The sequence below is a fragment of the Clostridium phoceensis genome (genome assembly GCF_001244495.1).
Lineage (GTDB): Bacteria > Bacillota > Clostridia > Oscillospirales > Oscillospiraceae > Lawsonibacter > Lawsonibacter asaccharolyticus.
In genome coordinates this window covers 1961862-2019532 of the sequence record NZ_LN866274.1, presented here as the reverse complement: position 1 = coordinate 2019532, position 57671 = coordinate 1961862, and the positions used below count along the sequence as shown (strand labels likewise).

The window sequence follows — 57671 nt, the reverse complement described above, 5'->3', positions numbered from 1 at the left end:
CAGGCTCTGGAGGAACGCCTCGATCCGTGTAATCACGCCCACGGGAGAGAAATGCTCGTCCACTTCGATCTGCAGATAGGGCTTGTCCCCCATCTCCTTCCGAAACAGATAGGAGAGCATGGTGTCCGGGCCGCAGCCGTGATTGGTCAGGTAGACGGCATACAGGTTTGGATGGTGGGCCACGAGCTTGGCCCCGGACAGGATGTGCTGGCCAAAGGGCCAGTACAGATTGGGGTAGTCCTCCGACAGATCCAGGTCGTGGGCGGGCAGGTGGGACAGGGTGATGACCTTATGCCCACGCTCCAGCAGCAGTCGGGGGATTCCCATGTTGAGCACCGGGTCGGAAAGGCCGTAGTTCCGGGTAATGAGCACCAGCACCTTATCGTCCGGCCTGAGGGATGCCAGCAGTTCCCGCCCCTGCTTCTCCACTGCCGCGGTATGCCGCCGCACCGCCTTGGCCCCGGACAGCAGGGCGGGCAGGCAGCGCGGCTTTGGTATTCCCAGCTGCTTCCCAACGCCCAGCATGGCGGAGGCCATGGCCTCCTGCCCGAAGTCCAGGTCAAACACCGGGTTGAGCAGGGCGATCCCCCGCCGCTCCAGATCCAGGGCATTGGCCGCCAGCCGGGGCGCAGTCTGCATATAGACGCAGCCATAATTGTGCTCCACATGGGAGGACTCGTGCCTCATGGTGTGAACAGAGGGCATGAAGATATAGTCCACGCCCTGTTCCGCCAGCCATGCCATGTGGCCGTGGAGTAGCTTCACCGGGTAACAGGTTTCCGCCTGGGCAGTCTGCTGGGCCAGCCGGATGATCTCCTCATTCGTGGGCGGGGAGAGCAGGACATTGAATCCCAAGTTCCGGAAAAACGCATTTGCCATGGGGAAGAATTTGTGGATCACCAGTGCATAGGGGACGCCCACCGTCTTTTTCCCTGGGACCCGGATGGGGTCATACCCCTCCAGCAGCAGCGCCCCCGCCCGCTGGTAGAAGGCGATGTTCTCCGCCACCCCTGGGCCGGCGGCGTGTTCCGCCCCGGTCGCTGTGTCAAATCCGTGGAAGCAGGACGGGCCGCGGACCGACTCCAGCGCCAGCAGGGCCGCTCCATAGGCGCCGCTGATGGGGAAGCAGGGCGAAACCGTGAGCCGCTCCCCCAGCTCCTGCTGAAACGCAGCCACAATCCCGGGATTGTAGGCGACGCCGCCCTGAAGCACCACGCGGCTCCCGACAGGCTTGGCCCCAACGACCTTGTGGAGGTAGTTGCGGACAATGGACCGGCACAGGCCAGCCGCCACCTCCGCCTGGGAGGCGCCCCGGGAAAGTGCGGACTGGATGGCTGTCTCGATAAACACCGTACACCGCTCTCCCAACTCCACCGCACCGGGCGCACTGAGCGCCAGAGGGCCGAACTCCGCCAATGGGATGCCCATACGCGCTGCTTGCTCTTCTACAAAGGAGCCGGTCCCGGCGGCACAGATCTTGTTCATCTGGAAGTCAGCCACCTGTCCGCCCCGGAGGGAGATGTACTTAGAATCCTGCCCTCCAATCTCAAAGACTGTATCCACATCCGGCGACCAGTGGACAGCCGCCCGGGCCTGGGCGGTGATCTCATCCCGCACGGCGTCCGCCCCGATAAGACGGCCGATGCGCTCCCGGCCGGAGCCAGTGACGCCCACTGCCAGGAAGGACACTGGCCCAAAGCGTTCATGGATGGCGTCCAGGCCCCGGCGCACCGCCCCCTCCGGGTCCCCAGCTGTGCGGAGATACTGGTAGTCGATCAGCGTGCCGTCCCGGCCGGTGAGCACCAGATCCGTGCTGGTGGAGCCCACATCAATCCCCAGGACGCACCCATCCGGCGGGATGGTAGCGGTGGCCGCGGGGACAGACGGAAGTGTACCGGGAAGCACACGCAGCGCCGGCTGACGGCACAGATGGTCCCCACCTTCCAGCGCTCCGCCGCATAAACTGGCCAGCAGTTCCCCCATAGAGCAGGTGGCGGTCTCCATGGCTGCCTCCGCGGCTCCAACGGCGCCGGCGTAAGGGAATTTCTCCGGTAGGATCAGCTCTGCTTCCGTCAATCCGAAGACCTCCCGCACAGCCTGGATCACACCCTGATTATGCCCGATGCCGCCGCACAGGGCCACAGGCTTTTCCACGGGAAGCCCCCGGACGATCACCGCCTTGTAGTTGCGCACCATGGCGTAGCAAAGGCCCAGGAGGATGTCCGGTGTGGGCACCCCCTCCTGCTGCCGGTGGATGATGTCCGTTTTGGCGAAGACCGCGCAGCGGCCGGAGAGCCTGGGGATGGAGCGGGCCTGCCCCACCAGGCGGGAGTAATCCTCCAGTTTTAGTCCCAGCCGGGACATCTGATCCTCAAAAAAGGAGCCGGTACCTCCGGCGCAGTGTTCATTTACCGCAAACCGGGGCGGGGTGTTCTGATCCAAGCCGGTGAGGAAGCGGGCGCTCTGGCTGCCGATCTCAATGGCGGAGCGGGCTTCCGGGGCCAACAGCCGAACGCCGAGGTGGATGGCTGGGATCTCCCCCAGCACGGCCAGGGCATTGCACCCCGCTTTCAGCCGGTCGCCCGCGTTTCCGGTGATGACCACCGGGCAGCCGCAGGCCCCCGGGTCCGCGGCTAAAAGCTCCCCCAGCAGACGGCGGGCGCTCTGAACCACCGCTCCATAGTGGGAAGCCGTTTTTTCCCAAAGGAACTTTCCCTCTGGAGAAAGCAGGACGAGTTTCAATGTGGCGTTTCCACAATCCAATCCGATTCCGTTCATCGTCATCCTCCCATTCCGCGCTCGTTGACATTTGCCAGACAAAGCGCTATAATGCGGTTAGCATTTACTAACCATAGCAGTTTACAGCGCAGTTGTCGATTGCCACGGCAACATGGAGGTATCTCATGGACCCGATTACTACGGTGATGCGTCAGTGCCGCCTGTTTGACGGCATCCCGGAAGAGAAATATCAAAATGTACTGGCCTGCCTTCGGGGAGAACCCAAATCGTTTCGTAAGGATGCCATCCTCCTCCAGATCGGCGAGTGCCAGAAGCGGCCCGGCGTTGTGATGGATGGGACGCTGCGGATCTCCCTGTATAGTGAGGACGGCAATCTGGTCACCATCGAACGGCTGGGGCGGGGGCAGGTATTTGGGGAGACTCTGGTGTGCTCCATGGCGGAGGACAGTCCCATCCAGATCGACGCGCTGACTGATGTGCAGGTGCTCTATCTGGATTTTGACCCGCTGCTTCTTCAGCAGGAATGCGCCTGTCCGCACAAAGCCCAGGTCACCGCCAACCTGCTCCGTGAAATGGGGCGGGGCGCCCTTTTTCTCAATCAGAAAATGCGGATCTTGGCCCAGAACCGGCTCCGAAACCGGATCAAGCTCTATCTCCAGATGCTCCCCGCCAAGCCCGGCGGCGAACTCCATCTGGACATGGGGCGGGGTGAACTGGCCGACTATCTGTGTGTAGACCGCAGCGCCCTCTCCCGGGAACTGGGGCGTATGCAGAAAGAGGGAATTCTCGCCTTTCAGGGCCAACAGGTGCGTATTCTGGATCAGAGCTTTCTCAGCGTATAAATTTTGCCTGCCCGTTGCCATGGCAACGGACAGGCTTTTTTGCGGGTGCTATCATATCGCTGCAACAGGTTAGTTACTGCTAACCAAAAATTCTTGAAAGGAGAGTCGCACATGAAACGCGCTCTTGCATCCCTGGCAGCATCCGCGATGCTGCTGTTTGCCCTGGCTGGCTGCTCCACCGGAAATGGTCCGGCCGAAAATCCCTCCGCATCCCCCACATCCCCGCCGGCCAGTTCCACGCAGGCCGCCGAGCCGGTGACCATCTCAGTGGGTGTGCCTACCGCGCCCCCGGCCCTTCCCGTCCTGCACATGATGGAGGCCGGACTGCTGGGAGAGAATGTGACTATCGACCTGAATGTGTGGAACTCCCCCGAGGAGCTGCTGGCCATGGTCCAGGGCGGGGAGCACGACCTGTACGCTTTCCCGCTCACTGTGGTTTCCACACTCTACAACAAGGGCCTGGATGTGCGCCTGATGAATGTGAATACCTGGGGCGTCACCTATTTCATGACCACGGACCCTGCGTTTGAAACCTGGGCCGATCTGGCCGGCAAGACCGTCTATGTCCCCCTCCAGTCCTCTCCTCCGGACGCTCTGACCCAGTATTTCCTGAATGAAGCCGGGCTGACGGTGGGCGAGGATGTGGAGATCATCTACGCCAGCACCGCAGAGGTGGCCGCCCTGCTGGCCTCCGGTGAGGCGGAATATGCCACCCTGATCGAGCCGCAGGTCACATCCGCGATGAACCAGAACAGTGAAGTACGCCGGGCGCTCAGCTTTGAAGAGGAGTGGCAGCGGGTCACCGGCACCGACACCATGATTCCCAACGCCGGCTTCGGCACCACCCAGAGTTTCATCGACGAAAATCCGGAGTTGACAGAGCAATTCCAGGCCGCCTACGCTGAGAGCGTCCAGTGGGTGCTGGACCACCCCGCCGAGGCCGCCGCTCTGGCCGAGGAGCACCTGGGCATGAAGGCCGCCATGGTGGAGGCCGCGATCCCCAATATGGGCCTGACCTTCAAAAGCGCTCAGGACGCCCGGGGAGAACTGGATACATTCTATAATCTGCTCAACGACTTTGACCCCTCGATGATCGGCGGAAAACTCCCCGACGACGGGTTATACTATGCGGGGTAAGGCGGCCCTCTGGCTCCGCCGCGCCCTGGGCGTGGGCCTGCTGCTGGGTATCTGGCAGCTGGCCTCGCTCTGTTTCTCCCCTCTGGTGCTCCCTTCTGTCCCACAGGTGATGGGTACGCTGGCAGGACTGTTCCGGGAGCCGGATTTCTGGCCCACCATCGGCACTACTCTGCTGCGTCTGGCGCTTGGCCTGGGAATCGGGGTTGCGGTGGGCACGGTGCTGGGACTGTTGTTCGGGCTGTGCCCCAAACTGGAAGATGTGGGGATGCCGTTCATCCATGTGCTCCAGTCGGTACCTCCGGTATGCTGGGTCGTGCTGGCCCTGGTATGGTTTGGGTTCAATGGCTGGCCCTGTGTATTCATTGTGGCGACATCCACCATTCCAACGGTGGTGATCAACCTGAGCCATGGCGTGCGGAGCGTAGACCCGGAGCTTTTGGAGATGGCGAGGCTCTATCGCTTTTCCCGCAGGAAGATCCTGCTCCATGTGATGCTGCCCTCCATCCGCCCTTATTTCTTCTCCGCACTGGAAATCGTCATGGGCGGCGGGTGGAAACTGGCGGTGATGGGAGAGGTCCTCACCACGAACAGTGGGATCGGCGGCGCCATCACCACCGCGAGGCTGAATATCCAGCCCGACGCGATCATCGCGTGGGCATTCCTGCTGGTGACAGGATGCTTTATTACGCAGAAGCTGGTGTGCCTGCTTCTGTCCAGGAGAGGGGGAGCCCCATGCTGAGACTGAGCGGGCTCTGCAAGCGCTTTGAGGATCTGCCCGTACTCTTAAACCTGTCCCTCACCCTGTCCCGGGGCGAGATTGTCGCCTTGATCGGCCCCTCCGGCTGCGGGAAAACCACGCTGCTGAACATCATTTCCGGCCTGACGGCGCCGGATGCCGGTACGGTGGAGGGTGCGGATGGCAGGCTGAGCTATATGTTTCAGAGCGCCCGGCTGCTGCCCTGGCGCACGGTGGAGGAAAACATCCGGCTGGTGCGGGAGGAAGCGCCCGCCGAGGAAGTGCGCTCCCTCATCACCGCTGTGGGGCTGGAGGGGTTTGAACGCTATTATCCCGGCCAACTCTCCGGCGGCATGGCCCGCCGGTGCGCCCTGGCCCGGGCATTCCACTTCGGCGGTGAGATTTTCCTGATGGACGAGCCATTTCAGGGGCTGGACTACGGAATCCGCATGGAGATGCTGTCCATGCTGTTATCCATCTGGCAGCGGGAGCGGCCCGGGGTGCTTTTTGTCACACATGAGATCGACGAAGCGCTCACTGTGGCGACCCGCATCGCCGTGCTCGCTCCGCGCCCCACTGCAATCTGCCAGTGGTTTGACCTCCCCGGCCCGGAGGGGCGGGACGCCTCCGCCCCTGAGCTGGCCCGGCTGCGCCAAGAGATCATCCGGCGAATCACTGGTTATAACCAGTCTGGTTGCCACGGCAATGGCGGCCCACAAGAAAAGGTGATATACTAACTTTTAAGACACGGAAGGAGGCTCGGAAATGGACATTCTCCGCAATCTGCCGGTTCAGCAGCCGGCGGCTCTGAGCGAACTCATCTCCATCCAGCCGGGGCGCGTGGTGAGCATGGCCCTTTCCCGCAGCGAGCACTGCCAAATGACGCTGCTGGCTTTTGGGGACGGAGAGAGTATCAGTGAGGAGCGCTACTTCGGAGACACGGTCTATTATGTGCTGGAGGGTGATATGCCTCTGCGCCTGGAGGGGCACGAGGTCCGTCTGGGCGCAGGGGATTGTCTGGCTGTGCCAGCGCAGACCACCCACGCTATTGGCGGGAACGGCCCCTTCAAACTGCTGCAAATTACCATCCAATCAAACTGAGGAGGATCTGTATGGAACCGTTGATCAAAAACCTGCCACATGCCCAGCCCTTTCCCCTGAAGGATCAGGTCGGGTACGAGCCCGGCAAAGTTGTCAGCCTGACCCTGGCCCAGCGGCCTGGTGTGGGGATGACGCTGTTCGCCTTTGATGCGGGCGAGGCCATCAGTACCCACGCCGCCCCCGGGGACGCCATGGCCACCATCCTGGAGGGCACCGCTCAGATCACCATTGACGGTGTCCCGCACACGCTGAACGCCGGGGAGGCCGTCATCATGCCGGCCGGCATCCCCCACGCGGTCCAGGCCGTGACCCCATTCAAAATGTACCTGGTGGTTGCGAAGGAGTGACCCTTTCCCATCCAATGCTCTGTGGACAGACCCAGGTGGGGACATGACAAATCACAGCATAAAACACAGCCCCGTCTGACCGTATGAACAAGGTCAGATGGGGCTGTGTTCATGCTTTTGCTGGCGGCAACAGATTGGTCATGCTGCGCAGGCTGATGCCCAGAGTGGACAGGTTGTGGAGCGTGGCAGAGGTGGCTGGCGCTAGGATGCCCAGGGCTCCCAAGGCGATGAGTCCGCCATTGAAGCCGATGACAAAGCGGTAGTTAGACTGGATGCGGTTCATCAGGGCCACGGACAGCCGCCGCAGCTGCACCAGTTCGAACAGGTCGTTTGCCGCGATGGTGATGTCCGCGATCTCCCGGGCGATGGCGGCGCCATCGCTGATTGCGATGCCCACATTGGCAGCGGACAGAGCCGGGGAGTCGTTGATTCCATCGCCGATCATGACCACCGTGCGGCCCTGTGCGCGCTCGGCCTGCACAAAACGGGCCTTGTCCTCCGGCAGCACCTCAGCCCGGTACTCGTCCACTCTCACCTGGGCGGCGATGGCTGCCGCAGTGCGCTCACTGTCGCCAGTGAGCATGACGATCTTGCCCACCCCCAGGTCGTGGAGGGCAGCTACCGCGTCCACCGCCTCGACGCGCAAGGGGTCAGAGATACAGATAACTGCGGCCAGTACGCCGCCGACCGCCAGATACAGGTGGCTGTACTGCTTAGGCAGGGCGTCGAAGGCGTCCTGCTCTCCCGGCGGGACAGTGCAGCCCTCATCCTCAAAGACGAAGTGGGCACTGCCAATGATGACCCGCCTGCCGTCTACCGTGCTGGCGATGCCGTGGGCCACCAGGTACTCCACCTGGGAGTGCATCTCCTCGTGGGCAAGCCCCCGCTCCCGGGCGGCCTGGACCACGGCGTTGGCCATGGAGTGTGGGAAGTGTTCCTCCAGGCACGCGGCCAGACGGAGCATTTCCGGCTCCTTGTTCCCACCAAAGGGGATCACCTGGGCCACCACGGGGCTGGCGTGGGTCAAGGTGCCAGTCTTGTCAAAGACGATGGTGTCCGCCTGGGCCACGGCCTCCAGGTACTTTCCGCCCTTCACGGTCACATGGAAGCGGCTGGCCTCGCTCATGGCGGAGAGAACCGCCAGAGGCATGGACAGTTTCAAAGCGCAGGAGAAGTCCACCATCAGCACAGACAGAGCACGGGTGACATTGCGGGTGAGCAGATAGACCAGTGCGCTCCCTGCCAGCGTGTAAGGCACCAACTGGTCGGCCAGATGTGCCGCGTGATTCTCCGCCGCGGACTTGAGCTGCTCCGACTCCTCGATCATGGCTACGATCTTGTCATAGCGGCCCTCGCCGGACTGCTGGGTGACCGTGAGGACGCATTCGCCCTCCTCCACCACCGTGCCGGCATAGACGCTACTCCCGGGCCGTTTGGGGACAGGAATGGATTCTCCGGTGAGGGACGCCTGATTGACCATGACCTCGCCCTCCACGATGGTGCCGTCTAGTGGGATCATGCCGCCCATGCGGACAACTACCTGATCCCCGGCCTGCACCTGATGGAGCGGGAGCAGTTCCTCTCCGTTTTCGGTTTTCATCCAGACCCGGTCGATGTTCAGAGACATACTCCGAGCTAGGTTTTCCACAGACTTTTTGTGGGTCCACTCCTCCAGCAACTCGCCAAGCCGTAGCAGGAACATCACAGAACTGGCTGTGTCGAAGTCCCGCCGCGCCATGGACAAACAGATAGAAATCCCGTCCAGCAATTCTACATGGAGCTGTCTTCGCAACAGACACCGGAGTGCTCGGAACAGGTATGGAACAGCTTTCACAACAGCGTAGGCTGTCCGCAGCGGTGCCGGAAAAAACAGGGAGCGGACTGCCTTAAACGCGACCATACCCACCAGCTTTTCCTCATAGGCACGATTGAGCGCCCGGCTGCTGTGGAGCGGGACCAATTCCGCCAGCGCATGATTCTGATAAGAGAAACCGGCGAGGGCCCTCAGTAAATCCTGCCGATCTCCCTGATACTCAATCACCGCGCAGCGGGTCCGCTCATGGACAGACGCCCGCTCCACCTGCGGCAGAGTCAGCAGCCATGCCTCCAGCATGTCGGCCTGTTCCAGCGTCATGCGCTGCTGCATGGCCTGAACGCGGATTCGTCCGCGGCATTCGTGTTTAATTTGAAATTTCATGATTGCCTCCACAGAACGAGAGGGACCGCCTCCCGGCGGCCCCTCCCTCGTTTCTTACGCATTACGCTTCAGAACACTCTACGCTGGCAGCCTCCTCCGCCTTCGCACGCTGCTCATTGATTTCCTTGGCGGAGGCCAAGATATCAGCGGCATTTTCCTGGACAGAGGTGACCGTCTCCATCACGGACTCCTTTACCCGCAGAGCCGCGGCAGTGGCGTGTGTATAGGCTTTCTTCGCGTCCTTGCTGGACAGCAGCTTGAAGCCAGCAGAGCCGAACAGCACGCCGCTGGCGAACAGACCTACTCCCTTATAGATATTCATATTGCTCACCTCGCATTCAGCGGTGCCGGTATCCGGTAATGATGGCCATGACCATGCAGACGACAGCGCCCCAAGCCCAGAAACGGTGGTGTTTCATTGGATAGTCCCTCCCTCGCCAGACATGGCACCTTATTTGAGCACACATAATAACATACGAATCTTAGACTTTTCTATCCGTTTCGGACGAAAACCGTTGCAAATGGATTTTTATTTGCATTCCGTCGAAATTGGGAGGGAGACATATGGTAGCGCTGCTTGAACGCGATGCCGAACTGGCTGACGCTGGAATATCCTACTGCTGTAGAGATCTGGAGCACGCTCTGGGTCGTAGTAGTGAGGAGTTCCGCGGCCTGGGCCATGCGCTGTTCCAGGAGATACTGGTGAATCGGGACTCCATACACCTGACGGAAACAGGACTTCAACGCTGTGCCGGAGATTCGAAACTGTTGGGACAGCATCTGAATCGTCAGTCGCTCATCCAGGTGCCCCACCAAGTATTTCTGAATCTCGCGTATGGTTTCAATCTGACTATGTGTATGGTAATCACACTGCGGAGGTAAGGCCAGCCCCTCTCGCTGTGCATGGAGCAGGAACAAAGCCTCCAGCGCCTTGATGACATAGTAATCTCCGATATGTCCCGGCTGCATATAGTCCAGGGCAGAAAACAGAGCTTCGCTCCAGAGTGCTGCCTTCAGCATACAAGGATCATTCCAGGCACGGGAGATGGACTCTCCCAAGTCGGAGTGCATAGCACGCAGGGCCGACCACGCGGCTTTCGCTTCCATCCGAACAAGGGTACCATAGAATGACTCCGAAGCAAACTGGCCCCGATACGCTTCTGTACGGACTGGGAGAAACAATACCTGATCGGCGCTGAGGCTAAGACGCCGGTGGCCGGCCCATTCCAAAATAAGCCCGCCTTTGCGGCAAAATAGGATCTCCAGAGCCTCCGACTCCTGGATAAACGGGAACTCTTCCGAGGGGGGTGCTCCCTCCAGTCGGAAGATAGCCGCCTGCTCCGCGGGCAACTGGGTGACGGTCCAGCCGTCCCAGGATAAAAGTGCATCCAGCATGGCGCTTACTTTCGGAAGGAGAAGAGGCCCTTCTTCTCATAGGGGGCCGACTGGATGGAAAGGACCTGATAGCCTGTGGCGGAGATCGCACTGCGCAGGGCGTCCTCATCTAATCTGTTCTCACACAGGATCTGCGTCTGCCCTTTGCTGTGGGACGAAGTGACCTTTTTAATGGGAAATGCCTTGCGGACTGCGTCGTTGACATGAGCTTCGCACATGGAACAGGCCATTCCTTCCACTGCGATGGTGTATTGGAGCATTACAGTTTCCCTCTCATCTTGTTAGTTTTTGCTAACTATTCAGTACAAATAAAATACCAGAACCGCAGTTTGCCAGATACTTTTGCTTATCTGCACTCCTACCCCTGGCATTCAATAGTTAGCATTTACTAACTAATGATACCACAAATTTTAATGCCCTGCAAGTCCCTTGAAAAAAAGAGTATTGTGTCACGTAGAAAATATCCATACGGTACGATATTTTTGTCAAGGAGTCCGCCTGTCACAGTCGATGGATATTCTCTTTTCACATGATACCGCTCCCACGGCTCCGAAAAGAGGTTGAGGGCACAGATGCTTGGGGCTTCCGTGCAATCCACTTGGTGGCGATGACCAATTAAGAGAAATCTAACTCTCTTTATCAAATAACCCCTCATAGCCTTGGCGGGCCTATATGTGGGTTCACTCATTCTGCTTCTATGGTCTTCTGAATGGTCGGGTATATCATCTGCCACTCAAAAAGGAAATCCAACTAGATCAATGCATCTTGGAAAGCTCTTGACAGTGGGATCTATCATTTGCCACCAAAAGTGCAACTTTATCCGATCTTCACAGCCCGGTTTGCAGTTGCCGTGACCTCAAAAACATGATATGATGCTTGAAAAGGGGGAATTGACTTGGCACAGAAAGGACTCAGCCATGATGTTATGGAGGCGGCCGCACCATTCACGGATCTGCAGAACTGTCTGGCGAGGAAAACTATCCCCCAATTGCGCCGCCTCGCGGCAAATCTCCATTTAAATGGTACCTCTAAATTGCGAAAAAATGAATTGATCGGCGTAATCCGCAACGACTTACTGCGGCCCGAGCGGTTAGAAGCGGTCCTGTACGGCTTAGAAGAACCAGAGTGGATACTTTTTCAAAAATGCGCGGCAGCCGATGCCTACCCACTAAAAACGGCTGCACAGGGGATGGAAGGCATTCTACCCTTCCTGGGATATCTTCAGGCCTTTCAGCATGAGAATCGTCAATTTTACGTTGTACCGAAGGATGTGCGTGCAATCTACCAGGAATTGGCTACCGCCAGTTTCCTGGCACGCAAGAAACGCGACAACCTGATCCATTCCTACGCCATGGCGGCGGTTAATCTGTATGGCGTGATCCGCCAGGATGACCTGATCACCATTTTCAACAGCCAGAACAGTAAGAAACTCGCGGAGGCGGAACTTTTCCCCACCCTGCTCCGGCACATCTCCTCAATGTGCGGTTATGTGCTATGGGAGGAATACTTAGTCCATCACGGCTTCGAGGAAAATGAATTCCGTGATGTTGCGGACCTTTTGACCAGGATTGGAAGCAAGCCGCGATACATTCCCCCGAAGTCCGAGTTCCTCAAGTATGCAGATATCGACTACTATGAGGAAACCGCCGCCACACTGCTGATGGAGCAATACCTCCGGCGTGATATGGGATTGAGCCACGAGGATGTGAATGCGGTCATGTCGGAACTCCACTTCGCCATGCTTCTGGAGGTACGCCCTGTTGAGTATCTGAATATTCTCCGTGACTGCAAGATATTTATTTCCCGGAAAGACCTGCAAATCGTTCTGGATATTCTGTCGGAAATGGCGAACAGCACACGGCTCTGGTCAAACAATGGGAGAACTCCGAACGAAATCTTCGAGCTGTACGAGCGGCCACGCCTCAATAAACTGCCATCCAAAACAGTAAAGGTCGGGCGTAACGATCTCTGTCCCTGTGGGAGTGGAAAGAAATACAAAAAGTGCTGCGGCAGATAGTCTATTGCAGCATGAAACGAGGAATCCCAGCAGCAGATGTCATCATAGACTATATGATCCTGCAGGTATGCTGGCCCTCGTTGTCAAAGAAGGAGCGCATCGTCTTCGCAAAGAGTAGTCGGGCTCTAATTCCATACAGTTCTCTGTGGCTGCCTACAGAAGGAGGCAATTCAGACGCCCCAGCTGGCTAATCATTCGTACCAGACAAGCAAAAACGGGCCCGCGGAAGCATTGCTCCCGCGGGCTCGTTTCTCTATGCTCGCAGCACGTTCATCAACTGATGCATAGACGGCCGAAAGCAGGACATGCTTCAGCCCTTGTCTACCGGAACGGAGTTTAAAACAGCGTGCCATCCCTTTGGTGCAAGTCAGGAAAGCGCCCCCGAATACTCATAGTCTCGCTGCTGTTTTAGAACCTTCCTCGCCTTAGCAACCCACGCTGTAACATAGTTGGCCGGTACGCCAAACTGTTCTCCAATCTCACGGTTGCTGTATCCTTCAGCGAGCAGCCGGATGGCCCGCATCCCTTTTGCAGTCACTCCAGTGGCGTCTGCCTCGGCTCGATTCAAAAAGTGAAGGAGACTGAGGCTTGCCTCCCGCTGTTCTGTGGTCTCATCGTCCAGTACCGAACACGGCATCTCATCTGGATCGGTGGCCACTTCCCTGCCCCGGCGTGTTGCGTACTCCAACTGTGTATAGATCTCATTGCGGATCAGGCGGTAGGCATAGGTCGAAAAGGCCACATTATACCCTGGCTGGTCCGTCTGGGCGGCTTTACATAGGCCAATGCATCCAATCTGGAACAGGTCGTCATAGTCATAGATGCAGCCCGCGCCCAATGTATGCACACAGTCCTGGATCACCTTCCCCACCAAGCCCATATTCTCCTCCACCTTGATTTGCTGCTCATTCGTCAACGGCTTCAACATTTCATTCACCTCCAGATACCTTTCCTAACCGCTCCTTCTGTTCCATCCGTTCCTGATACAGTTTCCTGCTCTCCCGGATGACCACCTGACAGTAATACTCTCCCAGATGCCCAATGTGGGCGTGGGCCATAGGCGCCTGCACGATCATGCCCAGCCACTGATAAGCATCACGCTTACTCATGATCCCCGACTGGTACAGACGGTTGAATTCCTTATGGGCGTTATATCGTAGCCGCCTCAGTTCCGGTCCCGCCAAACTGCCCATCGGCTTCAATGTCTTTGCATGCGCCATCACAAAGGAATCACAATCCGGATATCTGGAACAGACATAGGCCATCGCTCCCTCCTGGTGTACCCTGCATAAACCCTCCGCGCTACGCAGAACCGCAGGGCTGCCGCAGTGGCAACGCAGGCGCCCACTGCCCGGCAGTACACTGTCCTTGCTGCGGTTTGATCTTCTCTTCATGCTAAAATCCTCCTCTCGAAGTAATGACATACGACAGACTCGCATCAGCCTGAGCGGAACCGAGAAAAACGAAAAAAACCGGAAGACCGCTGAAAAAAGACAATGCAGAGCCAAGCGCTGGAATAGTGGTGTCGCATCCAGCCATTGACTCTGCACTGTATTTCAGCGGCCTTCCGGCCACATTCTTTTCTGACAAGACCTGCGCGTTGTGGGGCCGCGGGACAGCGGCTCCGTAACGATTCCCCGCACCATTTCAGCAGGTCTGACGCCATGGCGCCCCGGCGTATCGAAAGCCTCTACGCAGTATCTTGCTATGTTGAAATTATAGCAGAATCCATCCAAAAAGTCAATAAAAATTACAAAAAACACAGTGATTTTCGCAAAAATTCCACTCATTTCAGTCTGGGAGTATCCATCTCAGTCTGGGACCATTTCGGGGCTCAGTATTCGTCATCGTCCCCATCCTCCCAGTTATCACAAACCGACTGCTGGCGCCGTTTGGCAATGTAGAGCGCAGCCAGGCCCGCCCCAGCGAGAGCCAAGCCTGTCAGGAACAGGATCAGCGTGCCGACTGGGATGCCGTTGCCTGAGTTTGCATCAGTTTTTTCCTGCTGCGCCGCATCCGCAACGGCGTCTTGCGATGGCTCGGCCGGCTCCTGTACAGCCTGGCCTTGCCCCGTGAGCGGATCTGGGATAGGTACCGTGGAATTGAGGCAGCTGAGGGTATAGGTCTTGCTGCCGCCCAAATCCATAGTCAGTACTCCGCTGCTGTCTACAACAATGGGGGCCGGGAAGACTCCGGCGTCAGTGCGTAGTTCAAACTCTACACCCGCCCAGCGCGTTCCAAGCTGCAGAACCAGTTGATCCGGCTGCTGTGTCAGTTGTGGTTCTGTGCCATCGGTATCGGCCAAAGCCGCTGGACACAACACTGACATCAACATCACAATCACCAACAGAGACAGGCAGGCCCGTCCCGTTTTCTTTCTCGTTCTATTCATCTTAGTTCATCTCCTCTTCGCAGAAAATGAATCAGGGTGAACGCACCTCATGCGTTCACCCTGATTCCAAGTGCTATCCAAATTCTACTGTGTTTCACCATCCAGCAAGAAATCCAGCGCATTCACGATCTTAATCCCGTTGATGTCGGTATCCAGCGGCTGATCCATCGTAATGACGACTTTCTCGTAGTTGTCCTGTACCGCCATCAGAGGCGCCAGTTCCCGTTTCCGTGTTTCAGAATCACTCATGGTTTCGGTCACTTGGATATATCTTTTGGGGCCGTTGCTGGTTGCGATAAAATCGATCTCCTTATCGTCCAGTTTCCCAATCGCCACATCGTATCCGCGCCGGAACAGTTCCAAATATATGATATTCTCCAGCAGATGGCCGGTGTCACCGCCCCGGTCGCCCAGCAGGTAATTGCGAAGGCCAGTATCCACGATATAATACTTGCCAAGTGTCCGCAGATAGTCCTTTCCCTTGATGTCAAACCGCTTGACCTCATAGAAGATATAGGACTCCAGCAGGGCGTCTATATAGGCCGAGATGGTCTGCACGGCTGGCTTGCTCTTACGGTTCCCCTCCTCCAGGAGGCCCTCCGTCACAAGCGTGTTGCCGATGGAGCGGATCGAGGTATTGTTCCCAATGTTGTCGGACAGAAAGAGGATGATCTTCCGCAAAAGCAGTGCGTCTGTAATGGCCCGCTGTTCCTTCCGGCGGCCGCGCTCCAGGATGTCCCGCACTACCACAGCAGAGTAAATGCCATCCAGCAGCATATGGACCTTTTTTTGATCAAGCCCGGTTTCCGAAATGGCTGGCATCCCGCCGAAGCGGATGTATGCCTGAAACAGTTCCCGCAAATCCATCATTTGTCCCTGTTTGTCAATGGCCCGCTTCCGTTGGCCGCCTGCGGGAGATTGATATGACTCCACTGTGTACCCTTGAAAATCAAGGAATTCCGCAAAGGAGAGGGGCAGCATCTTCACTTCCACATATCGGCCGGACAGGTAGGTGGACAACTCGGATGAGAGCAAAAAAGCATTGGAGCCGGTTACATAGATGTCGCAGTCTAGGTCGATCCGAAAGGAGTTGACCGCATTCTGCCATTGGGGGACCTTTTGAACCTCATCAAAAAAGAGGTAAAGCCTCTTCCCCGCCAGTTTCCGCTCCATTACCGCTTGGTAGAGCGCCTTGCTGTCCATATCGGCGTACTGCATAGACTCAAAATTCATAGAGACGATCTGCTCCGCTGCCACACCGTTTTCCCTAAGGTGCTCTTCCATCAGTTCCAGCAGGCTGGACTTCCCACAACGCCGGATACCGGTGACCACTTTTATGAGGTCTGTGTCCTGGAACGAAATCAATTGCTTTAAATACCGAGTACGGTTCCTGAGTTCCATGAACTCACCTCCCAGTCATCATCTTATCACATCCCTTCTAAATTGTAAAGTTGATAATATCAATGTGACAAATTTCGATTTTTATTTTTTTTGTCACATCAAAAGCATTATCGAGTTGTAGACATATGTGTGATCACACCCCAGATCCGGTTGTTCTCATGGTTGATACCTAGGATGCGCACAGTCGCCCTGGCGCCCCGTGGCGGCCGGCCGCGCTTGGGATAGGTACATAGGCAGTCGACGCCTCCGTCCAGGGATACGAACACGCCGTTGAGGTCCACCATGCTGACGGTGCCCACGTAGCGGTTGCCCACCACATATTTCTTCAAGGCCTTTTCGTAGGGGTTTTCCATCGCCTGCTTTACCGATGCGGACACCCGAGGGTGGCTGCGGTCGCTGCGGTCCACCTCCAGGACCTTGACCAGCACGCGCTGGCCAGGCTGATAGTGCTGCGCGGCATCCACCCACCGCTGATAGGAAAGTTCCCGCAACGGGATGTAGCACTCCGCGCCGAACAGGTCAATAAAGATGCCGGCCCGGATAACGGAGATAACCCGGGCCTCTGCACGGATTCCCTCATAAATCTGATAGTTGCCGTCCCGGTCGGTACGGAAATAATACTCCCGCCGCTTGAGTGCCATAGCCTCCAGGCGGCTGGCAGCCACTACATTGTTTTCCTGATCGACGCCCTTGACAATGTAGTCCACCTCCGCGCCCAGTCTCTTATTGAGCAGATAGTGGAGTACATCACCCCGAGGCTGCCCGCGATAATCCTCCGGCTCCTCAATAGCCTCCAACACCGGGATGATCACTTTGAAGTCCCCATGGTAGATGACCGCATAGGACATCTCCGGGTTGTCTGCCAGCCGCTCCACACCCTGGATTGTGCCGGTGAGGATCTTCTTACTTTTAAGGGATTCCACCAGATCCAGCAGATCGCTGCGCAGCCGGTCTGTATCTGTCTGCACGGTACGCTCGGCGTCAATGGAGACGACCCTCTGGCGGCGCCGGCCAGGCATCCGGAGTTTTGGGGACTGCCCTGTATTGGTTTCCTCCTCATTGGATGCCTCAGCGTCAGAAGCATCGGATTTGGGCTCCGCCTCAGATACCTTCTTGCGGGTGCTCCTGCGGCGCCTTGCGGGCGGCGCGCCGGCCTCCGCATCCTGAACTGATTCCGAGTCAGTCTGGGGCGTATCGTCATTTTCACCAGGCTGAAGCCGCTCATCGCAATCTCCTCCCGAATCAGACTCGGTCTGGGAATCGGAGGCACCTTCGCCAGGTTCGGTGCCTGGTTGCCCGCCAGGCTGAGGCCACTCATCTCGAAAATCATGCTCAGTCTGGGGAACGTCATCGGGTTCCAAACTGGATTCTGTTTCAGTCTGGGAACCAGAGTCGCCTTCACCAGGTTCAGCACCAGGCTGAAGCGATTCATCTTGGGGTGCATCCCCATCATTCTCAGTCTGGGGATGCGGTGCCTGGCCATCCGCAGCTTCGCCCAAATTTTCGTCAGTCTGGGAGGCATCCGGGTCCAATGTAGTCGCACTTGCCAGTTCCAGATCGATCATGCCCGCAGGCGGGCTCCCATCTGGGTACAATTCCGAATCGGTCAGGCCGGCAGTAATGCCATCCTGCTTTTCTTCAGAGTTCTGTTCCTGAATTTCTTTCTTGGTTTTTGCCATGGTATTGAGTCCTCCTTTGTTTTTCGTCGTGCTTCAATTACTCAAAAATCCGCCGGCGGCCTAGCGCTCTCATAGAGGGTCTTGGGCCGTTTGGCGGGTTTTGACGGTTGTTCTGGCGGCGCAGCAGCCGGAGGCGCGCTAGTTTGAGCTGGAGCAGCAGGCTTCTCGCCCTGTTTTGCTGCAGACGCTCCGCAACCTGCCGTTTTCCCTTTTGCCATCTTCTTTTTTTCCGGTGGTGGAGTTTCCTCCGCCTGTGGGTGGACCATCACCGGAGCGGGCTTCTCCTCAGGATGTGCAGGCTTGTAGTCCCGGATATGGGCCTTCACGCATTCTTTGGCATACGGGTGTTCCGTAAAGTCAAACTTCTTGGCCCGCAGAACCTTCTGTCCGCGGATGATGATGAGTAGTTCATCGTTGGGCAGGCGCAGCACCTCATCTGGAGTCAGTACGCGGCGGCGGCCGATTCCCTCTGTGTAGCGGTATTGAGGAATAACCTGCGCAAGGGCGATACTTTGTCGTGTGGTCATGGTGGAGTTGACTTCCACTGTCATGTCTCCGCTGCGGGCACTGAAGTATTGCGCCGACACATCATCAGTGGCTCCCAACATAACCTGCGTATCCGCGTTGCCTAATAGTTCCGCCCACAGATTATCGGGATACCGGTTCTGAAGCTGAGGCAGGCTCTGGCAGACCATCAAAATCTGCAGGGCCCTTGAGCGTACTGTGCTGAGTCGCCGGCCAAAGTCAGGGATCACGCCAATGTTGTTCATCTCATCCAATATGATATTGACCGGCACCTTGCATCGCTGCTCCGGCATACTGTCCGCATAGCGCACCAACTTAATGAACAAAAATACAAAGAAAAGAGACGACAAAAACTCAAGAGATGAGTTCTGGTCGTCCAAGATGATAAAGTATGCGCATTTTTGTTTGCCCGGCAGTGACAAATCAATATCCGAGCGACGGGTAATCTGACGCACGGCTTCGCTTTGCAACACCTGAAGCCTGGTTCCAAGGCCAAGCACAATGCCAGCCCGTACTGCATCACTGCCTTGACTGAACAGGCTGTATGGAGCCTTAGCTGGATGGTCCAGCGGCAGCCGATCAAAAATCATAGTCAGTTCTTTTTCTGTGTTCTGGGTGATCATTTGATAGACGGCCGGCAGGTTTTTCTCCTCCGGTTTGCGGGTAGAGTCCATATCCACATAAAGGATCAGGCTCTTGAGCAGATTTGCCTCGCCATTATCCCAGAAATGATCACTCTCACCATCTCCCTTCGTGTTGGCGATGATGACATCGGTAAGCACCTGTGCCATGAGGGTGTCCCCGCCCAGGTCGAACATACAGTTCCAGGAGTCGCCAAGTTCCGGCTGTAACAGATTGTAGACCCGAACCAGATAGCCGTGCTTGCGAAACAGTTCTGCCGTGTCCGCATACATTTCGGATTTTGGATCTGAAATCACCACGGATTCCCCGCGCCGGATACTCTGGAACAGCGCCGGGCGGATGATTCCGCGGGATTTCATTGTTCCGCTTGCGCCGAAGACGGCAATATGCTTATTGAGCCGGGTATCCTCCGGCAGACAAATGACGGCTCCTTTCTCCGTCTTGCCTAAGATAATCCCCTTCGCATGGCCGGGGCTGCTGATCTCCAGGATAGCACGCATCTCCTTGTCGCTCATCCACCCCGCTGTGCCATAGGTCCCCCGCTTACTGCGGGAGAAATTGCGAGGATCATAGTCGCCATTGCCAAATCGGTCTTGGAAATGGATGAAAAGATATACACCACTGCCGATGACTGCCACAAGGGCAACGCATTTCAGACCGCTTGCGGTCATGGCGCTCCGCCAGCAGCACACCGGCGAAAAACAGATCGCGTCCATTGTGGCTTTGCCAGTGATCCCGCCCTCTGCAAGCCACTTCTGATAATTGAGGTTGAATTGGTTGACCAACCCACCTATGTAAAAAATCGCCGCCATACTCAGTATGACGGCGAGTACAATTCCTATTGTGCGAATATACTTCGACTGCATGGCAGTCCCCCCTTCCAGTCAGATCTCATCTGCCTGAGGTCCGATCCCCAGCGCCGCCTCCAAGTCAGTCATGCTGATTTCACGCAGCTGTGCCCGAGGGCCGATATACCCGTGCAGGAATGGGCATTGCCAGGGGAAACACATGATCTCATATGGGACCTTGCTGTGCTCCAGCGCCTGCCGCACCCGCACAAGCCGTGCGATGTCGCCGTCCAAGTGGGAGAGAATCAGGGTATTCCCGTTTTGAGCGTCATACTCCATCACGCCCGGTCCCACTGTACGCATCTGCTCCGGAAAGACAACTGACAGGACCCGCTCTTTCCAGTCTGGGAGCGTTAGGAGCCTCAGCAGTCGGATTCCCTGCTCTGTCATTGGGATAAAATGTACGTGTGGATAGATACGGTCAAAACGCAGTTCTATGCGGCCGCTTTTATCCGACTCCAGCAAGGTCTGCAGGGCCAAATCCATATTCTCTCCCAACAGAAGTGCATGGTCTGCCCGGGCGGGGCCTGCATTCATACGGGATAATTCTTCTAAATGCCGTGCTGTCTTGAACTCGCCCATACCGCTCCACTTCATCACTGCATTGCGCGTGTTATAGACAGCATAACAGTAACCAGGGCTGAAGAGCGCGCCCGTGAGCCGTGTGAAAATCGTCTTGTTCATTTCCGCATGGTCCAGCCGCTTCACGGATTTTGCCGTGTAAAAACTCGCCCCATCCAGTACAACCTGCTGAATTGCCCGCCTTTGGAGAACAGGCAGTAGAAAAGGACGTGTCTCCACGTCCGCAACCAAGCACATCGCCACCGTCTCTGCGACTCGGTGGTTGCGCTCGATATGTTCCGCACTCCCAGAAAAACGATGATTGTGAGTGATGTCTAAATAGTGTGCGAGGGCTGCCGGATGGAGGGTCTGCAGGAGGGGGAGCGCACTCTTATACAGCCGGATTGTCCGCCGCTCGCCCCTCCCACTTGTGGTAATCATTTTACAGGAGCCAAGGTCTGCCCCAGTGGAGGTGCGGAAGTCCTGCACATGCCCCAGCCGGTGGACAAGGTCCTCCAGCGTCCGGCTGCTGCCTAACAGATGCAGAGAGCGCATGGGGTATTCCCCAGCAATGGCCAGTAAAAGCAGCAGGCGGTAAACATGACTGCCCGGTCGCAGTGTGATCATTGGGACTGCCCGGTCGTGTCTGATTTTAAGGCATGGCTTTTCCTCTCTTTGCCGCAAAACGCCTCCCTGTCACCTTGGGAAACCCTTGATTTTTCAGGTATTTTCCTGCGTTTCGGATTTACGTGGAAAAATGGGGTGAAACTGGGCCTCAAATCCCGTACTTTTTTAGTCCCAAATTTCGCTCGTTTCATACAGTCTTTCCTCCTCCAAATCATTCGCCTGTTCTGCCGCCAGCCATGTGGGGAACCGGCTGGTTGGGATTACATAGACCTCCGTCTGATCCTCTGCCCCGGCGGCGCTGCAATAGTAGTGGGCGCATCGCCGCGGCGCATCATCCGGAAGCAGGTACAGCGTGATGATGTCTGTCACCATGTTGACCTCAATGTTATCGTGGTCCCGATAGGCACGCTCCGGACGTTCCCGACAGTACACATGGCGGTAGGCCAGCACGCAATTTTGATAGAGAGCCGGCGGCTTTCCAGCAAAATAGCGCCGCAGCGCCGGGTAGAGATACTGCTGGATGTAGATGGGGGAGCCGGACTCCTTCTTCGGCAGCAGTGCAGGGATCTGCAAACGAAACCACCCGCGCTTTGCATATCCCATCTCCACGGGGATCGTGTCCATCAGCATCTGCTCCTTCAGTTCCGCTGCCTTGGGATGTCCGGTATAGGCTGGCAAGACACGCGCAAGAAGCGCGAGTTTCTCTACCTCCGCGGAAAATGCGAATGCCGCCCCGAACGCACCGGCCATGTCCTCCCGCTCCAGCAAACGGCGAGTACGGGCTAATTCCACCGCCGCTCGTCCCGCCCGATGCTCCGCTGCTCCAAGCGCCCGCTCAAACTCAGACCGCGGCATAGGTGTCCCCCTCGCTTTCCGTAAAGAACCGTACATCCGGCGTCTCCTGTCCGTTGTAATCCACAGTCGCAAACAGGTGAGGCGCAGATGGCAAGACCAGCTCCTGCGCCATGTTGATATGTGGCAGGACAAGGATATACCGCAGATCCTCCTGAGGCTGAAGCAGTCTGGTCAGATGCTGTTCGCCATCGTAGAGGACAACAATCTCATATCCAATATCTTCTTTGAGGAAGAAAATCTGGGACGGATAAGTAGCGGGATAGTGAGCCATAGGGTCCACCCTGTCAATGAACTGCAGCAACACCCATACGGCAAGGATCATGCGCTGATCCGGCTGGCACATGGGGTCCACCCCCAGATAGTACCCGCCGGAGATTTCGTGGAGCATGACCTCGTTCTTGAGCGCACGAATAATCTTTTCTGCCGTCTTAGGCGGTTTGTCCTTCAGCATTCGGACAATTTGCGCTTTAGGCAGCGGCCCATACTCTGTCAGCCAATGGATGATATACTGTTCTTCCTGTAACAGCATAGTTTTGTTTCCCTCCTTCCTCTATGTGTATAAATGGGAGAAATACGTATTTTGCAGGTTATACGTGTACTGTCCCGATATAGGGCCAATACCTGTGGAAGATTGTCCAGCAGCAGTCTGACAATGGCACCATCCAATTTCACGCCAGCGCACGATTTTAGGTAATCGCTGACTCGACGGATATCCCACGGACGCTTATAAGGGCGAGGCGAGATCAGGGCATCGAAAACGTCTGCCACTGCTACTATTTTTGCATGAGGGTGAATTTCAGCATCTTGCAGCCCCAAATAGCCGCTGCCGTCCAGCCGTTCATGGTGCTGCAAGGCCACAACAGAAGATGTTCCCAGCATCGTTCCGGTTTGTAGCAGCAGAAAATGTCCAATTGACGTATGTTTCCGCATTGATGACCGTTCTACTTCTGATAAACTGCCCGATTTACAACGGATGCGCACCGGGATCATTGTTTTCCCAATATCGTGAAGCAATGCCGCCTGATACACTTCGTGTACTTCAGCCGAGTCATAATCCGCATGTTCAGCTAGTATTCTGCTGATCTCCGCAGTCCGCTTGCTGTGTGCGATCTCCTCCGCTGTCAACGAGGTGAAAATATCCATTTCTGCAACTCCTCTCTTCTAAATTCTTTTTTGAATTTGATGCATTCCAAACCATACCCATCGCATCCAGTTTTGCGATCTGTTCCTGGGTGATAAACCCGCTAGACGCAGTGCCCGCACGAATTGCTCTCATTCGCTGAATGAATTTCCCAAGTTTGCATCCATTCTCCGGCACAATATAGTTCCCAGGCACCCTAATATGCCCCTCCCTCCGATAGTATCGGAGCAGCTCCTCATAGTAAGTATCAAATGGCAATGGAGATGCCTGGACTTGCCAAACCATCCCTAAGTCATTGAGCATCTCAATTTGCCGGTCTGTCAGAACAATATCATGGCCCGTTCCCCTCTTTGCCTGCCTTACACAATTGATAAAGTTGCCCAAATGGCAACCAGTATCAGGATCAATAAACCTTGTGGGAACTTTGATGTGCCCTTCTCGGCGGTAAAACTTTATCAGTTGCTGGTAATAATAATCGAAGTCCCGATATGGGTGCTCTCTTTTCACCCACTTCATGCCAAGAGCATTCAGTCTATTGATCTGGTCCTGCGATAAATGTCCCCTATCGGTCTTTTTTCTAATATTGCGTAAACGTGTCAGATAAAGGCCCAGTTTACATCCTGTCGATGGATTTATGTATGATTGTGGAATATCAATGTGCCCTTCTCTCTCAAAGTAAACGAGCAATTCTTTATAGTAGTCATCGAATGTACGTCTGGTTGGTTGTCGTTCAATCAGAAAAGTCGACCAGCCAGGTAGCATCTCCAGCCTTTCCTTTCGGGCTGCTGATAGACTGTTGTGCTGGATATATAGGATTTGTTCCGATAGCCACCTCCCTATTTTGATGCCTCGGTAACATGTGCGGCTATGCGGATATTGGCCGTATTCGTGGTAAAATTCCTGGAGGATGGAGTAGCAAAAATCCCATCGTCCCGCCCGCGTAAATAGATGATCGAACTTCTCAAGGATGGCTTCGAATTGTGTGGGGACCCCAGACATGTAAAAGGGTATAGGCGTGTTCTTCCCTTTCCCACTGCTGGGATGGTGGGAAAACTCAATATTGAATACACGCTGACCAGACTCTTCAACACGTGCAGACTCATAGTTGTTGACCAAATCAAAAATTACCGGGGATGTACTACCATCCGAACTGCAGGCGAGACAGCGTCCAATCTGCTGTAAATAGACAATCGGGCTTATCGTAGGGCGTAACATGACAACCCCATCCACATCCTTGATGTGGATACCCTCATTCAGCATATCCACGCAGTAGAGCAACCGTATTGCATTCCTTTCATTATCCCCAGCAAAGGCGTTGAGTTCAATATCAGCGGCCTTTTCATCTGAACGGCAAACATACTCCCTGATTTTCTTACCTGGTCCCAGCCAACGGTGCATGTCTTCCCGACATTGCGCAATATGTTCAAGATTCCGGCAGAATACGATCAACTTTGCAAATCTATTGGGCATATGGCACTTAAATATTTCGTCAATTCCTTGCGCTTCTGCCATATTTCTTTTAAGGCTTTCTAACAATGAATAACCAGCAGTACGAGCCCTCCCATAAGAGGCAACCTGCGTTAATGCGGTTTCCAGAGAAGAGACCCTTTCGTTCATCAGGATATCTCCCAATACATAGTGCGGCACCGGCAGGACCTTATCATTGATTGCATCTTGAAGGGTATAATAACTTGCAATACTTCCGTGAAAAAGTTCCTCGGACATATCGCGTGTGCCGGCCTTATCCAGATACCGGACTGGGGTAGCTGTAAATCCAATTAAGAAGCATTCAACATACAAAGCGAGAAGATGGTCAACCGCACTTCCCCAGTCATCCGCCCCACAGCGGTGAAATTCATCAAGGATAATGTAGTCCGGCTCCAGTTTCCCAAGTTCGTCCTCGTGAAGCAGGCAAAGTTTCTGATATGTCATCATGGTTGTATGGAGAAGCACCTCTGTATGCCCAGCATGATGTTTCAGTTGATTGAAGATATGCGTAGATGGTGCGAGATACAAAAACGAGTTATTCGGCCGGCGTTCTATAAAAGCCAGCGCAACAAAACTCTTCCCAGTTCCAGTAGGCTGGATAACCGCAGCACGGCGTGTATACTTGAGGGCCTCCTCCAAATGGTTGAGTGCAGCTTGGTTATGTGGGTAAAGTTCAATCTTCGGCATCTTTTCCCTCCATTCCACCAGTCAAACCCGCAGAAGAACCATTGCTTCCGCTTTCCGCAATATCGGCTACCGCCTTTAATTCGTTGAGCATAGCCTCCAGTTCAGCCCGGTCGGTAGTGATCATCTGCTGCTCCTCCCGGGATGCCTTGATAATGACCGGCACTTTGTTGCTGTTGCTGGAGATCAGCGCCTCACCGCGCTCAAACTGTGTGATACTGCGGATCTCAGTTCGAGTTAATTTCAAGACATCTTTCACATATTCTGCCTCGTCCGGCTCCAAGTTGAGGATGATTTTCGTCTTGGAATTATTCAGAATTGCTCTGCCATAACGGCCGTCCTCTAAGCCAAAAAAATCGGAGAGGTCCTGCGTTGCCGCAAGGGCGCCTCCTCCGTAGCCTCGAATAATTTTGAATATTTCCAGACAAAACTCCGCAGCCTGTTTGTTGGCCGCGCCACCAATCAGTTTCCAGATCTCGTCGATAAACACCATTTTGCGTCTGGTACGGTCTGCCTTCACCTGGTCCCACACATAGTCCAACGCAATCATCATACCTACCGGCAACAGTTTGCCCTTGAGTTCCGAGATGTCCAGCACAACATACTTATTGTCTAGGTTTACATTGGTCTGGCGGTTAAAACTCTGGGCGCTGCCTGTAACAAAGCGGCTGACTATGGTGGCCAGCCGGGTAGTCAGTGGATTTTCCTTGAGTATCTCATAGAGATCTCCCAGGATTGGCATAGTCTTGATCTCTCCCCTGCTCTGGTCAACATAGATAGAATTGTTATCGTGGGTAATCCCGAACTTGGCGTAGGTCTTGACCAGGGCCTCGTCCAGCATCTGCTCCTCTTCATTATTCATATCGGGGATCAGAAGGGAGAAGAAAATCATCAACTGCTGGATCTTTTTTGCCAGCATGGAGTCGATGTCGTTGTAATCCAATTCGTCGATCAGTTCCATTTCCGGTGTGAGTGTAGGACGAATCTCCATGACGTTGATGCAGGCGCTGGAACCCGGGGCCAGTTTGATATAGGTACCGCCAATTTTGTGGCAGGCACGCTTGAACTCATGGCCTTTGAGCGGAGCAATAATATAGCACTGGACGCCGCGCATCCGAAGCCTGAGCGCCATCACCTGCATGGTAAAGGTCTTACCGGCGCCAGATGTCCCGCAGATAGTAAAATTGGCATTCTTATTGACTTTTGTATTAAATGGATCGACAATACACAGCGAATTGTTATGCCGGTTAAGACCCAAGAGAATGCCATTGTCATCAGACAGTTCAAAACTGGTGAACATATAGGTCGAGGCCGCGCCTGAAGTAAGCACATTTCGTTTGGACTTGCGCTCCAGACCAGGATCGAGGTAGAGAAATGGCATGGTGGATCGCAGTGCCGCCTCCTGTTGAAACAGGCAGTCACCTACTTGGATGTCCATGGACTTCATCAAGTCACTCATCTGCTGCTTACGCCACTGCAGTTCTTCGTAGGTAGGGGCAGATATCGTAATGAGCACCGACATATAGAACAGGTCCTCATTCCGGCTGGAGAGTCCCTGCTTGATGTAGTAACCGGCCTGGATAGAGCCAGCCAGTTCCTCATAGTCAGTGGAGGTGTCCTGCAGTTCTCGCAGTTTGGTGCGGTTGAGCCGGATGCGCTGGGCCACTCGATCAATGGTCTTACCACGGATCTCGCGGTGCAGATGCAGATCCACATCTACGCCCTCGCCTGCATTGATGAGTGAAGACATCCAACCTCCCCGCACCTGCTGAGGAAATCCGTTTTTGCGAATATATAAGTAGGTATAGTAGGTCCCATCCATGATAATGTAGCCAGCATGACTCAAGTCAAGGCCGCGAGGGGCCACAAAGTTGGATGTCCGGATCTTCGGGACTGGATCGATGCCGACAACTCGCCTTTTTGCCGCCATCGCATCCACCACCACGCGGTTGAGCCGACTCTGGAAAGGGTCCTCCACGCAGGAACGGCGATTGAAGTACATATACAGGATTTCAGCTACAAATGCGTCTTCATCTTTTGGCTGTACAATACTGTTGCCGCATTGGGCGAAATAGGTCTTGGCATTCTGCGTCACCGTCTGCAACGCTGCGTAGATCTCACCATAATCGTTATCGGACTGGCGGCGCACCGCCTCGTATTGAAAAATCAGGAAAAACCGGCGGGACAATGCCTCACGGCTACCTTCCTCCCGGATGAACTGGATAGTACCACGCCCCAATTCCCGGCAGGCCGTTACGTCCTCGCTCTCAATGTCCGCCTCCAGCCCCGCCACATACTTGTCAGAATCCGCTTTGCGGGTTACGGACTTAAACTGCAGGCGCATGGGCGAAATTTTAAGCCAGCTGGCAAACGTAGAGATAATGCCCCACTGCTCCTCATTGGAGCGAAGCAAAAAGTTGATGGGTTCAATTTCCAGGATTTTGAGGTACCGGCCATCTGTAGTTTCAACGATCCCGTTTCTGATCTCTTTGAGGGGAATGTAGTCCTGTACGAACTCTAGACGGGCGGCTGCTTTTTGCCGACGGCCTGGGCTTTTGTGCCGACGGGCGTTTCCTGTGTGTGACTGTCGTGCCATAGTGGTATCCTATCCTCCTGTAATGCAATCGACGGCGCCGTACCCAAAACAGAACCATATTGGTGACAAACCGGAGCAGAGAGTCCCCGCCAATGCCCATCAGGGCGAAGACGCCCAGTGGCAACAGCGTCACGGTCATCACAACAACTTTTGCAGTAGCTGGAAGATGCATCCACATCAATTCCGGATAGCCCACAAGCAAAAGCAGAATGCATGCCTCTACTGTATTTCGTGTCTCCAGCAGACCGCCCAGCAATTTTCCAGAATCAGTGTAGTTTGGCGGGATAGTATAGACATTGCTGAACTCTCGATCATCCGCCATATCCAATCTCCTCCGTGATGTCTGCCAAGGGCAGATCTCCTTCTAAATCAATATCATTCCTGCGTCGGTATTGGGTCACATAGTCTGGGGAGTTCAGCACCACGCCAGTGCCGCTGGCACAGTGGACCCATAGTTTGGTTCCGTCGGCATCCTCTCCCGCGTAGAGCAGCACATGGTTGACTGGGACTGTACCGGGCACCGCCATGAAGCCGAGGTCGCCGGGCAGCAGTTCGTCTTCTGAAATGGCATGCGTGGCATCCCACTGGTTCCAGGACCCATCATACAGTGTCACGCCTAACGCTGTCTGATAGACCCATTCCGTGAATCCGGAACAATCGAGTCCATAGGGGCGGATCGTTCCTGTGCTGCTGGACCCCGCCGCAGTGACCAGTTTGGGGGTGTTCCACTCCTCATTCCAACCTGGCGCGCTCTTCCCGCCCCAGAAATATGGGACGCGGCCCACCAGTGAGAGGGCACAGCGCATCAGTTCCTTGCGTTTCCCGCTGCAGTCCAGGCTGGCCAGAAACAAGTTCAGTTCCGCGTCGCTGATAGGCGGCACGCTCCCGTTGCTGGCGGTCCCATACATAGTCATCTTCAGCGCATTAGACATATTGAGGATCGCATCCCCATAGGAGATCTGGAACTGATCGTATGTAGCATCCACGTCCACGTCAAAGGCCTTCAGGATAATCGACTGGTCAAATGGGTGGATCGTACAGGCCACATACTGCACCGTTTCCTGCGTCTCCCCATCGCCCCCTTCATTCTCTACCGGGACTTGGGTACTCTTCACCTCATAAGTGACGGTATACATTTGGTCGGTGACGGCGTTGAGTTTACTCTGCAGATCTGCCTTAGTCGTTCCGCGCTGGCCCATGGAGGCAGAGTAGGCAGCCAGGATATAGCAGGTATCGTAGTCCATAGATACTAAGGCATTATTGACCAATGCCTCCATGGACAGGTCATAGTCATAGCCCCCATCGGCTATAATCTCATCTACCTCCGCCAAGGCGGCATCATACCCAGCCTGAATACAATCGGCCACAGTAGCGGAGAGGTTATCGAAGATGGCTGTCATCTCAGTTGGGCCATTTGGATCAACGGTAGTCGGGTCAGTGTGGAAGATATTATTGAATACTATGGACGGCAGGGACACTACGGTAATGATAATGAACAGCAGGAACAAGCAGAGAAACACCAAGACCTTAAAGAGCGTGTGGCGGAGAGACCACGCCGCTGAGAGTACGGCGCCCCACGGCCCGCCAGCAGCCGTTCCGACGGCGATCTCTGACGCCGCTTTGCCAGTCTCCATACCGGCTTGCACTGTAGCTGCGGCCGCGTTGGCCGTCGCTTCACCAGCCGCTGTGCCAACTGAACCGGCGGCGGAACCGGCTTGTTTAGCCGCCTCTGCCGCACTGCGTATCCCCTGCAGGTAGTTGTCCTGGCCTTCGCCAAACTGTCGGTCGTCAGACATAGAGATCACCTCGCTTGTACCGAAATATGAAGGCAGGCATACCCGTTCCCAGGTATGCCCGCCCGATGGTCAATGTTTTTTTCTGTTTGGCGGCTTACGCTCTGTGACTGGTCTCTTTTTCGGCTCGGAGTACCGGGCAGGAGTAGACTTGTAGCGTACCGTCTCCACTGTAAATGTTTGAAGTTTGTCATTTTCATAGAGCGGTTTCCCGTCCTCATAGACGGGCCGACGCTCCACGGCAGGAGTGCCATGAATGGCATACCACTGGCTGCCACCGCTGTCTTCGTACACATGGTAGTCGCCGCGTGGAGCCTGATAAACAGCGCGGTCATAGAATGCGGTACCACTTCCGTCCTCATGCCGCACCTCCAGAATACCATCCCCAGCTCTGGAACTATCCACAGACACCACTGGCTGGTCAAAACCAGGCATAAACTGGCCAAAGAGCGCCTGGTTGTACCGCTCCGCCGCTCCGCTTCCACCATCTGGTACCGGCTCAAATTGCGGCACAGATGCTGCAGGAGTCATCGCATACCAACTCAAACCGTCGGCGCCCTGGATTGTTTCATGGGGCGCATCCGGCTCCTGGAAATAGGCGCTGTTGTACCAGAGACTATTGCCGCCATCCGGGTAAATGGCCTCCAGCGTACTCTCATCAACCTGCCGCAGCAGAGTGCCGTCCGGTGCGCTTGGGAACGCTTCAGACACCTGCGCCGCCTCGGATACATTTCCGGTGAATGCGGGGGTGGCATAGAACGCACCCATTCCCTCCCCAGAGGCCACCTGATACCATTGGCTCCCATCTGCAGCAGTAACAACGGTGTGGGGGGTGGTGGGCACATCATGCTGGGCCGTGTTGTAAAAGTCCACCTTGGCCTGCCGCCCATCCGGTCCTACTGCATTGGTGCTGATGTGGCCGCCAGTAATCTCTGTATCAGCGTAGGTCATCCCGGCGGCTTTGCCGCTTGTCAGGTGCGGCATATAACTGTTGAGGCTACGATTGGCAATGTCCCCTGCAATTGTTCCGGATACGTTGGGCATCCGTGTTGCCACTGATGACACCGACTCCGGGGTCAATGTTGCACCATTTCGGGCTGCCATTCCTCCGAATACCCGGCCAACAAAGCCGACACCGCCACCAACTCCCATGCGTTTTCCGCCGTCCACAACGGCATCACGCACAAAACTGTTGGGCTTCACGTGGCTCATAAAGCCGGACAAAATACCGCCTGTGGTGACACCGCCAGCCGCACCGGCGGCAGCCCCGGCCCCGCTCTTCGCCGCGCCTCCAAACACGGAGGCAGCGCTGCTGCCGCCTTTGGAGAAACCAGTCAGCGCCCGGGCAGCCATCAGCATCTCTATTCCCATACTGCTACCCGTCTGTGCCACAGATAGGCCCATAGCCGCCAGATAACTGTCGCATCTCTGGGCGATTTTCAGAAGTGCCAGTGCGCAGAAAAGCCACAAGAAGACGCTGCCTTGACCACTGCTCAAAGCACCACCATTCGCAATGAATTGGCCAACGGACGAGTCAAATGCCCGTAGGAACCACACATTCAGAACCAGCAGTAGAAGTTGGGAGCCAACCATTCGGCACCAACTTTGAAAGACCCGGGAAGTCGCCTTAGAAGCCCCCATCGAATATGCCAGCGGAGATGTATAGCAAAGGACGCCTACCAGAACATATCGCTCCACGGTTTCCAACAGCAGTTTAAAGTAGTTCCATGCCAAAGCGATCATGAAAATGATCAACAAAATCAGTCCTACCACCGTGGCTACAGATACGATGGTAGCCAACCCATTGGTAAGAGTCTGCTGGATTCCCGCAAATGTAAAGTCGCCCGGGTCCATAGTCTCTTCCATGAGCGCTGTATAAGGCGCTCGTGCAATGTCCAGAACGAGACTGAAAATGGGCTTTGCATATCCAATCAGGATCGCAAAGATTGCACCTCGGGCCAGCAGAGCGAGCGGCTCCTCTGTTTCGGATAGGGGACCGCTGAACGCACGGAATAACTGCCATACCACCACCAGAAAAAGCACTGCCCACGCTGTGTATTGGATAACCGTATAAGCACTGACGGCAAACGGGAAGTACTCTTCCATTGCGGTCATATCGGTGCCAAGCGCGTCAAGAAACACCCCGGATATAGCATCCATGATCTGTGTCATCACGCTGGCCACCCAGTTCGCTATCCCCTCAAAAATCCAATCTAACATGCTTTTGTAACCTCAAAAGGGGTGGGGGCGACCCATCGGCCGCCCCCATCAAAGTCGGATATCATCAATAGCCTGTCCTGGGCAGAGTGGGGACAGGACCGCCGCGGTAGATGATAGTCACCCAGCGGTCGGTCGCCTGCACCCACTGGTTTTGCCACATGCCGCCCACATCGCATTTGTTGGCAAACCGGTATTCGTGAGATAGACTGGACAGGACATCGCAGTAAATATAGGGCGTCTCCACCTGTTTGAAGCCGCCCGGGACACGCCCGAACAGGAAGGTGACCTGAGTCACATACTCATTGGAGGCAAGTCCTAGAGCCGCAGGAGAGGCATCCAGCGTATAGTTCTTTTGTGTGTTCAGGTTGTCGGCCAGTACGCGCTGCGTATCGTTCAAATTGGTTTGGAACACGACTTTGTAGTTCAGCCGGGCCGAGTATGTGCCAGTGATGATCTTATCCAACCGGACGGCGTCTGTGGGCAGCGTATCACGCCAATAAAAGCTGTCCAGCGGGACTGTGGAGTTGTTCCCGATATCCTTGAAGGTATAGCGGATCTCCTGGCCAGGTACGACCTGTGTGTAGCCGCTCTTGCTGATAGACACATTGGTATAAACGCTCTTATTCAGGTACTCAACCTGCACGATTTGGCCTTCATGCTCCAGATAGACCGTCACCTCTTCATCGCTGACCGAGTAGAACTGGGGGCTGGAAATCTCTTTCACGGTATAGCGGCCCAAAGGCAGCGGCTTTGAAACCGCCAGGCCCCGGCTGTCGCTCTCAACGGTGTCTACAAGGGCATTGGCCTTGTTATAGATTCCAAATACCGCACCTTCCAACGGAGTACCGGCAGGGAAACCGTTGATCGGATTATCGTCAGCAGACTTCTTCCAAATCTGGATCTGTCCAGTGATCGCCGTATTGACCCACTCGATTTCCGCCGTGCGGCCTGGGCGCACATAGACGGTCTTATACTCCTCGTCTAAGATGTAGCCCTCCGCGGCCTCCAGTTCACGCAGATAAAACCGGCCACTGGTGTTGGCACCATCCGGCAGGTCGTCGGCTGTGATATAGACCCACCCCTCGTCATCAGAGGTAAATTCCCCAATGGGATTACGGTCTTCGTCGTAGAGCAGGAACTTGACGCCATAGATTCCCTCGCCGGAGGTGTCCACCTTATGGATCAAAATACCGGAATTGGCCTCATTTTTGATTCGCAGGGTGGTCACTTCCCCGTTTTTGACCTCGAAGTAATGAGGGGTATCATCCAATACGAAGTCCGGATTGGCCTCGACTTCAAGCGCGTAATAGGAGCCGTCCTCCAGGGAGAGATAGGCCCTGCCGTTCCGGTCTGTGGTGATGGTATCCACCAGAGCGTCATCCATGCGGCGGATCTCAAAGGTGGTATCGGGAATTCTTTCGGATGTCTTGCTTGCGTTGACCTTGATAATTTCAATGCCGCCTATAGGGTTGTTGTAAAAATACAACTCCTGTGTATCATTGGGATTGATCACCACGGTTTGGGACTGCGTATTGGGGTCAATCGTATAGCCCGGGATGCTTTCCACTTCCGTTACCACCACTGTGCCCGTGAGGCCGGAAAGAATAATCTGACCTGCCGAGTTGCTCCAATACAGGCCGTTGCTGGAAAGCTGCCCGCTGTCGGCATCCACAAAACTTCCGTCGGAGTATGTGATTTTGAACTGTACCCCTTCAAGCGGCGTTTTCCTGTCATCACCAGAGAGCTTGTGGATAATGAGCTGTCCTGTGGGTTGATTCCGGAATTCGAGGGTAACAGTTTGGCCGGCCTTAATTTGGGCAGTCTGGGGTGTGTCGTCCAGAAGGAACCCATCTTTCGCCCGGGTTTCTTTGACCACGAGTGTGGTGCCGGGGTCGATGCCCTCAATGAGGATGGTCCCCGCGGAATCGGTCACGAAGTAGCCGTTGCTGTCGCCCACCACGGTCCCGTCGCTCTCAGTCACAAAGAACTGAACATCAGAAATCGGGGAATTGTCGGCACTGGACACCTTTTTGATCAGCAGCGAGCCCTTGGGGCTGTTGCCAAAATAGACCTGAACAACCTCCTGATCCTCGCCGGAGAGATAGACCGTCTGAGGCGGGGTGTCGATCACATGGGAGCCGTCGCTGGAGAGCTCTTCGATGATGTAAGTACCGGCCTTGCAGCCCGTGACGGTGAAAGAGCCGTTCACCGAAGTTCGGTAAGTGCCGATGACCGTGCCGCCGGTGCCGGAGGTGTTGCCGGAGAGATACCGGACCTGGAACACAGCCCCCTCAATAGCCGCCCCGGTCTCACTGTCATATTTCCATACGGAAATAGCTGAGAGCGGTCTGTTGAGGAAGCGGAATGTATGGCCCTCACCAGCGGCGATAAAGGCCTCCTGTGTGTCCGGGTCCGCCAGAGCAAAGCCCGGCGCAGGCTCCAGCTCCTTTACCCGAAACCAACCGTCACGAAGAGAGAGGTCCGGGTCGGAGAGCACGATACGGCCCTCTTCATCGGTGTAGAAAACGCCCAAGTCGTTGTACTCTCCGGTAGCGGTGTTGTTGGAGGCATACCAGACCTGGAACGGCACATTTTCGATTCGATCATATGTGATGGAATTTTCCTTGATGATCTCGATGGTCGGGCGCTTATAATTTTGGAAATAGACATCCCGATCCCGGTTGGGGAACAGTGTCACCATCTGAGAATCCTCGGCCAGCAGGTAGGGCTCCGGGACTGACTTTTCGATGACCTCCACGACGCCGGGCAGCAAGTTCTCCACCACAGCGACGCCGTTTTCGTCCGTCTCCACTTCCGCGATAGAGTGTCCGTCTGCGCCTTTCACCAGATAGACTGTGTGCTCAATAGGCTCTCCGGTGTCGGCGTCGGTTTTATGGATATAGAGGTTGGGGCGCTTGTCGTTAGTCAGGGTGATGGTGCTGGTCTGGCCGGGGAATAGTTCTACATGGTGCTCGGTATCGTCCGGGATGTGATTCGACACGGAGGACAATTCACGTACGGAGTAAACGCCAGGCTCCAAATCGGATACCAGGATCTCACCTGTGGAACTGGTGGTGCGGTCCAGATAGTGACTGCCATCCTCGATCTTGGCGATGCGGAAAGTCACCCCGGCCAGCCGGGAGCCATCGCTGCTCAGCTTGATGAGCTGCAAAGAGGGCTTGATATGATTGGTGAAAACGAACTGGGCGTCTTCATTGGGCTTCAGCTCGATGATACGCTGGGCCTCGTCGATCACATAGCCATCGCAGGATTTTTCAGTCACTACATAGGAGCCAGGGGGGAGCATGGAAAGGTCAATTTCTCCATTTTCGTCCGTCCGGAACTCCTGGGGTCCATAGGTCCCCTCCACCGATTTGATCTCGAATACAGCGTTGGGAATGACCTTGGAGGGGTCGTCGGAATCCACCTTCACCAGCCGCAATCCGGGCTTGACATCGTTGAAGAACAACAGCTCCTTAATGCCGTCCCCAGCATGGAGTTCCACCTCCTGGGGGGTGGTGTCCAGAATGTGCCCCTCATCGCCGGTATCTACCTCAAACGCCCGGTAAGTCCCCGGCTCTGCATCGGCAATCAAGATTTCACCAAATTGATCCGTCTTGAAATTGCCTAAAAATTCGCCGTCCCGATAGACGGCGAAGGTGACATTGGGCATGGCGACCATATTTTTTCGATCATACTTGATGATCCGCAATCCCGGTAACTCCTCGTTAATGATAGGGATTGTAGTGGTCTCGCCAGCAACCACCGTGGCGGTGTAGACGGTATCATCCAGCTGCCAGCCCACCGGGGCAGTCTTCTCCTGAATCCGGTATGCGCCCAAGGGAATCTCATCGAAAATAGCAACGCCTGCACTTGATGTCGTAGCGGTAAAGGTCTGTCCCGACTCAATATGCTCGACGGTGATGACTGCCCCCGGCAGGTTCATGCCGGTGTTGGATTTTTTCTCAATACGCAGAGTACCGTAGGGGTCATTAAAAAATGTCACCTCGGCTACTTCATCGTAGACAACGGTGACATTCTGGGCAGGCTCCTCGCTGATCATATAATGCTGTGGAGCTTCCCGTTCAATTACGGTATAATTCCCGCTTTTGCTAAGGGGGATCTCGATGCGGCCGTCCCCATTGGTCACAAAAGTACCGACGGAATCGCCGTCAGGACCAACGACTTCGAAACGAGCACCACTAATCGGGATTTCCGTCCCCGTTTCATACTTGATGATCCGCAACCCGGTATCGTATTCCTCTACCGGCTGGTCAGCGTAGTTGCTGAAAGTGGAGAGGTCCATTTCCGTGGTCGGGTCCGTATCGACTACATAATTTTGGAGTTCACCGTATTCATCCTTCTCTTGGCAAATTGCATAAAATACGGCGTATTTATAGACATGTGTACGGAAAGAGAGTTGGACGCTACCGGTTTCTCCTTCAACGCTCTCTAGCGGATACAGGACCTTGAATTTGCCCGCATAGCCATCACCAGTACCCTCAGTGGTAATTGTGGTGATGTCCCGGTTGTTCATATCCACGATACGGGTGCCCCGGGGAACAGAACCGGGGTCAGTAAAGGAAACCTCAACTGCATAATCACACACCCAGGTTTTTGACCAGAATGTAAAAACCTGCTGTTTGTACTGCTTGCCGTCGATAGTGACCTCGTAGGCAGTATCCCGATCCGGCGTACAGGTCACTTCAGGGGACAGGACTTCATTCCATGCTGTGCCGCGGGCATAGATGTCCTTTGCCGCAGCGAGCATCTTCTGTGCGCGCTGCAGTTCCACGCCACTGAGCGCCGAATTGACCTTGAGGTTGTTGATGTCCCAATTACTGAGGAGATAACACCACAACGCCATTTTAGTCGCGTAATAGCCTTGGTATTTATTCTCAAGGCCCAGTTCTTCCAGCGAACGAGTCGGATATCCATTGGCCACAATGCCAAGCACTTTCGGATCCGACGTTTTCTCCTCAGCCAAGTATTCGATGCTCTCCCCAACGTCAACCGTTTGCGGCACACCGGTAGTATTGGGATTGACGCAGTAGGCCGGAATCTCTTTAATTTCTCCTTTGGCGTTGACGTAGTTATAGTAGGTATAGATCAGGGTTCGGACGCGGCCATTGATCATCAGGTAGGAGAGTTCCTGCCCGCCGTTATAGATATCGATCTCTCCGAGGGCTTCCTCAACCGAACCCGCCGCCAGCGATGCCGTCGGCAAAATTGAAAAAGCCATGACCATGGCCAACAGAATACTTAGAAATCGTTTTTTCATGTTGTTCCTCCAAAAATGGGCAGAAAAAAACCGTGCCCCCGGCTCAATGGCATTCGGGTTCACGGCATTCTTCTTTGATTTATTTTGGAAATTAAAAAAGCGGTATACTCACGTATACCGCTTGTCCGCTGTAATCTTGGTTACAGCGGCCTATCTTACATGGATGTTGTACTCCGTCCGCTGGAAGATGCCGTCCTTGTAGACATCCCACGCCTCCATGCGGTATGTTCCCGGCGGACAGGAGTTGAACAGGTCAATGATTTGATTTGCGCGCCATGGCCAGAACACTCGCGGGTTCAGTCCATCGTCAATACTCAGATAGATCTGTACCTTTGGGGCCCCACTTGGGTGGGACACGGGCGCACCGTTCTGCCATGTCTCTGGATTATCCCCAATGGCGTTATAAAGCGTGTAAAGCATTCGTCGGGTCTCATAGAGATTTCGCACGAAAAGGTACTCATGATCATTGATGGAATAATGCCGGGCCTCTGATGCCGGCAACTCAACCTGGGGCATCAAAGACCAATCACAGGTCGGCTCAGGCAACTCGCCCACTGGTCCGGAAGCAAACATATTTTTGTCCCACCGGCTTACATCGGTGATGGTGTAATTGGTACCATCGTCGCAGCGGATCACATCGCCTTCCTGAGGCACATATTGAGAGCCGTCTGCTGGCAAATTGATGGAGCCATCTGCGTTCCTGCTGATTGTTCCCTCCGGTTCTTCCGTAACGGTACTACCTTCAAAATCGGTATTGCCCAGCGCCCGATAGAGCATGATTGCCAAATCGCCGCGGGTAATCTCAGTTTTAGCCACAGCCTCCGCTGTGGTCAGCCCTTGGTCAAGAGCCGTCTGGCAGGCGGTGTTGTAATCCCATTGAATATCTGGAAGATCCATGTACCGTAGAACAACCGTACAAGCCGCAGCAGGGGTCACGCCGTCATCAGCGCCAAAGACCCCAGTATCGTAGCCGACCATCAGGCTGTTGAAATAGCAATAGCCTACATAGAGTCTGGCCCATGCCGGGACATCCGGGAACTTGCACTGGCTGATGTAAAATTCCTGTTCCGCCTGCACATGTTCCTGATTCCCATTTAGTCGCGTCAGGACTGCGGCCAACTGCGCCCGGGTCAGACCGGACGCGAGGTTCATGTCTCCGTTTTGGTCTCCTTCCAGAATCCCCTGTTCTTTCAGATATTCCGCTGCAATTTCCTCTTCTGAGGACGTTGCCAGGGCCGGACAGGCGAGTCCCACGGCCAAGGTGATGCTTAGAGCCACCAAACATAGTTTTTTCATACTGACTGCCTCCTCTCATGTATCTTTGCTTATATTCTACCGGACAGAGAGGAATTTTACAACAAAAGTTTGGTAGTCAGGTGATTTCCCGGGCCTGGACACACCAGCGCATCTCCGGCACATTCCGAACGCAAGTAATCAGTGTGATCATATTTTCGCTTGTCCGACCGAGTCTTGAAAAGTCTGTTTCCTCGATCTGCCCCACAAAAAATACCTCGTAGGTCCTGGTGCCCAGTTTGGTGGTATAGGTGATTTTGTCACCGTTCTCCAAAGTATGGATCTTTCCGAAATGGTTTGCCACACCGCGATTATGACCAGCAAGCCCCACATTTCCATCCCAGCAGGAAGTAGACTTAAAGTGGCCGGCCCCTTTGGCGAGGTTCTCAAGACTCTCATTCTCATAAACTTTGACGGACAACCCCAAAGCAGGGATTTTTAGCCGACCAATGCTCCCATCTGTATAGTAGAGCCCATCAGGAAGCGTAAATTTGGTGCTGCTCAGGCTCGTGTCCTCTGTGGGAGTACCATCCACATAAGATGCAGGGGGAAGGTAGACTGTATCACTGCCACCCGTGTTCCCTGTTGCCGTGGATGCCTGTGGGATCAGAACCGTACCAGCTCCGGGCTGGTAGGATTCCGGGCTGCCAAAAGGCGGCGCGATGATAGCAGTGTTCTTGCTGCGGTCAATATTGCTGCTCTCAGTCACTCCTCCACCGACCACGATCACTTGGTCAACTGAGGTGGGAGGTGCGTACATGCCGCCGTCCGGTGCATCAAACTCATAATCCGCCGCTAGTGCCGGCGTCATCATCATCGCCGTGATGCCCAGCAACAGCGCCATTGTTCTCACCCAGTTCTTCATACATTTTTCGCTCCTTCCGCTTCATAAAGAAATATGCTCCGCCTGCGCCAATGCCGAGAGCACCCAGTGCCGGCAGTAACACCATCAGCCAACTTGTTATTTCCCCAGCATCCTGCGTTTCTTCTGATAAAATCGGCTCAATCGGAGTACCTGTGAAAATAACCGTATAACGGATTACCGTGACGCCAGTGCGGTAAACCTCGCCCGTATAGTCAGCCGTTGTGGTATAGCCGGTCACATAACTGACTGTTTTGCTGCCGCCATAGGTACAAACCGCAGTAAAGCGGTCGCCGATCTCATAGTCGTCGGCGTTATAGGTGTTATCCGTTTGCCATTGGACATCTTGCAGATTGAGCGTTCTGCCCCCCTCCGTAATGCTCTTTGGCAGGTGGTTGATATCTTGGCTTGCCAAGTTTGGATAGGTGCGCGTAGCGGTCACCGGCTTGGTAGAACTTCCATAGCCGGCTGGCTCAGTTTTGATACTGTCCAAATCCAGGTGCAGAGTCCCGGAAAAGTCCTCCTCTGTGGTAACTTCCTTTTCCTGTGGCAGAAGCGATAAAATCGTCTCCATATCTTTCTTGTCGCTTTCCACCGTTTCCGTCTGCGTAATCACCTGCGTTTCGCTGCCGATGATGACCTCACGCAACACATCTGTGCATTCATAGAGGAGGCCATCCCTTTCAAACTGCTGCATAGGCAATGTGGACGGATCGGTATTGGGGGAGAGATCGTACACTTTCCTGATTTCCCGATTATCTTGGTCAAGGATGATATCAACCGGGAGCATAGCGTCCGGATCTGTGACATCTACATTGGTTGCGTCAGCAGGGATGACCAACATAGTCAAAAGCAGGAGTGATGCAGAGATGGAAAAGATTTTTTTCTTCATTGACAGGTCCTCCTCAATCGTTTTGATGTAGCACTACTTGAGATCACGGTTTGGGGGGTGTGTACTTGCCGCCTTCGATGAGCGGCTGCAGGTAAGCAACAATGAATCCCAGGGTATTCAGCACGATCCATGTCACTACAATCCGTTTTAACCAACTCGTCGCCTCCGCTACAGCTCGCTCATTGCGGGAAATCATGCGTACTAACAAGGCTACCGCAGCTGCCGTGACGGCAACAATTGTGGAGATTCCCAGCAGTTCGCCGTAAACATTCGCTATAATCTCTGAAAACCGCGTCCACATATCATCGTCTGCCGCGGCAGCAGGCTGTACGAACAGCACAGCCATATAGCAGGCGATCATCGCCATATGGAGCCAATCCCCCAAACGCCGGGGGACCCCACTCCGTAGGTCTTGCTTCTTCTCGTCGTTCGCCATTTGCGTACCTCCTCATTTTTTGTTTTGACAGCAAAACAGCCGCCTCAAAGCGACCTGTAAAATCGCTTCAAGGCGGCTTCTTGCCGTCAGGTCCAGTTTTGGACGATATCAGGATAACACATTTGTACTCCTCCTGTCAGCCGCACCGACCTTGCCATTTTTCCGCCACTTTTCTGCCATCGTTCCTGCCATCAGCCCTCCAAGAGTGTCAGGATCTCAAGCCAGGCGTCTAGGCACCCCTGTGGAGCTGTCCACAGGCGTATGGAGAGGATATTCACTGCCTGCTGGCGCAGGCGGTAGTAGTGACGTTCAGAGATATCCAATCGATACAGAATTTCCGAGTGACTAGGCTTGTCCGGCGTTATAAAGGTCTGGAAAATGATATTGTACAGCATTTCTCCGTTTCCAGGCTTATGGCGCAGCACCGTCAGCGCTTCGTTGATTCGGTCCAGAAGCAGCCGTGACTTACGGATGCTGAGCAGGCGGTGCTCCAGTTTTGCATTTCCCATAGCAATCTGAGCGTCTACCGCACTGAGAAGCGCATCCACATCCTTCAAAGGCTGTTCCAGTTCCTGGGCAATCTCACCGGGAAAGCATTCCAGCGCCCAAACGATATCACGATAGTTTTTAAGCATAACCTGCGTGTTGTGGTACATATTCCGGCGCAGTTCCTTTTCAGCTACCCGCGCTTTCTCATTTCTGATGCTGGAGTCTTCTATAAGCCCTCTGCGTTCCAAAAGGTCGCGCAGCAGTTTTTGAGAAGGGCCTTGTCCCTGATCTGACATTTCACCACAAGGGGATGCCTTCAAATCTGTCATGTTCAATACCTCCGTTATCCTGATCCACAGGTCCGGCCCGAGGCAAAACACTGTGGAAAAATTCAAATCGCGCCATGCATGAAGTGACACCTTGGCAGTCCTCCCATACATACTCTAAAATCTTACACGGAGAAAAATACGCACGCGTATTATTACAGTCCGAATGTGCAACACGGCTCTCCACCGCTGATGCTTGGCCAGTTTTTGTCTGCTCCTGCTGCAAAATGGTACGGCTATACCACGCAACCAGTTTGCAGAGTTGGGCACGGTCGCTTGATGTTTTGTTGCGCGCATTTCTGCCCAAAATACGTATTTCACTCAAAATACGTTCTATTTGATCCATGGCGGGCTGCGGTATTCTTTCACCGGTGGGATAAGCGGCATTGAAGACCAGACATCCAAAGGAACCTGGCAGCTTATACAGCGGGAAGGCATCCGCGTGTTTTCTGAAAAAGCGCCAGACCTTCGTCTTTTCCCATCTCCAACGCCTGCCAAGGAACTCCAAGGTCAAAACCGCACCGTACTGCCCAAATTGGACTGACGGCGCCATATGAGAGAACACATTGCTCGGCTCCTGCCATACCGTGTGACACCAAAGGTCCAGCCATGCGTCTGACTCATCAAATGAATAGCCTTGCTCTACAAGGCGCTGTGTGACGTTTCTGGGCAGGCATAGGAAACCATACCCCTCTGTCACGTAAACGGCCTCACGGCCCGTACAGGGCTCTCCAGAGCACCTTACAACCCAATCTGTGATCTTGTATGTAAGTTTCTTCGATTTTGGATCCAGTTTGTACCCAATATAGGAAAGATCTGCGAGACGGTCCATCATCTCCAAAGCCTGCTGCCGCCGCTTCATCCCCATGATGCTTTTAAGGCCTACAATACCGCCAGCCCAGGTTCCAACCGTCACTTCGTTGATATAGCCGCAGTAGGTTGCCTTCCCACTTCGGAAGGCGGCCCTGGAAGCCAGGCGAGCCCATATGCCCATGATGCCCTTTCCGGGCGGTAGTTGATTACGGGGGAGTTTGATCCACTGATATTTGAGCAAGCATTTCATCGCACCGGCCTCCTTCCTGTCTAAATTGAAAAAAGCCTCGCTCCGTGCTATACTTTAGTCACGAAAGCGAGGCTTGATATGGATGATTTATGCGTGTGATAATTGCCATTATCTCTTTTCTGAAACAAATGTGGTGGCCTGTCCTGATTGCGGGAAGACTATGGTCCGTCCAGCAACACCGGCAGAACAAGAAGATTTCGAAAACCGCTCAAACGAGAATCTATGGATGGACGAAACATAGGCGCAGTTTTAATATCCGCGATGTCGCTCATGTTGAATACTTATACGCAATTCCTAAAAAAATGCCCATGACTCAATCGTCATGGGCATTTCTCATGTGGCATTCTCTTCAATTAGTTTGGGGGTAAATTCTGGGGGTAAAACCGCCCCCTCTTTTCAGTCAATGGGGGTAAAACGGGGGTAAAACCGGCCTTCCTTGTGTTGAAAAAGCCCGCAACCCCTTGCGCTGCAAGGGTTTCTCAATCGAGGGGCTTCATCGTCGGGAGCAAAATTCGGCTCCCTTCATCCTGTTCCATGCCGCTCTGTAAGGGTTCAAAACCCGCACAATACTCGATTCGTGAAATTTTTTTCATTCGTCTCGTGTCCTCTTGTGCCATCCTTTTCGCTTCAAAAGTTGTAGAAAAGTTGTAGAAAGTTGTAGTGCGCCTGTTATGGCATATCGCTGGCATAGAAATGGCAAAAATTTGCTGCGTTACTCAGGATGCTATATCTAACATGATCTCTACACAAAGAACGGCTTGATCGTTTAACCGCAGACGCATACATTATTATATAATAACCTTCAATTCAATCTAAGTCAACGATTTTATCGAAACATTTTATTACTTTTATTGCCCCACCTTTAATACATAATACATAATAAAGAGGAGACTGTCATGCCAGAATACCAACTTCAAATTAAACAAGTGGTAGATTACCCACGATGCCGGATTTATCGTGAGTTCATCCACAAACTGATCAACGACCGGAGCATCCGCATAAACGGAGGCTCCGGCCTTTTTCATTTTACTGTACTTTGCAGCTATGCAAACTTCCGCACCTCATATCGCCGTATTGACGGGATCAGTTATACAGTCTCGCCCGGCGAATGGGTGTGCACCGTCAAGGAACTGTCTTGCTGGTTCCGCACCCGCTTTCATCGGCAGGCGCTGTCCATGCTGGATACCCTTCAGAAGCAGCACTTGATTTCCTATACACTGCTGGGCCGTGGCAATGTAGTAAAATATAAAATCCTCCACTGGGCCCGCCACAATTCCGCACTGGAGTACAATGCCCCATGCCAAAAGGATACCGGTTTTTTCTTCCTGCCAGTCTCTGTTGCCCTGGAACTGGTCAGCTCTGCCCGCTGCTCTGAAATGGACATCGTTCTGGATCTGTGGGTATCCGCTGTCTACAACGATACGCAGGTGCAGGGGTCAGAGGTCGGCCCGGTAGCCTACTTTCGCAATGGTACAGGAAACCCGTTGGTCAGTTATACCGAACTCTCCTGCCGCTGGGGGCTGTCACGCGCTACCGTATGCCGGATACTGAAAAAGCTGGACGGTCTTGGGTATATCTCTATCATGTCGTTTCCCGGCCGGCATGGAAGCGTGATCTACCTGCAGAACTACCTATCCACCATGTTTGAGATTTCCGATGTTTTAATCGACAAGGAGGAAGTTGCCATGACCTTAAACATTCATCTGGAGCTTCCGGAAACTGCTGAAACCGAAGAGAGCCATTCCATCTCTGAGCATGAGATCATTGTTTCGGATGCACTTTCCAGCGTTTCAAAATCGCACATTGAAACGATACTCCGCAAGATGGCTGACATCCTATCTACGCAAGGGATTTCCTGCTTTTCTTGCCCGCTCTCCCGCTATAAGTTATATCCCTTATCGGACGACTGCTGGGAAGAGTTGATTCCGCGTGCGCGAGGGAAATCCACAGCCCACTTTGGTCTGACCATCCTCTGCGGCACAAACACTTCAATCGCCACTTTTGAACTTACACTCACTCCCTTTGAGGAGCACGAAAATAGGAGGAACTTGAAATGAGAAAATTTGTTGAACCTGATGTTGCTGATAATCCCCTGTACCATGATACCTGGAAACTGCTGAAAAAATACCGGGATGTTGTGTGGAGTCTGGAGCTTTCTGTCCAGCATGTCCGCACCAAGTTTGAGATCGAGTATGGCACCTCCATCGAGGATTTTCTGGATTCAGTCTATCTGGCCGGCGCCGATCTGGCCGGAAGTGACATTGAGCATCATGCCAAGTGCATTGAACGCAGCCACAAAATGCTTAAGCTGCTGGATTCCGCAGTCGAATTGCTGCGTACCAAGCACAAAAACGGTGAGGCATATTACTGGCTGCTGTACTACTCCTTCCTCTCGCCCCAGCAGCTCAAAAATGTTGAGGAAATCATCGAGACCCTGCGGCCGCACATTCGTGACATCAGTTTCAGAACCTACTACCGCAAACGCCGGGAAGCTATTGAAGCCCTCAGTTCCGTCCTTTGGGGCTATACCTCCAAGGACAGTTTAGACATGCTGGAACAGTTCTTGCCAGAGACAAAATCACCTTCCGGACAATCGGGCAAATAATTGGCACATTTCGGGAACAAAATTGGCATGGTTCTGCTCTTTCAGTGCAAATACCGATGTGTTAAACTGAATATGCTCAAACTTGCACCCAAAACCGAACAGGACAGTAACGGCACCTTTCATCAGGGTGCTTTTTTGCTGCCCAGATGGCCGCCCGACCATTTGAAAGCCCACATTTGTTTTGACAGGTGTGGGTTTTTCTGTTCCCTATTGAGCATCAAAAAATCATTCAGAATTGGAGGATCGCAAATTGAAGAAAACGAAAACCCCTCAAACTCCGCAGCTTCAGGAGCCGGATACCCAGTCCAAGCGCAGGCTTTCGCTGCCCAAAGTGGCTTACAGCGCCTTCCTGTGTGTGATGATGTCCATGATGTTCTGTCAGCCGGCTTATGCGGCAACAGATGTATGGACCAAGGCCAAAGAGATCATGCAGGATGTATACACCCAAATCCTTGCCATCTCCACTATCGCCGCCATCGTCACTGCTTCGGTAGCCTTGCTGCTCATGAACTTCTCCCGTTCCGGACGGACGGTGGATGAAAGCCGCGCCTGGCTCAAACGAATCTGTATCACCTGGGCTATCCTCAATGGCTTGGGCTTTATCATGGCGTATGTGACGCCGCTCTTTAGTGGCGGACAATGGACAGGCTGATTGACCGTCTGATTGCTCGCCGGAAAGGAGGCTTGCATTTATGGGCATTTTAGACGGCATAGTGGAATGGATCGCAGAACAGGTAATGGCCGGTCTTGATCTGGTGACCACATCGGTTTTGGGTGCGCTGGGCTGTGATATGGCTGTATTTCTGCGTTATTTTCCCGCAGCAGAGACTATGTACTCTGTTTTCGTGGCTCTGGCAATCGGGATCATCCTGCTCAACTGGGTCTGGCAGTTATTCAAAAACTTCGGTCTTGGCGCAGGTGTGGAAGCAGAAGACCCGGTAAAGCTGAGTATCCGTTCCGTTATTTTTATCCTGCTGACGCTCTTTTCAGATGAGATCGTCAATATTGTTCTTACCATCGGCGGCACCCCCTACCACTGGATCATGGAGTCCGACCTTCCTGCATTAAGCTTTGCAGACTTCAATTCCGTGATGCTGGTCATCATCGGTGTGTGTGCCAATGGGGCTGTGGCGCTGATTACCTTGATTTTGGTTCTCATCCTGGCCTGGAACTACCTAAAACTTCTGTTCGAGGCAGCCGAACGGTATGTGCTGCTCGGTGTACTGGTCTACACGGCTCCTGTGGCTTTTTCTATGGGCGCCAGCCAGACCACAGCAAACATCTGGAAATCCTGGTGCCGGATGCTTGGCGGCCAAATTTTCCTATTGGTCATGAACGCCTGGTGCCTGCGCCTGTTCACAAGCATGGTGGGGTCCTTCCTTGCGAACCCGCTTTCGTTGTAAGGAGGTCTTATCCTTGAAGAAACTCAAAAAAATTTTGTTTGCGGCCTTTACAGTCGCAATTCTCTCCTGCCTGCTCTGCCAGCCGGCTTTTGCCGCTATCTCCGAAAGCGATGTGCAGGCTCAGGTAGACGCTGTGGGAAAAGAAGCCGTTTCCGGCAATGTGTTTATCTGGTTTCTCTGTGCTATCGGCTTTCTCAAAGTCGGCCAGAAAATCGATTCCTTCCTCTCCAGTCTTGGTGTCAATGTAGGACATACCGGCGGCAGCATGCTGGCTGAGGCTATGATTGCTGCCAGAGGCATCGGCGGCATCAAGAACTTTTCCAGTCACCACTTTGGCGGCGGGAGAAACAGCAGTTCCACCAATGTCAACTCAAACGGTGGTAAAGGCAGCGGCGGCTTTGGAGCAGGGTTTGCCAGCGGCGGTCTTGCTGGAGTGGTGAGCCGAAAAGTCACAAACAGCGCCATCAAAACAGCCACCACAACTCCCGGCTCCAAGCCTTCCGGTCTTGGCAGTCTTTTAGGCGATGCTGCAGCCGGAGGGATCGGCGGCCATATGTACGCTTCTTCCGTCAGTAAGGGCGGCAATTTTGCCAACAATGTAATCGGCAGCGTAGCCACGGGCAGTATCAGCCAGATGGGTTCCATTTCCGGTAAAAAAGCCGCCGAAGCCCTGCACTCTTACATGGGATATGCGGCACTGGAATCCGGAGCTGAAAATATTCCAACCTTCCAAAATGTCGAAATCGGCGGCGGCCGCATCACCGGAACAGAAGTGACCGAGGAACATCCCGAAGGCATCTCCTTTGGTATGTACCACGCAGACCAATATGTTGCCCCGGAAGGCCAGTACACCACCGTTCATGCCGTGGATGGCACAGCATGGTATAAGCAGTACGCTGTGGATGCTGTTGACAAATCGCCCTATATGGCTCCTGACGGTTCTATCGCCTTCAACGAGTCCATTGTCAAAAAGCTGCCTCCAGCCCCGAGGAGAAAGGACAAGATATAAATGCCAGAAGATCAAAAAAGCAGTTTTTCCGAAGCTGTGGAGACCGGTGCCTCCGCAGCGCATACCATCCGCGGCGCAATCAAAACCGGAAAAGCTATTTCCTCCGCTGCCAAAGGCGCTGCCGCAGGCGGTCCTTACGGTGCAGTTGCAGGCGCAGTGTGGGCAGGCCGGAAGCATATCGGGAAAATCATTGTGGCAGTCATTGCCCTGCTTATGCTGCCGGTATTATTTGTTCTCATGCTCCCCGGTCTTATTTTCGGCGGACTGACCAATGCCTTTTCGCCATCTGACCCCGAAATTCCGATTTTGAATAGCGAAACAGCGATTATTGAGAACGCCAACGAGATCACCTTTACCCTCAACGGCATCTTGGGCGAGGCACTGGATGATGTACTTGCCCGGATCGAAGCTGACTTTGCGGCATCGGGAGCCGACCATATGGAGGTCAAAAATGCCTATTCCGGCGGTCCCATTTATAACGCCAACCTGTTTATCTCTCAGTATTGTGCGGCCAAAGACAAGGATTTTGAAAGCATTTCTCTGAATGACCTTGCCGCCACCCTGCGGGAAAACAAACAGCATCTATATTCCTACACCAGCAAGCAAGAGATTCGTGAAAGCACCGTGACTGATCCGGAGACTGGGGAAGAAACAACGGTGTCCGAAACATGGATGGTCTATACCGTCCGTTACAACGGTGAGTCCTATTTTTCTGATGTTGTATTCCAGCTTACCGATGACCAAAAGGAGCTTGCATCTGATTACGCTTCCAACCTAAGCCTGTTCTTGGGCGATGGTCTGCTGCAAAATCTGGAAGCGTGGACCGGAAACAGCATCACTGCTCTGGGCGATGTTACTTTCACCGACGGGATCACACCTGTTGTTTACTACAATCAGCTGGATGAACGCTATGCCGGTAAAGCATATGGTACGGACAATATTGGCGGTTATGGCTGCGGCCCCACCGCTATGGCAATCGTGGTGTCCTCTCTGACGGACGATATGGTTGACCCTGTGGAGATGGCCGAGTGGTCTTATAACAACGGCTACTGGTGTAAAAGCAGTGGTTCTTACCATGCGCTGATACCTGCCGCCGCTGAGGAATGGGGGCTTCCGGTTTCCGGCTGTACCACTGCGGAACCACAGCGCATCACAGACGCACTGGCTAATGGTAAACTGGTAGTAGCGATCATGTCTGAAGGCCATTTTACCTCTTCCGGTCACTTCATTGTCCTGCGTGGCGTAAAGGACGGCAAGATCATGGTGGCTGACCCTGCCAGTTACACACGGAGCGAACAGCTCTGGGATCTGTCCATTATCTTAAATGAGGCCAGCCGGCGCGCTGGAGCTGGCGGTCCGTTCTGGATTATCGGCTGATGTGCCCGCCCGGCTTCGGAAACGAGGTTAATCATGAATCATAAAATCGACCGAGATACCTACATAATACCACCGAATTTCATCGAGTCAGGCACCTTCTTCGGTGGTATGTTCAAAGCCCGCAATGTGATTGAAGCCGGCATCCTGGCATTTGCCATTGGTGTGCCGGTTTTTTCATTGCTCCCTCTTGGCCTGACTGCCCGTATCATCGCTTTGTGCCTGACCGCACTGCCGGCAGCATTGGTGGCGCTTATCGGAATTTCCGGTGAGAGCCTTTCCTCTTTTCTGCTGATTTTCTTAAAGTACCTGCGAAACCGCCGCATTGTAGGCGGTAACAGCGCAGAAGATGCGGTTCCTGCGGCAGAGCATGGCGGCAAGCATATTAAAAAGAAGGCACACAAACCCGATAAGACTCCCAGGCGGTCACGGCGCTCCGGCAGAGAGGATTTCCCAGCAGAGTTTGATGAAGTTCGCAGCTACGAGATCCGCCAAAAACTCCGTCCTGTGAAAAAGCAGAAGTCTGCCAAGGAGAAGAAAGCCGCCACGCAAAAAAAGAAGGTCTCCAAGGAACGCAAAGTAAAACGCCCTATCCGCACTCAGGAGCCGAAGCCCGCCTGCCTTAACCCGGTAGCAGATTATCTGCCGATTTCCAAAATTGAAAACGGCATCATCTACACGAAGGACCACCGCTATGTCAAGGTCGTCGAGGTAGTACCCATCAATTTTATGCTGCGCAGCGCCCAGGAACAGCGGAACATCATCTATTCCTTTGTGTCCTACTTGAAAATCAGCCCCATCAAGCTGCAAATCAAGGTACTGACACGTCGGGCAGAGATCAATCGCCATCTGGATACCGTTCGGAAGGAGATGGAACAGGAGACCAATGAACAGTGTCTGCTCATGCAGGAAGACTACCTCCAGTTCGTTCAGCAGATCGGTTCCCGTGAGGCAATTACCCGACGTTTCTTCCTGATTTTTGAATATGAGCCGTGGAGCAACACCAAGCGCTCTGATGAAGAAGGCGAGGCAATCAATGCCCTGCAAAGTGCAGTCCATACTGCTACCAACTACCTCCGTCAGTGCGGTAACGAGGTCATCGTTCCGGAAAACTGGGATGAGTTTACGGTAGATGTCCTCTATAACCTGCTCTGCAGAAATGAAAGTGCTGTAAAGCCGCTCTCCATCCGGGCACAGGAGGTTGTGACTGAGTACCTTGCCAAAGGGCGCGACAGTGAGATTGACCATATCCCTGCCACCGAATTCTGTGCGCCAAAAAGCATTGACTTCACGCATGGTCACCATATCTGCATTGACGGTCTGTATTATGCTTATTTGCTGGTGCCCTCTGATGGCTACAAAACGCAGGTTCCAGCCGGCTGGCTCAGTCTTATCGTCAATGCCGGTGATGGGATCGATATGGATATGTTCCTCTCCCGTCAGCCCAAAGAAACCATCATCCAGAAAGTCGGACAGCAGCTGCGTATCAACCGTTCCAAAATCAAGGACGCCAGCGACACCAACACCGACTTTGATGACATTGATGGCGCTATCCGAAGCGGGTACTTTCTCAAAGAGGGCCTTGCCAACAACGAGGACTTCTACTACTTGAATCTGCTGATTACCATTACTGCCTCCAACGAGGAAGACTTGGAATGGAAGGTCAGCGAAATGAAAAAGCTCCTACTCTCACAGGACATGAACGCCTGCACCTGCCATTTTCGGGAGGAACAGGCGTTTTTATCTGCCCTGCCATTGGTGGCAATGGAAAAGAAACTGTATGAGCGGGGTAAGCGCAACCTGTTGACAGGCGGTGCGGCAAGCTGTTATCCCTTTACATCCTATGAGATGTGTGATGATAACGGTATCCTGCTGGGTGTTAACAAGTACAACAGTTCCCTTATTATCGTGGACATCTTCAATTCTGCGGTCTATAAGAACGCCAATATGTCGATCCTTGGCACGAGCGGAGCCGGCAAAACCTTTACCATGCAGTTGATGGCGCTGCGAATGAGGCGGAAAAATATCCCCATTTTCATTGTTGCGCCCCTAAAAGGCCATGAATTTCATCGCGCCTGCTCCAATGTGGGCGGCTCCTTTATCCAGATTTCACCGGCCAGTCCCCACTGCATCAATGTCATGGAGATTCGGCGGGTAGACCGCTCGGTGAACGAACTTCTGGACGGTCCAGGCATCCAGTTATCTGAACTTGCAGCAAAGATCCAACAGCTCCACATATTTTTCAGTCTGCTGATCCCCGATATGTCTCACGAGGAACGACAGCTTTTGGACGAAGCCCTTGTTCGTACCTATAACACAAAAGGCATCACTCATGATAATGCCTCTTTGGAAGACCCTGCAAAGCCCGGCCAGTACCGTGAGATGCCGGTGCTTGGTGACCTGTACGAAATTTTGAAAACCTCCAAGGAAACGATGCGCATGGCCCACATCCTAAATCGTCTGGTAAACGGAAGCGCCAGCACCTTCAATAAGCAGACCAATGTTCGGCTCGACAACAAGTACACTGTTTTGGATATTTCCTCCCTCACCGGAGACCTGCTCACCGTAGGTATGTTTGTGGCGCTGGACTTTGTTTGGGACAGAGCCAAAGCCGACCGTACAGAAGAAAAAGCCATCTTCATCGATGAGTGTTGGCAGCTTCTATCCGGTGCCGGTGCTGCTGGTGTAAGATTGGCCGGTGATTTTCTTTTGGAAATTGCCAAAACCATACGCGGTTACGGCGGCGCCTCGATTTTTGCAAGCCAGGATCTTGCCGATTTCTTTGACCTTGACGGCGGCAGATTTGGTAAGGGCATCATCAACAACTCCAAGACCAAGATCATTCTGAATCTGGAGGACGACGAAGCCCAGCGGGTACAGGAAGCCCTGCACCTGTCCGATGCTGAAACAATGGAGATTACTCACTTTGAAAGAGGTCACGGTCTGATTTCTACCAATAACAACAATATTATGGTGGAGTTCAAAGCCAGCCCTCTGGAAAAGGATCTGATCACTACCGACCGCCGCGAGCTGCGTGAAATCGTAGAGCGAAAACGCCGTGAACAATCCACATCTGCCGAACAGCAGATATAACAATTTGAAAAGCGAGGTGATTCCCATGTGCAACTTTCCTGCCAGACGCCGCTATGCGTCTGCTTTGCGTCTGTATTACGCCTAAAAGCCAGTTTTGCCAGCCAGATCATCTTTTTAGCTTACACTGACTGGCTTTCCTTCCTATTTAATGCGTCTTGAATACGCCTATATTACGCCATTGGAGGTGATACCCATGAAGACCAGGGCTGAAATCTATGGAAATGAAGCTGCGGCTCTGCTGCGGATCGTCACGATGTATCCCGGTCTCAATATGCAGCAGCTTCTTTGCTTTCACCCTGGCAAAGAAGAAATCATCAAGACCCTGCTCTCCCATCTGCAAAAGCAGGGCCGTATTTTTCAAACTGATACAGGCGGTTACTTTCCGTCTGGTTGGGCAGCAAAATCAGACAACTCCCTGATACGGGCTGTCTGGGTACTCTTGGATTTTATCGGGCAGGTGGAATACCATGCTCCCGGTGATTTTCCGGTCAAGCTTATCTTCTTTGCAAACGGTGAACTATATGAAATCGTCTACGCAGCTTCCGGCCAGGAGGCCCTAATCAACCATGCGCTTCGGGATGACCGCAGCGGTGGACGCCGCATCATTTTGGTCGATAATCCGGAAGACATTCGCCGCATTGACTGCCCTGGCATTTCCGGTTTCTGCACCGTGGATGCAGCGGGCCAGGTGCATTACTTTAAGAAAACAGGAGGAACTTGATTGGAACGAAAAATCATCTCACACCGAATCGGAAGCATTCTTGATGATATATCCCGTTTGAGCAATGCTCTTTACGCGATGGATACCACGGATATTCAGCGCTATCCGGACAACTATGAAGTCTTATCCACTGACGCCGCCCTGCGGGCAGAGAAAATTGCCTGCAGGCTGCGGCATTTGATATATTCCAGCACCACCATCCGCAAAGGCGATTACCTGACATCCGCCGGTATTGTACACGGAATTGAGGTTGTCTATGAGGACGGTGTACTGGAGGTCACCCTGCCTGGTCTGCTTCCAAAACGCAAGCAGAGGCAAAACACTGAGTTTCTGCTCGACCCGTTCTACTTCTCATTGGAGCAATACGCCAAAGAGCATCCCATGCCCCGCTTCAGCGATTGTGTGGTGTGCTTTACGCAGGTTTATGACCAGTGCCTTCCCACCCGGCGTATCCGTGACTACGACAATCTGGAAGAAAAGCAGCTTCTGGATGTCCTCTCCACCTTCGTCATGGCTGACGATACCGGCCTGCTCTGCGATGCCTACAACACCGCTGCGCTGGGCGAAAAGGATTGTACCAGAATCAGTGTCATGGAAAAAAAGCGGTTTCCCGCCTGGCTTGCTGAGCATGAAAACACCCTAAAATCCATCTCGGATTTTTGAGCATTTTCAGCCATTGCTTGTCCGACCTACCGCAACACCGTATTTCGCCCCGGATTTCGGGGCTTTTTTCTGTCGTTACACCACGGATTTTTACCGAAGTTCCTTGCAGTCTCGGTAAAAGCCACACACCACAAGGAGGTGATCACTTGGGAAATTCCCACAGCCAGACACGATGGCGTACAGGCTTCTCTCTCTGACTGCCATCTCCGGCGAGTTCCCCACAGACCAGCTTAACAGACTTCCCGGCAGTCCGTATTATCTGGAGTCTGTTGTCACTGCACTGAAAAAAGACGGGCTGCTGCGTACCTATTACCGGGATAAACTGCGCGGCTACCGTTTGGGGCCGCGAGCCAAAGCCACTCTGCTGGAAAGCCGGCCGGACAGGTTTGCCAGCTATCTGACAGGAGATACCGACACCAACCGTTTGAAATGCGAAATTGACCGAAGACTCCGGCTACACCGCCTGGCAGAAACCTATGTGACCATGGATAATGCGGGGGTATGTGTGTATCGGGATGAAAAACCGGCAATTTTTGCGCCGGAGGGTTACGCTGGCGGCAGGATTGTCTATCCTGCTTTTTTCAGTTCGAGAGAAGTGAAAGAAATGGGGATCGACACCACGAAGATCCGCAGTTCCCGCTCCACTGGAATACTCCTTGCGCCCTCCGGCATCTTCGTGACCTACAACAGCAGCAGCGCCCTGATGAAGTGGCGCTACAAATCGGAAATGCGGGTCAAGGCATTGATCTGGAGCGTAATCTGCCAACAGCGCCTGTCCCAACAATTTCGCCATGAGGATGTTCATGGACTGATTCTGGGCAACAGCATGGATCTGGCTTACCAGATCTTGACCAGCACCGGAGGACGCAAACATGATTTCTTCATGCTGGATGGCAGCTATGAGCATTTTCTTTATCTTACCAACGACCATCAGGGGGAGGTGATACTTGCACTGCTGTGCGACCCTGGGAAAACTGCGGAGCTGGATCGCATTCTGCTCCAAGGTCTTACTGCGAGGCAGCCCGGACTGGCTATTGAGCATGACGGAATTTCACCGGACGGCTCACCAGTCCTGTTTGGCTATTTCTGTGATCTGCCCCGTATCGCACGCTTTAACACCTCTCTCGAACTATCCGAGCGCCCGGGCATACTGATCTGCTTTGACTTCCAGGCAGAGGTACTTCGCAGCTACTGCGGTTCCCGGGTGCGCTTCCAGACCATTGATTTCACAAAATTCGAGGGGAGGTTGTTCCCATAAACAAGAAAAAACTGATCGTGAGCCTGATTGCAGCGCCCTTTGCCATTCTTGCGATCCTATACGCAGGCGGCTTTCTGGCGCAGCTTTTGGGCAACTATGCAACCTGGAAACAGGGCGGCGGCATTCCCGGCGATGGTACTTCACCGCTGGCCGCTTCGCCCGACTTCCTTCTCTGCCTTTCCTCTGTGCTCCGACCGCCTTATGGCGTGTATGGCATCTTGATCTGCATTGGCTTGTTAGCAGTGCTGCTCATCATGGTCATGCGCATGGGATATGGTGATGCCGGCGAGTATGATGAAGACCGTAATTTCTCCTACTCCGCCAAAGGCACTTATGGCACCTCCGGCTGGATGTCCCGCAAAGAGATGTCCGGCGTACTGGATCTGGTGCCTGATCTGCGAAAACACAAGGGTGTTGTACTGGGTATGCTGGATGGCAAAGCAGTCTGCATACCGGAAGATACCAGAATCAACGGCAATCTGGCCGTCTACGGTGCCAGTGGTTCCATGAAAACCCGTTCGTTTTGTATGAACCGTATCCTTCAGGCCACTGTCCGAGGCGAAAATAGCGCCGGAGAATCGCTGATCATCTGCGATCCCAAATCGGAATTGTACGAGAAGTCAAGCGAATTTCTCCGCAGCCGGGGCTATTGTGTCAAGGTATTCAACCTCGTTTCGCCTGAAAACTCAGATTCCTGGTGCTGCCTTGCCGAAGTTGAGGGACAGGAACTAATGGCCCAGCTTTTTGTAGATGTCATCATCAAGAACACCACGAACAACGGCAAGAGCGACCATTTCTGGGATGCCTGCGAGATGAATCTGCTCAAGGCCTTGGTACTGTATGTGGATCAAGGCTATGCGGAAGAAAACCGCAACATTGGCGAAGTCTACCGGCTGCTGACTCTCAATGGAGAATCCCAACTTGACACATTGTTCGAGGCGCTTCCTTCCACGCACCCTGCCAAAGCACCCTACAGCCTGTTCAAGCAGGCCAGCGACACAGTGCGAAGCGGCGTGATTATCGGTCTGGGCAGCCGCCTGCAGGTATTCCAGTCTGAGCTGATTAAAAAAATTACCGCTAAGAATGAGATCGATCTGGAACTTCCGGGTCAGCAGCCCTGTGCCTACTTCCTCGTTACCAGCGACCAGGACAGCACCTTTGATTTTCTGGCCTCGCTGTTTCTATCTTTCTGCTTCATCAAATTGGTGCGATATGCAGACCACAACTGCGAGGGCGGCAAACTGCCTGTGCCTGTCCATATCCTTGGGGAAGAACTGACAGCGTGCGGCACAATCCCAGACCTCTCCCGCCGGCTCAGCGTAATACGATCCCGGAATATCTCCATGTCCTGTGTGTTCCAAAATCTCGCAGGATTGCAGAACAGATACCCGCAGAATTTGTGGCAGGAAATCATTGGAAACTGTGACGCGCAGTTGTTTTTAGGCTGTACAGACCAGCTTACTGCCGAATTTATTTCTGCCAGGACAGGGCTTGCCTCTGTAGCAGTATCCAGTAAATCCAAACAGCTGGGCACCTGGCGTATCTCCAACTATACACCAGAGTTTCGTGAGACCTCCGGTGTTGGAAAACGCCCTGTACTTACTCCTGATGAAGTCCTGCGGCTCCCGCTGGATCAGGCGCTCATCATCATCCGTGGCAAGAAGGTTCTGCAGGTAGACAAAATGGATTACTCCAAACACCCGGAAGCCAAGTACCTGCGTTCCTGCAAAGCATCTGCCCATGTGCCGGAATGGCGCCGCTTGGAAGAAGAAGCCGCCAAAACACCGCAACCCACGCCGAAACCGGCTCCTGCAGCAAAGAAACCGGCAAAGCGCAAAGCCACCAAGCCGGCATCCCCCACGGATAAATCACCCAAAGAGACTCCGACCCCTAAATCTGCCGGTACGCCGGAAGGCATTATCACCACAGACAAGGATTCCATCCTGTCTTAAACAAAACTATCAAATTCATAGGAGGTTTTAATCTATGGCAACCAAGAAAAAAGAACTTCTGGAACAGGACACTCCTGTTACCGAAACCGTTATGTCGGAAGATGAAACTCTGCCGGCCGATACCGCTCAACCTGAATCCCTTCCTGCTGACGCTGGCGATGGTCTGGATTTGAACGAACTGCTGGGGCAAATGGATCAGCCCCTGGAGGACACCTCTGCCGAAGATATGGCTGAAGATCCCCTTCCTGAACTCACCGAGGAGGAAATGTTCGGGGATACGCCTGCTGAAACAGACGATCAAAGCGCTGCTCCCACTGATATGCCGGAAGACTCTGATGTGCAGCCGCCTGATGTTTACGAAGATAATGCCGACGCTGTGCAGGAACCCCCTGCACCTCCCAAGCCCAAGCGTACCAGCCGAAAGAAGAAAGAAGCTGCTGCTCCTGAAGAAATTGTCACAGAGGAAGTCCCTGCCGAGGCTGCCGATCCGGTGGCTACAGCCGATACTATCCCTGATGCGGAGGAACCTGCTGTGGAGCCTGACGTTTCTGCCTTGGAGGAAGCTGCCGCTCCTGCCCCCACTCCTTCTCCTCCCCGGCGCCAGCCCCGCCCCCAGCGCGGCGAGGCCCCCGTCCTTACCATCCGCAGCCGGGATGATGTCGAGACTGCCGAAGACCGGGATGATGTAATCTGGCATGAGATCCATAATGCCTACCGCACCCGCAAGATCATCACCGGCAAGCTGGGCGGCATTGAACAGCTGGACAACCGCAAGACGGTGGCAGTTGTGGATTACAAGGGATTCCGTGTTATTATCCCTATCAAGGAAATGATGATCAATCTGGGCCGCAGCCCTTCCGGTCAGGAATACGCCGACCTTATGCTGCGCCAAAATAAGATCCTTGGCAACATGCTCGGTGCTGACATTGACTTCATCGTGCGTGGTATCGACTCCAAGACCCGCAGCGTAGTTGCCAGCCGAAAGGAG

46 protein-coding genes (2 of these 46 cut by a window edge) are annotated in these 57671 nt (G+C 53.9%); 19 read left to right on the top strand and 27 right to left on the bottom strand.

The genetic code is table 11. The features are described 5' to 3' along the window. Window positions 1-2778: the 5' portion of an acyl-CoA dehydratase activase gene (locus BN1969_RS10415; RefSeq protein WP_050624238.1), read on the bottom strand. The gene continues 1089 nt to the left of window position 1, outside the view; the window shows 2778 of its 3867 coding nt (coding positions 1-2778); the start codon lies at window positions 2776-2778; its stop codon lies beyond the left edge, outside the window. A 125-nt stretch (window positions 2779-2903) separates the two neighbouring features. Between BN1969_RS10415 and BN1969_RS10410 the strand changes: the two genes are divergently transcribed. The 6 genes from BN1969_RS10410 (at window position 2904) to BN1969_RS10385 (ending at window position 6902) form a co-directional block, all read left to right on the top strand. Continuing rightward, window positions 2904-3581, top strand: coding sequence for a Crp/Fnr family transcriptional regulator (locus tag BN1969_RS10410; protein ID WP_050624237.1), 678 nt, complete (start codon window positions 2904-2906; stop codon window positions 3579-3581). 111 nt (window positions 3582-3692) lie between these two features. Beyond that, entirely contained in the window at window positions 3693-4718 is a 1026-nt protein-coding gene (locus BN1969_RS10405; RefSeq protein ID WP_050624236.1) for an ABC transporter substrate-binding protein, read from the top strand. After that, window positions 4708-5457 (top strand): ABC transporter permease, encoded by a 750-nt coding sequence (locus BN1969_RS10400; RefSeq protein ID WP_050624235.1) that lies wholly within the window; start codon window positions 4708-4710, stop codon window positions 5455-5457. The genes BN1969_RS10405 and BN1969_RS10400 overlap by 11 nt, the downstream gene beginning before the upstream one ends. Next, window positions 5451-6191 (top strand): ABC transporter ATP-binding protein, encoded by a 741-nt coding sequence (locus BN1969_RS10395; protein ID WP_050624234.1) that lies wholly within the window; start codon window positions 5451-5453, stop codon window positions 6189-6191. Before BN1969_RS10400 ends, BN1969_RS10395 begins: the two co-directional genes overlap by 7 nt. Before the next feature lie 28 nt (window positions 6192-6219). Beyond that, window positions 6220-6555: a cupin domain-containing protein gene (locus BN1969_RS10390; RefSeq protein ID WP_050624233.1), complete on the top strand. Its 336-nt coding sequence runs from the start codon at window positions 6220-6222 to the stop codon at window positions 6553-6555. 11 nt (window positions 6556-6566) lie between these two features. After that, the gene (locus BN1969_RS10385) at window positions 6567-6902 is read left to right on the top strand and encodes a cupin domain-containing protein (protein ID WP_050624232.1); all 336 of its coding nucleotides are present in this window, start codon (window positions 6567-6569) and stop codon (window positions 6900-6902) included. A gap of 109 nt (window positions 6903-7011) precedes the next feature. Here BN1969_RS10385 and BN1969_RS10380 read toward each other — a convergent pair whose 3' ends face one another. The 4 genes from BN1969_RS10380 to BN1969_RS10365 all read right to left on the bottom strand — a co-directional run bounded on the left by BN1969_RS10380 (window position 7012) and on the right by BN1969_RS10365 (window position 10754). Next, complete coding sequence (locus BN1969_RS10380) at window positions 7012-9099, bottom strand: heavy metal translocating P-type ATPase (protein WP_050624231.1); 2088 nt, start codon at window positions 9097-9099, stop codon at window positions 7012-7014. A gap of 61 nt (window positions 9100-9160) precedes the next feature. After that, entirely contained in the window at window positions 9161-9421 is a 261-nt protein-coding gene (locus tag BN1969_RS10375) for a DUF6110 family protein (RefSeq protein ID WP_050624230.1), read from the bottom strand. Between the two features lie 170 nt (window positions 9422-9591). Then, on the bottom strand, window positions 9592-10494 hold the full coding sequence (locus BN1969_RS10370; protein WP_050624229.1) for a helix-turn-helix transcriptional regulator: 903 nt from the start codon (window positions 10492-10494) through the stop codon (window positions 9592-9594). A 5-nt stretch (window positions 10495-10499) separates the two neighbouring features. After that, window positions 10500-10754, bottom strand: coding sequence for a heavy-metal-associated domain-containing protein (locus BN1969_RS10365; protein WP_050624228.1), 255 nt, complete (start codon window positions 10752-10754; stop codon window positions 10500-10502). Between the two features lie 635 nt (window positions 10755-11389). Between BN1969_RS10365 and BN1969_RS10360 the strand changes: the two genes are divergently transcribed. Further along, window positions 11390-12511 (top strand): YecA family protein, encoded by a 1122-nt coding sequence (locus BN1969_RS10360; RefSeq protein WP_050624227.1) that lies wholly within the window; start codon window positions 11390-11392, stop codon window positions 12509-12511. A 367-nt stretch (window positions 12512-12878) separates the two neighbouring features. Here the strand turns inward: BN1969_RS10360 and BN1969_RS10355 are convergent, their stop codons facing one another. The 22 genes from BN1969_RS10355 to BN1969_RS10260 all read right to left on the bottom strand — a co-directional run bounded on the left by BN1969_RS10355 (window position 12879) and on the right by BN1969_RS10260 (window position 42605). Next, window positions 12879-13439 carry a sigma-70 family RNA polymerase sigma factor gene (locus BN1969_RS10355; RefSeq protein ID WP_050624226.1) on the bottom strand — a complete coding sequence of 187 codons (561 nt, stop codon included), beginning with the start codon at window positions 13437-13439 and terminating at the stop codon, window positions 12879-12881. Window position 13440: 1 nt separating this feature from the next. Next, the gene (locus BN1969_RS10350; protein ID WP_070103375.1) at window positions 13441-13905 is read right to left on the bottom strand and encodes a zinc-finger-containing protein; all 465 of its coding nucleotides are present in this window, start codon (window positions 13903-13905) and stop codon (window positions 13441-13443) included. A 440-nt stretch (window positions 13906-14345) separates the two neighbouring features. Then, a complete protein-coding gene (locus BN1969_RS10345) occupies window positions 14346-14903 on the bottom strand; it encodes a hypothetical protein (RefSeq protein WP_050624224.1) in 558 nt (185 codons plus the stop codon). Between the two features lie 84 nt (window positions 14904-14987). Next, window positions 14988-16304 carry an ATP-binding protein gene (locus tag BN1969_RS10340; protein WP_050624223.1) on the bottom strand — a complete coding sequence of 439 codons (1317 nt, stop codon included), beginning with the start codon at window positions 16302-16304 and terminating at the stop codon, window positions 14988-14990. A gap of 107 nt (window positions 16305-16411) precedes the next feature. After that, a complete protein-coding gene (locus tag BN1969_RS10335) occupies window positions 16412-17983 on the bottom strand; it encodes a S1 RNA-binding domain-containing protein (RefSeq protein ID WP_050624222.1) in 1572 nt (523 codons plus the stop codon). Window positions 17984-18024: 41 nt separating this feature from the next. Then, on the bottom strand, window positions 18025-20016 hold the full coding sequence (locus BN1969_RS10330) for a VirD4-like conjugal transfer protein, CD1115 family (RefSeq protein ID WP_050624221.1): 1992 nt from the start codon (window positions 20014-20016) through the stop codon (window positions 18025-18027). An 18-nt stretch (window positions 20017-20034) separates the two neighbouring features. Then, window positions 20035-21186: a hypothetical protein gene (locus BN1969_RS10325; RefSeq protein ID WP_050625460.1), complete on the bottom strand. Its 1152-nt coding sequence runs from the start codon at window positions 21184-21186 to the stop codon at window positions 20035-20037. After that, entirely contained in the window at window positions 21183-21377 is a 195-nt protein-coding gene (locus tag BN1969_RS17970) for a hypothetical protein (RefSeq protein WP_145984960.1), read from the bottom strand. The genes BN1969_RS10325 and BN1969_RS17970 overlap by 4 nt, the downstream gene beginning before the upstream one ends. Beyond that, window positions 21352-22041 (bottom strand): DUF6100 family protein, encoded by a 690-nt coding sequence (locus BN1969_RS10320; RefSeq protein WP_050624220.1) that lies wholly within the window; start codon window positions 22039-22041, stop codon window positions 21352-21354. Before BN1969_RS10320 ends, BN1969_RS17970 begins: the two co-directional genes overlap by 26 nt. Beyond that, window positions 22028-22570 (bottom strand): DUF5697 family protein, encoded by a 543-nt coding sequence (locus tag BN1969_RS10315; RefSeq protein ID WP_050624219.1) that lies wholly within the window; start codon window positions 22568-22570, stop codon window positions 22028-22030. Before BN1969_RS10315 ends, BN1969_RS10320 begins: the two co-directional genes overlap by 14 nt. After that, a complete protein-coding gene (locus tag BN1969_RS17185) occupies window positions 22531-23184 on the bottom strand; it encodes an HD-GYP domain-containing protein (RefSeq protein WP_077138750.1) in 654 nt (217 codons plus the stop codon). Before BN1969_RS17185 ends, BN1969_RS10315 begins: the two co-directional genes overlap by 40 nt. Continuing rightward, window positions 23105-25357: a Helicase associated domain protein gene (locus tag BN1969_RS10310; RefSeq protein ID WP_050624218.1), complete on the bottom strand. Its 2253-nt coding sequence runs from the start codon at window positions 25355-25357 to the stop codon at window positions 23105-23107. Before BN1969_RS10310 ends, BN1969_RS17185 begins: the two co-directional genes overlap by 80 nt. Then, on the bottom strand, window positions 25344-27950 hold the full coding sequence (locus BN1969_RS10305; RefSeq protein ID WP_050624217.1) for a VirB4 family type IV secretion system protein: 2607 nt from the start codon (window positions 27948-27950) through the stop codon (window positions 25344-25346). The genes BN1969_RS10310 and BN1969_RS10305 overlap by 14 nt, the downstream gene beginning before the upstream one ends. A 311-nt stretch (window positions 27951-28261) precedes the next feature. Then, entirely contained in the window at window positions 28262-29746 is a 1485-nt protein-coding gene (locus BN1969_RS10300) for a C40 family peptidase (RefSeq protein WP_050624216.1), read from the bottom strand. Between the two features lie 69 nt (window positions 29747-29815). Further along, complete coding sequence (locus BN1969_RS10295) at window positions 29816-31963, bottom strand: hypothetical protein (protein ID WP_050624215.1); 2148 nt, start codon at window positions 31961-31963, stop codon at window positions 29816-29818. 64 nt (window positions 31964-32027) lie between these two features. Next, window positions 32028-37244, bottom strand: coding sequence for a SpaA isopeptide-forming pilin-related protein (locus tag BN1969_RS10290; protein ID WP_050624214.1), 5217 nt, complete (start codon window positions 37242-37244; stop codon window positions 32028-32030). Window positions 37245-37394: 150 nt separating this feature from the next. Next, window positions 37395-38540, bottom strand: a complete 1146-nt coding sequence (locus tag BN1969_RS10285) for a hypothetical protein (RefSeq protein WP_050624213.1) — start codon at window positions 38538-38540, stop codon at window positions 37395-37397. Window positions 38541-38616: 76 nt separating this feature from the next. Continuing rightward, complete coding sequence (locus BN1969_RS10280) at window positions 38617-39402, bottom strand: class D sortase (RefSeq protein ID WP_077138749.1); 786 nt, start codon at window positions 39400-39402, stop codon at window positions 38617-38619. Beyond that, a complete protein-coding gene (locus BN1969_RS10275) occupies window positions 39320-40291 on the bottom strand; it encodes a hypothetical protein (RefSeq protein ID WP_050624211.1) in 972 nt (323 codons plus the stop codon). The genes BN1969_RS10280 and BN1969_RS10275 overlap by 83 nt, the downstream gene beginning before the upstream one ends. Before the next feature lie 43 nt (window positions 40292-40334). Next, complete coding sequence (locus BN1969_RS10270; protein ID WP_050624210.1) at window positions 40335-40727, bottom strand: hypothetical protein; 393 nt, start codon at window positions 40725-40727, stop codon at window positions 40335-40337. Between the two features lie 191 nt (window positions 40728-40918). Next, a complete protein-coding gene (locus tag BN1969_RS10265) occupies window positions 40919-41545 on the bottom strand; it encodes a hypothetical protein (protein WP_050624209.1) in 627 nt (208 codons plus the stop codon). Beyond that, window positions 41514-42605 (bottom strand): hypothetical protein, encoded by a 1092-nt coding sequence (locus BN1969_RS10260; RefSeq protein WP_242850326.1) that lies wholly within the window; start codon window positions 42603-42605, stop codon window positions 41514-41516. Before BN1969_RS10260 ends, BN1969_RS10265 begins: the two co-directional genes overlap by 32 nt. Before the next feature lie 896 nt (window positions 42606-43501). Between BN1969_RS10260 and BN1969_RS10255 the strand changes: the two genes are divergently transcribed. The 12 genes from BN1969_RS10255 to BN1969_RS10200 all read left to right on the top strand — a co-directional run. Next, entirely contained in the window at window positions 43502-44662 is a 1161-nt protein-coding gene (locus tag BN1969_RS10255; protein WP_003499594.1) for a hypothetical protein, read from the top strand. Beyond that, window positions 44659-45210, top strand: a complete 552-nt coding sequence (locus tag BN1969_RS10250) for a hypothetical protein (RefSeq protein ID WP_003499596.1) — start codon at window positions 44659-44661, stop codon at window positions 45208-45210. The genes BN1969_RS10255 and BN1969_RS10250 overlap by 4 nt, the downstream gene beginning before the upstream one ends. A gap of 250 nt (window positions 45211-45460) precedes the next feature. Further along, window positions 45461-45862, top strand: coding sequence for a hypothetical protein (locus BN1969_RS10245; RefSeq protein ID WP_003499603.1), 402 nt, complete (start codon window positions 45461-45463; stop codon window positions 45860-45862). 40 nt (window positions 45863-45902) lie between these two features. Further along, window positions 45903-46613 (top strand): hypothetical protein, encoded by a 711-nt coding sequence (locus BN1969_RS10240; RefSeq protein WP_003499607.1) that lies wholly within the window; start codon window positions 45903-45905, stop codon window positions 46611-46613. 13 nt (window positions 46614-46626) lie between these two features. Beyond that, complete coding sequence (locus tag BN1969_RS10235) at window positions 46627-47622, top strand: hypothetical protein (RefSeq protein ID WP_050624207.1); 996 nt, start codon at window positions 46627-46629, stop codon at window positions 47620-47622. Then, on the top strand, window positions 47623-48999 hold the full coding sequence (locus BN1969_RS10230; protein ID WP_050624206.1) for a C39 family peptidase: 1377 nt from the start codon (window positions 47623-47625) through the stop codon (window positions 48997-48999). A 33-nt stretch (window positions 49000-49032) separates the two neighbouring features. Beyond that, on the top strand, window positions 49033-52089 hold the full coding sequence (locus BN1969_RS10225) for a VirB4 family type IV secretion system protein (protein ID WP_050624205.1): 3057 nt from the start codon (window positions 49033-49035) through the stop codon (window positions 52087-52089). A gap of 193 nt (window positions 52090-52282) precedes the next feature. Next, window positions 52283-52810: a DUF5697 family protein gene (locus BN1969_RS10220; protein WP_173015234.1), complete on the top strand. Its 528-nt coding sequence runs from the start codon at window positions 52283-52285 to the stop codon at window positions 52808-52810. Further along, window positions 52811-53473, top strand: a complete 663-nt coding sequence (locus tag BN1969_RS10215; protein WP_006873396.1) for a DUF6100 family protein — start codon at window positions 52811-52813, stop codon at window positions 53471-53473. Between the two features lie 172 nt (window positions 53474-53645). Continuing rightward, window positions 53646-54731, top strand: coding sequence for a hypothetical protein (locus BN1969_RS10210; protein WP_050624203.1), 1086 nt, complete (start codon window positions 53646-53648; stop codon window positions 54729-54731). 17 nt (window positions 54732-54748) lie between these two features. Then, window positions 54749-56683: a VirD4-like conjugal transfer protein, CD1115 family gene (locus BN1969_RS10205; protein WP_082203560.1), complete on the top strand. Its 1935-nt coding sequence runs from the start codon at window positions 54749-54751 to the stop codon at window positions 56681-56683. A gap of 34 nt (window positions 56684-56717) precedes the next feature. Further along, a protein-coding gene (locus BN1969_RS10200; RefSeq protein ID WP_050624202.1) for a S1 RNA-binding domain-containing protein crosses the window boundary here: on the top strand, window positions 56718-57671 show its 5' portion. It continues 543 nt past the right edge of the window; 954 of the gene's 1497 nt are visible here — the first part of the coding sequence; its start codon is at window positions 56718-56720; the stop codon falls past the right edge of the window.

Bases quoted from the DNA above. Each gene is read 5' to 3' on its own strand.
- BN1969_RS10410 (WP_050624237.1), top strand. From the start codon at position 2,904: ATGGACCCGATTACTACGGTGATGCGTCAGTGCCGCCTGTTTGACGGC.
- BN1969_RS10405 (WP_050624236.1), top strand. From the start codon at position 3,693: ATGAAACGCGCTCTTGCATCCCTGGCAGCATCCGCGATGCTGCTGTTT.
- BN1969_RS10400 (WP_050624235.1), top strand. From the start codon at position 4,708: ATGCGGGGTAAGGCGGCCCTCTGGCTCCGCCGCGCCCTGGGCGTGGGC.
- BN1969_RS10395 (WP_050624234.1), top strand. From the start codon at position 5,451: ATGCTGAGACTGAGCGGGCTCTGCAAGCGCTTTGAGGATCTGCCCGTA.
- BN1969_RS10390 (WP_050624233.1), top strand. From the start codon at position 6,220: ATGGACATTCTCCGCAATCTGCCGGTTCAGCAGCCGGCGGCTCTGAGC.
- BN1969_RS10385 (WP_050624232.1), top strand. From the start codon at position 6,567: ATGGAACCGTTGATCAAAAACCTGCCACATGCCCAGCCCTTTCCCCTG.
- BN1969_RS10380 (WP_050624231.1), bottom strand. From the start codon at position 9,099: ATGAAATTTCAAATTAAACACGAATGCCGCGGACGAATCCGCGTTCAG.
- BN1969_RS10375 (WP_050624230.1), bottom strand. From the start codon at position 9,421: ATGAATATCTATAAGGGAGTAGGTCTGTTCGCCAGCGGCGTGCTGTTC.
- BN1969_RS10370 (WP_050624229.1), bottom strand. From the start codon at position 10,494: ATGCTGGATGCACTTTTATCCTGGGACGGCTGGACCGTCACCCAGTTG.
- BN1969_RS10365 (WP_050624228.1), bottom strand. From the start codon at position 10,754: ATGCTCCAATACACCATCGCAGTGGAAGGAATGGCCTGTTCCATGTGC.
- BN1969_RS10355 (WP_050624226.1), bottom strand. From the start codon at position 13,439: ATGTTGAAGCCGTTGACGAATGAGCAGCAAATCAAGGTGGAGGAGAAT.
- BN1969_RS10350 (WP_070103375.1), bottom strand. From the start codon at position 13,905: ATGAAGAGAAGATCAAACCGCAGCAAGGACAGTGTACTGCCGGGCAGT.
- BN1969_RS10345 (WP_050624224.1), bottom strand. From the start codon at position 14,903: ATGAATAGAACGAGAAAGAAAACGGGACGGGCCTGCCTGTCTCTGTTG.
- BN1969_RS10340 (WP_050624223.1), bottom strand. From the start codon at position 16,304: ATGGAACTCAGGAACCGTACTCGGTATTTAAAGCAATTGATTTCGTTC.
- BN1969_RS10335 (WP_050624222.1), bottom strand. From the start codon at position 17,983: ATGGCAAAAACCAAGAAAGAAATTCAGGAACAGAACTCTGAAGAAAAG.
- BN1969_RS10330 (WP_050624221.1), bottom strand. From the start codon at position 20,016: ATGCAGTCGAAGTATATTCGCACAATAGGAATTGTACTCGCCGTCATA.
- BN1969_RS10325 (WP_050625460.1), bottom strand. From the start codon at position 21,186: ATGATCACACTGCGACCGGGCAGTCATGTTTACCGCCTGCTGCTTTTA.
- BN1969_RS17970 (WP_145984960.1), bottom strand. From the start codon at position 21,377: ATGAAACGAGCGAAATTTGGGACTAAAAAAGTACGGGATTTGAGGCCC.
- BN1969_RS10320 (WP_050624220.1), bottom strand. From the start codon at position 22,041: ATGCCGCGGTCTGAGTTTGAGCGGGCGCTTGGAGCAGCGGAGCATCGG.
- BN1969_RS10315 (WP_050624219.1), bottom strand. From the start codon at position 22,570: ATGCTGTTACAGGAAGAACAGTATATCATCCATTGGCTGACAGAGTAT.
- BN1969_RS17185 (WP_077138750.1), bottom strand. From the start codon at position 23,184: ATGGATATTTTCACCTCGTTGACAGCGGAGGAGATCGCACACAGCAAG.
- BN1969_RS10310 (WP_050624218.1), bottom strand. From the start codon at position 25,357: ATGCCGAAGATTGAACTTTACCCACATAACCAAGCTGCACTCAACCAT.
- BN1969_RS10305 (WP_050624217.1), bottom strand. From the start codon at position 27,950: ATGGCACGACAGTCACACACAGGAAACGCCCGTCGGCACAAAAGCCCA.
- BN1969_RS10300 (WP_050624216.1), bottom strand. From the start codon at position 29,746: ATGTCTGACGACCGACAGTTTGGCGAAGGCCAGGACAACTACCTGCAG.
- BN1969_RS10295 (WP_050624215.1), bottom strand. From the start codon at position 31,963: ATGTTAGATTGGATTTTTGAGGGGATAGCGAACTGGGTGGCCAGCGTG.
- BN1969_RS10290 (WP_050624214.1), bottom strand. From the start codon at position 37,244: ATGAAAAAACGATTTCTAAGTATTCTGTTGGCCATGGTCATGGCTTTT.
- BN1969_RS10285 (WP_050624213.1), bottom strand. From the start codon at position 38,540: ATGAAAAAACTATGTTTGGTGGCTCTAAGCATCACCTTGGCCGTGGGA.
- BN1969_RS10280 (WP_077138749.1), bottom strand. From the start codon at position 39,402: ATGAAGAACTGGGTGAGAACAATGGCGCTGTTGCTGGGCATCACGGCG.
- BN1969_RS10275 (WP_050624211.1), bottom strand. From the start codon at position 40,291: ATGAAGAAAAAAATCTTTTCCATCTCTGCATCACTCCTGCTTTTGACT.
- BN1969_RS10270 (WP_050624210.1), bottom strand. From the start codon at position 40,727: ATGGCGAACGACGAGAAGAAGCAAGACCTACGGAGTGGGGTCCCCCGG.
- BN1969_RS10265 (WP_050624209.1), bottom strand. From the start codon at position 41,545: ATGACAGATTTGAAGGCATCCCCTTGTGGTGAAATGTCAGATCAGGGA.
- BN1969_RS10260 (WP_242850326.1), bottom strand. From the start codon at position 42,605: ATGAAATGCTTGCTCAAATATCAGTGGATCAAACTCCCCCGTAATCAA.
- BN1969_RS10255 (WP_003499594.1), top strand. From the start codon at position 43,502: ATGCCAGAATACCAACTTCAAATTAAACAAGTGGTAGATTACCCACGA.
- BN1969_RS10250 (WP_003499596.1), top strand. From the start codon at position 44,659: ATGAGAAAATTTGTTGAACCTGATGTTGCTGATAATCCCCTGTACCAT.
- BN1969_RS10240 (WP_003499607.1), top strand. From the start codon at position 45,903: ATGGGCATTTTAGACGGCATAGTGGAATGGATCGCAGAACAGGTAATG.
- BN1969_RS10230 (WP_050624206.1), top strand. From the start codon at position 47,623: ATGCCAGAAGATCAAAAAAGCAGTTTTTCCGAAGCTGTGGAGACCGGT.
- BN1969_RS10225 (WP_050624205.1), top strand. From the start codon at position 49,033: ATGAATCATAAAATCGACCGAGATACCTACATAATACCACCGAATTTC.
- BN1969_RS10220 (WP_173015234.1), top strand. From the start codon at position 52,283: ATGAAGACCAGGGCTGAAATCTATGGAAATGAAGCTGCGGCTCTGCTG.
- BN1969_RS10210 (WP_050624203.1), top strand. From the start codon at position 53,646: ATGGCGTACAGGCTTCTCTCTCTGACTGCCATCTCCGGCGAGTTCCCC.